Origin of the sequence: Halovivax ruber XH-70 (genome assembly GCF_000328525.1) — an archaeon.
Taxonomy (GTDB): domain Archaea; phylum Halobacteriota; class Halobacteria; order Halobacteriales; family Natrialbaceae; genus Halovivax; species Halovivax ruber.
Window position 1 is genome coordinate 2096107 of sequence record NC_019964.1, and the last position, 56548, is coordinate 2152654.

Below are 56548 nucleotides of genomic sequence, written 5' to 3' on the forward strand. Positions count from 1 at the left end.
CCGTCGCGTCGCCCACGTAGCCCAACGCGTCGACCGCCTGGATCACGTCGGCCTCGATCGCGTCACCGCTGGCCTTCGGGCTCTCGATCTCGCCGAGGCTCGCTCGCGAGCTCACGGAAGATCACCTCGCGCTTTCCGCACCTCGCGAACGCACTCGGGACACAGGCGGCTCGTCGCGGCGGCCGGATCGCCGCAGCGCTCGCAGTCGTCGCGTTCGACGAGTCGGGTCACGCCGGCTCACCTCCGGCCTTCTCGACGGCCTCACGGACTTCGATGTCGCTCGCCTGTTTCGCCGGGTGAACGAACGTCGAGCGCGTCTGCACGTCGTACAGCACCGACGCGGGAACGAACGCGTCGGTCACAGTCGCTCACCTCCGTCGGTCGCGACCTGGCGACTGGACCCGGGTAATCGAATGCTACGCGGACAGTCCCAGTTGTGACCAACTTCCTGAACGCCGTCAGTGAGCCGCGTACACCGGCGCCCACAGTCCGGGCAGAAGAACTCTCGACTCTTCTCCGCGGTCGGATGAGCATAGTGTCGACGGCGGAGTTCGTCGGCGTCGATCTCGTCGACCAGGGCGGCCAACGACTTCACGCCGACCACCTCCGAAGGTCATGACAACGGCCACGAACTACCAGAAACCCGAGAATTGGATTTTCGGACGGTAGAAGGTGCTGAACGCTCTGGTGTTGAACACCTATAAAATTTCTAATGGGACCGCCGAGAGTCGAACTCGGGTCCTACGGACCCCATCCGCAGAGGATACCACTACCCCACGGTCCCGTACCCGGATCGACGGCCGGTTGCCGTTTAAGCGTGTCGTTTGAGCGCGATCACACCCAACCAGACTGCGGGTTCGGCGACGCTCACCCGAGCCACGTCAGCATGGTCGCCGCCCAGGTGTAACCTGTCCCCGCCGCCAGGAAGCAGACCAGATCACCCGATTCGAGCAACCCCGCTCGGCGCCCCTCCTCGAGTGCGAGTATCTGGTCGACACTCTGGACGTGCCCGTACTCGTCCAGGTAGTGGCCATCGGTCGCGGAGTCCAGGCCGAGTTCGTCGAAGAGCGTCTCGTGGAACGACCGCTTCATGTGCGTGACGGCGACGAAGTCGAGGTCCTCACGGCCGAAGCCGGATCGATCGAGCGCCGTATCGGCGACCGTGAGGTAGTTCGGTAACGACACCGGGGCCAATCGTTCCTTCATCCCGTCCGGATCGGGGACGTCGAGGGTGTGTCGGCTCGCATCGACGCTCTCGTGGCTCGCCGGTTCGACGGAGCCGCCGGCGGGCATGATCACGTCCCTGGAGAACGAGCCATCGGTCAGAGCAGCGCTCTCGTGGACCAGTGCCCGCGCTCGCTCGCCCGGGTCCGACTCCAGCACCATCGCACTCGCGCCGGAGCCGAAGTTGAACATGAACGACGAGCGCTCGTTCTCGTAGTCGACGAGGCTCTCCTCCCGACTCGCAGCGACGAGCAGGACGCGATCGACGTGGTCGACCTGGAGCTGGGCCCTCGCCTGTCTGATGGCGATCGGTGCGCCTGCACAGAGCGTGTAGCTCTCCGTCGCGAACGCCTCGTCGGCACCGATTCGCTCGCAGATGTCGGCCGCCGCCGACCAGACGACGTGATCCTTGAACTCGCTCCCGTGGTAGAGCACCATGTCCAGTTCGGAGGCATCGACGCCCGCGTCGGTCAGCGCCGATTCGGCGGCCGCGACCGACATGTCGCTGACGTGATCCTCGCCGGGCCGACAGACCCGTTTTGCCGAGAGCCCCATCTTCTCGACGACGACCGACTCCGGAATCCCGCTCGCCTCCGCGATCTCCGCCCCGGTCAGGACCGACTCGGGCAAGTACCGGCCGTAGCCGGTGAGGCCGACGGTCGTCATCGCATCCTCCACGGTGAGTCGGCTGTTCCGCTGCGAACGATTGTCGGTGACCCGCTGCTCGCGGTCGAAGCGGCTGATCGATCGGACGGATCCGTCATTACTCAAGAAAGGAGTGGACGGTACTTGAGCGGCGACGTTGATAAGAGAACGACGGCGGGTCAGGATGGGCCGCTACCGGCGGCGATATCGCTCCAGGACGGCTGGCAACCGCTTCGCGACGGTCCCACCGAGTCGATCCCGGAGGCTCCCGAGCAGCCCGTTCGGAACGAGCAGGACGAACGCGACGAAGACGATGCCGAGGTACAGCGGCGCGCGTCCGGCGACCGCGGAGTTGATCACGTCGCCGAGCGTCACGCCGAGGACCTCGGTCGAGAGGATCGGTTCGCCCAGCGTCTCCCGGAGGTACGGGGCGAGCCCGCCCTGTTCGGCCGACAGCACGTCCTCGAGCCACTGGAAGAACCCGGCGCCGAACAGCGGCCCGGCCAGCGTCCCGATGCCACCGATGATCGTCACGATCAGCGCGTCGGCGGTCACCAGGAAGTAGAACGTGTCGTCGGGCGAGGCGTTGTTGGAGAAACCGGCGAAGAGCGCGCCGGCGATCGCCGCGAAGAAGGCGCTGAAGCCGAACGCGACCATCTTGTACCAGAAGACGTTGTAGCCCACGGCGCGGGCACGCTCCTCGTTCTCGCGGATGGCGATCATCACCCGGCCGAACGGCGAGTGGATGATCCGCTGCATCGCGAAGTAACAGACGAGGACGACGAGCCCGATTGCCCAGTAGGATACCCACGTCGCCGAGAGGTCCAGCCCGAGGCCGAACACGTTCTCGAAGCTGTCGCCGGCCAGCCGTCCGATCGCGACAGAGAGCGAGTCGACGTACGGAATCCCGATCTCCGGGGTAGGTCCGTTGTGACTCGGTCCACTCAGCGGATTCCCGGCGGCGTAGTCCCAGTTGCGCACCAGGACGTAGATCACCTGGGCGACGCCGAGGGTGATCATCGCGAAGTAGACCCCCGAGAGCCGGAACGAGACGAGGCCAATCGCCAGCGCGAGGGCGAACGCGACCAGGCCTGCCAAAATCATGGTAACCATGAACGGCGTCTCCGGGGAGAGTCCCGGAACCTTGCCGTTCGCCGCCAGAATAATGCCATAGGCACCGACGCCGTAGAACGCCGCGTGGCCAAACGACAGGTACCCGGTGTAGCCGCTGATAAAGTCGAAGCTCATCGCGAACAGCCCCAGGAAGAACAGTGCGATCACGAACGTCGTCGCGGGGAGGAACGCGTCGAAGAACGCGCCGGGATCGACGGTCGCGACGACGAGGTCGATCGCAGGAATGGCCGTCAGCTGGGCGTACAGGAGCGGATACACTACGAAGAGCGCGACGACCGCCGCGTGAGAGAGGTGGTCGCGCGCATAGAGGTGAAGCCAACTGTCGGCTTCGTCCGCCGCTGCATCGGCCGGCGAGGAGTCGCCCTCGGGAGTCAGCCGCTCCACCTCGCCGGTTGGCGTCGTCCGAGTAGACTCGCTATCGGTCGTCGAACGATCCGTCGTTGCCGTCCGTCCGGTTCCGTCATTCGTCGAATCAGTCATGTTCGATGGCGTTCGCCCGGAGTCCGGTTCCTGTCCACCGTCCGTCCGGACCAGCGATCGGCGGTCGGCTGCAGGTGGGTCACCCGCGTCGCGTCGAGGGGAGCTAATGGCCGCCCACCTCCTCGACCCCGTAGAGTCCCTGCGGTTTGACGACGAGCGTTGCCACCAGCAACAGGAAGATCGTCACTTCGGGGAGGCCCGGGAACGTGACGATCCCGGTGTGGAACAGCCACGTCGTAAACGAGTCGGCGACGCCCACGACGAGCGCTGCCGCGACCGTCCCCTTGAACGAGCCGAGGCCGCCGATGACGACGACCACGAACGCGAAGAGGAGCACGTCGATGTTGAGCAGGACGCTCGGGCCCCACGTTGGATCCCACGTGAGGAAGACCCCGCCGAGGGCGGCCAGGCCGGTTCCGATCCCGAAGACGACCGTGAACGCCCGGCGAACGTCGACGCCGAGCGCCTCGACCATCTCCGAATCCTCGCTCCCCGCGCGAATGTACAGTCCGTACAGGGTCCGCGTCAGGAAGAGCCAGACCGCAGTTGCGACGAGGATGCCGCCCGCCGCGGCGAAGAGATAGAAGGCCCTGACGTTGATACCGAGCGTCTCCTGTAAGATATCGATCGATCCTTCGAGGACGGCAGGGATCGTTCCCGCTGCAGCGGACCACGTCGGTTCGGGTTGAATACCTCGCAGCGTCGTGACGATCCGGGACAGTTCCTCGAGGACGAGGCCGATCCCGAACGTCAGCAGGATCTGGTACGTCGGCGGCCGGTCGTAGATCGGTCTGACGAGCTTCGTCTCGACGGCGGCGCCGAACGCCGCCATCACCGCGAAGACGACGCCCGCAGCGACGACGAACAGCAGGAGACGGGTACCGACACCCGAACCGGCCGAGATCGTCCCGACGAGGACGATCCCACCGACGTAGGCGCCGAGCATGGCGAACGCACCGTGAGCGAAGTTGAGGACGCCCATCAGGCCGAACACCAGTGTCAGCCCGACCGCGATCATGAAGTAGATCGCCGCCTTACCCATCCCTTCGAGGAGGATCCGGACGAGCGTGTCGGGCTGGAGTAGTCGAGCCAGGAAGTCGCCGACTCCGCCGAGCGCCAGCGGCACGTCGACAAACGACACTATCGCGGCGAGTTCAGGGACGACAGCGAGTCCCGCGAGGAACCCAGACAGTGTCCCGATCATGCCGCGAGGTACCTCCGGATTCGTTCGTCGTCCGCGGTGACGCCCTCCGTCGATCCCGACTCGACGACGGTCCCCTGATCGAGCAGGTAGAACCGGTCGGCCAGGTCCATCGCGAGCGGGAAGTTCTGTTCGACGAGGATCATTGTCGTCTCCGCCGAGGCTTCGCGTAGCGCGTCGACGACCTGTTCGACGATCATCGGCGCCAGTCCCTCGCTCGGCTCGTCGACGAGCAGGAGATCGTTGTCACCGACCATTCCGCGGGCGATGGCGAGCATCTGCTGCTGGCCACCGCTCAGGTTGCGCGCTTCTTCGTCCCGGAACCGTTCGAGATCCGGAAACAGCGTGAAGATCTCGTCTCTGAGCGACTCGTACTCGCCGTCCGGGCCGACGGCGATACGGACGTTCTCCTCGACGGTGAGGTAGCCGAACACGCGTCGCTCCTCCGGGACCCACCCGACACCGCGGTTCGCGACGTCGCTGGTCGCCAGGCCGGTTACGTCCTCGCCTGCGAACCTGACAGTCCCCTCCCGCGGCGGTGTGAGTTGCAGGATCGATCGGAGCGTCGTCGTCTTGCCGACTCCGTTGCGCCCGAGAAGGGCGACGATCTCACCCGCCTCGACCTGTAGGTCCACGCCCTGCAGGACGTGACTCTCGCCGTAGTACGTGTGGACGTCTTCGAGTTCGAGCACGCTCATGGTCGGCCCTCCGCAGGCGCCACGACTGCTCGCTGTGATACGATCGCGACCGCATCGGCCCGACACATCAGGCGCTCACCCCGACGTCGCCGTTCGCGTCGTCGTCCGATTCGACTGCACCGCCGGAACTATCGTAGCCACCCAGGTACGCGCGCTGGACCGCATCGCTGTTGCGAACCGTCTCCGGCTCGCCCTGTTCGATCAGTTCGCCCTGGTTGAGGACGGCGACCCGATCGCTGATGTCCATGACGACGTCCATGTTGTGCTCGATCAGCATGACCGCGTGATCGGCAGCGACGTCTTCGATAATGTCCGTCACCGTGCCCACGTCTTCGCTCGAGACGCCGGCCGTCGGCTCGTCTAACAGGAGGAGGTCAGGGTCGCCGGCGAGTGCAACGCCGATCTCGAGCGTGCGCTTCTCGCCGTGGCTCAGGTTCTCCGCGGGTTCCGCGGCGTCGGCGGCGAGGCCGATCCGGGAGAGAATCGATTCGGCTTCCGCGACGTGGTCGTCGAACGCGTTCGCGTTGCGCCAGAACTGCCAGGAGTCGCGCCCACGGTGGGCCTGCACGGCGATCCGGACGTTCTCCAGAACCGACACCGTCGGGAAAACATTCGTGATCTGATATGAGCGATGGAGGCCAAGCAACGCCGTCTCGTGGGTCGGCGCGTCCGTGATGTCGACGGGGTCGGACCGCGACGTCGGCGCGAACTCGATCCGTCCGGCGGTGGGTTCGAGGGCACCGGTCAGCAGGTTGAAAAAGGTCGTCTTCCCCGCTCCGTTCGGCCCGATGACCGAGCACAGCTCACCGTGGTCGAGGGTGAAGTCGACGCCCTCGACCGCCGTGATGGCCCCGAAGTCCTTCGTCAGGTTGTGAGTCGAGAGGAGCATGGTCTCAAAGCGAGCAGCTCGATTCGCTGGCCGGTACCATCACCTCGTCGGCCGCGTACGTCTCGACCGGTTCACCCGGCATGACTGCGGCGTCCCACGAATCCGCCCACTCGTCGGTCGTCGGCACGGGCCAGGCGACGGTCATCGAGGAGGCCGCCTGGTTGTTGTGCTCCTGGAACGTGTACGCACCCTCGCCTTTCGGCGTCTCCTCGACAGTCATCCCGCGCATGGCCGCGGCGACATCGGCGCCCTGGGTGGAGCCCGACTCGTCGATGGCCTGGCCGACCGCCGAGCCGCCGACGAACGTCCCCGCGCTGAAGAGGTCGGGGACGATGCCGTAGGCGTCGACGTGCATGTCGATGAACGAATCGTTGATCGGGTTGTCGTACTGGTTCCAGTGGTAGCGCGTCGTGAACGGCCCCAGCTGGGCGTCCTTGATGTCCTGCTCGGTGAATCCCTCGCCGAGCGTCGCTTCGATCGTCGAGCCGATGACCTGGTTCGTCACCAGTTCGGCGAAGCCGCCGAACGCCTGCATCTCGTCGTACTCCATCGCCGTCGGCAGGAACTCGGGCAGCGTCGCGAACGTGAAGCCGCCGACGACCCCGTCGGCCCCCTGCTCGACAGCCTCGTCGAACAGCCCGCCGAACTCGCTGTAGCCGGACTCGACGAAGCGTGGCTCCAGCACGTCGATCCCCTCGCCTTCGAGCACTTCGGTGTAATTGCTCGCGACGCCCTCACCGAAGGCACCCTCGGCGGCGAAGATCGCGACGGTCGAGACGTCTCCCTGCTCGGCGACGTACCGGCCGCCCGCACGGGCGTCCATCGCAGTGTGCTCGCTCGCGCGGAACAACTGTTCGTGACAGTAGTCGTTCGAGACGGTGATGTCGGCGTCCGCGGCCGGGCCGACGACGTAGGGAATGTCCGTCTCGGTGAGCACGCTGGTCGAGATCTGGCGCGCCGAATCGGAACTGGAGGCACCGAACAGGAGGTCGACGTCCTCGTCGATGATCAAGTCCTCGGCGACGCTCTGGGCCGTGCTCGGATCGAACCCGGTGTCCTGGACGACGAACTCGAACGTCGGTCCGTCGTCGGTCTCCATCTCGTACGTCCCCGTCTCCACGCTCTCGACCGGGTCAGCCCCGTATCGATGCGCGAGGCCGGAGTAAAAGCCCATCAGGCTGATCTCGCCGTAGTACGCCAGGTCGCCCGACGTCGGCTGCAGGGCCCCGATTTTGAAGGTGTCGCCGCCACCGCCGCCACCGTCTCCGGGATCGGCGATACAGCCAGCGAGGCTCGCCATGCCGGCCGCCCCGAAGGCGCCTGTACTCCGCAGCACCGTCCGTCTGTCGAGACGTTTTACCATACACTAGAGTTTAAGGTTCCTTACCCTGCAAAGCCGGCGGGGTTGATATGCGAACCTTCGACGGGCGCTCGGGTCGGATTCCGTCGATAGCTCCGGGACGAGGACGGCGTCAGACAGTTGAGAGAGGCAAGAAAGAGTGGGTAGCGGAGGAGAGAAAGAGGAGAGAAGGGGTGCGAGAAAAGAAGAGAAGAGGAGAGAAGGGGTGCGAGAAAAGAAGAGAAGAGGGAGAGAGGGAGAGGGAGAAAAAGGATAGAGAGAGCGCCTCAACGCGTGTCTTCGATCGTGTCCATCGCGTCGACGACGCGTTTCAGGATCTTACGCTCTGCGCGGCGAACGTTCTTCGAGACCGCCGTGTCGGAGACGTCGAACTCGTTTGCCAGCATCTGCAGGGTGGCGCCGCGAGGCTGGTTGAAGTAGCCCTTCTCGGCCGCGACGGCCAGCGTCTGTCGTTCCGTCTCGGAGAGCTGGCGACAGGCTTCGAGCAGCGTCTCGGCGGCGTCGGTGTTCTTCATGAGGTCGAACATCGGGTCGAGTTCGAGGCCGTGGCGCTCCTCGACGGTGAACTCGTTGTTGACCTCGAGTTCGGCGAGCGTGTCGTCGGCGACCGTTGCATCGTCGAAGCCGACCTCCCAGCGCTCGCTACCGGCTTCGATCTCGAAGGGGCCGGTGATGAATCCGCCGTTGTTCCGGATGACGCGCATGGCGTTGGTCTCGGCGATCGTCGTCTTGATCAGTGCGACGTCGTCGTGCTTTTTGAACAACTCGCACTGGTGCATGTTCCCGTGCGTCTGCAGCGTCGACAGGCCCGACTCGAGCGAGTTGCGGCTCCGGCCCTCGACCATCATCCGCGTCTCGAGTTCGCGGGTGGCCGAATCGAAATCCCACTGCAACGCACGGAAGGTCACGTCGTGGTCGTCAGTGGTCTCGATGAACGGGCAGTCGTACTGCTCCATGTCCATCGTGACGTCGATCATGACACTCTAGTGCGGACGAACGCGGTTAAGTGTTGCTCGTCCTCGACGGAACCGACTGTGACAGTCCCGCTGTGTCGAAGAACCATCGATTCTCCCCGGAGAAACTGACCGTTCATGCGGACTCACCGAATTCGGCTGCGATCGCCTCACGATCGAGTTTCGACGGGCCGCTGGTGGGCATCTCGTCGACGAACGCGAGTGCGGCCGGGATCTTGAACCGGGCGATCCGCCCGTCGAGGAACGCCTCGAGTTCCTCGATCGTCAGCGACTCGTCGCCCTCGACGACGGCCTTGCCGACGGTCCCCCACGTCTCGTCGGGAACGCCGATGACGACGACCTCCTCGACGGCCGGGTGGTCGGCGACCGCGTCTTCGACCTCCGGCGGAAACACGTTCTCACCCCCGCTGACGAACATGTTCTTCTTTCGACCCTCGATGTGGTAGTAGCCGTCCTCGTCGACGCGGGCAAGATCGCCAGTCGAGATCCAGCCCTCGCCGAAGGTCTCGGCCGTCTCCGTCTCGTTGCCCCAGTAGCCGGCGGCCGCGTGGGGCCCGGACAGTTCGAGTTCGCCGATCTCGCCGTGCTCGACGGGGGAGCCGTCCTCGTCGACGATCCGTGCATCGACGTACGGCGCGGGCCGACCGACGCTCGCCACCTTTTCGGGCTCGAACTCGTCCGGCATCGCGAAGTTGTTCGGCCCGATCTCCGTCAATCCGTAGCCCTGCGTGAGGTCGACGCCGCGCTCGCGCCAGGCCTGCACGATCGAGTCCCGGCAGGGACCGCCGCCGCTCTTGGCGAACCGAAGCGTCGAGAGGTCCGTCGACGCCCAGTCCTCGTGGCGAGCCATCGTCCGAAGGACGGCCGGCACCGCGACGAGCACCGTCGCCCCCTCAGACTCGACCTGTTCGAGCACGCGCCCGGGATCGACCTCGCGGTCGATGAGCAACGTCCCGCCCATCGCGAGGATCGGCAACGTGAGGACGTTCCAGCCGCCGGTGTGGAACGAGGGGAACACCATCGGCGCGATGTCGTCCGGCCGCAGCCCCCACGCGGTGATCGTGTTGAACGCGTTCCAGTGGATCGAGCCGTGCGTGATCGTCGTCTCCTTCGGCGTGCCGGTCGAACCGCCGGTGTGCAGGAGGAGGTGCGGATCCCCGAGTGACCGTTCGCACGACGCGACGGGACTCCCGTCGGCTGGAAGTTCGTCGTCGTAGATTCCCCAGCCGCCGGCAGGTTCGTCGGTCTCTATCTCGAGGACCGTCGGTTCGACGGACGCCCGGGCGATGGCGTGCTCCAGCCGCTCGACGTAGGGCGACTCGATCACGAGCAACTGCGGATCGATCAACTCCAGCAACTCGGCGAGTTCCGGCGGCGCCAGTCGGTAGGAAAGTGGCGCGAGCACCCCGCCGGTCTTGCCGCAGGCCGCGAAGAGGTCTATCATCTCGATGCGGTTCCGGGTGACCAGCGCGACGCGGCTCCCGTCGACGACGCCGTTTGCCTCGAGCAGTCGGGCGGTCCGGTTCGCCCGGCGGTCGAGGGCGGCGTACGTGTAGGACTCGCCGTAGCCTTCGTCGACGATTGCCGTCCGATCGGGCGACAGCGACGCCCGTTTCCCGGTCCAGTCACCCACCCACTCGTAGGCCGGCTCGCCCCACGTCATGCGTCCCCCAGCGGGTGGGTTTCGAGGAACGAACGCACCCGCTCGGTCACCGCGTCGGCTTCCTCGATGAAGAAGAGGTGGTGGGCGCTCTCGAACCGTTCCAGGGTGACGTTCGGGAGCCCCTCGGCCAGCAGCGTCGCGTTCTCGAACGGGAGCACGCGATCCGCCGTCCCGTGGGCGACGAGTGCCGGCAGGTCGATGGACGAGAGTTCGTCGCTCGCGTCGAACTGCAGGACGCCGACAGCCTGTGCCTCACGAGCCGCGTCGCTGGCGTCGCTCTCCAGGCGCCAGTCCACGATCCGTTCGACGAGTTCCGGATGCTCCGCGTAGAACGTCTCCGAGACGGCCGGTCGCATCCGGTGTGTGATCGTCTCGCGCTCGTCGGCGCCCTCGGGTACGTCGAACATGACCTGCTGGGTCTCCTCGGGAACGGGGATGGCGTCGGGACCGCCGGGAGACGTACAGAGCAGTGAAAGTGTCGCCGCCCGGTCGAAATCTGTCGCGTATCGCAGGGCGATCATCCCACCCATGCTCGCGCCGACGACGTGGGCACGGTCGATCGACTCGGCATCGAGGACGGCCTCGACGTCGCCCGCCATCTCGGCGATCGTATACGGCCCCGATGGCGCATCGGAGTCGCCCGCACCCCGGTTGTCGATCCGGACCGTCCGGTACTCGTCGGAGAGCCCCTCCCGTTGCCAGCGCCACATCCAGCGACCGTAGCCGAGTCCGGCGAGGAAGACGACCGGGTCGCCATCTTCCGGCCCCGCGATGTCGTAGGCCAGCTCGACCCCGTCGTGTTTCGTGGTCTGCATGTCTCTTCGTACACACCGTTCGGAAAAGTACCTCGTCGTTCGAATATCAACCCGCGGCTACAGGCCGGTCGGGTCGAAAGGGAACGTATGCCCGTAGCCAGCCCTGGCGACAGCGCTTCGGCCAGTCGGACCGTCACCCAGGACCGAATCCGTGACTTCGCAGCCATCACCGGCGACCAGAATCCGCTCCACACGGACCCCGACTACGCGAGCGACGGCTTCTTCGGCGAACCGATCGCTCACGGGATGCTCGCCGCCGGCGTCGTCTCCAGCGCACTCGCGTCGCTCCCCGGCGACATCGTCTACGTCTCACAGGATCTCGGCTTCGAGGCGCCCGTCTACCCCGGCGACACGGTGACGGCGACGGCCGACGTGCTGGAACCGATCGAGGGCGACCGCCTGCGCGTCGAAACCACCGCAGAAACCGAGGACGGCGTCGTCGTCACCGGCGAAGCCGTCGTCCTCTCGCTCGAACACGAGTGACGGTCGCTTCGTCGACGAGACTACCGATCACACCAGCACGCGCTCGAGTTCGACGACCGTTCCAGACTCGGCATCCGGGTCGCCGATCAGATTACCCAGACAGACCGCCGATCCGTTCGGCGTGTAGCAGGCGACGAGTGGCGCGTCAGTTCGCGAATCGCCGTCCGCCCCATCGCGCCCGGAGTCCACGTCGAGGACCCCCGGCGCGTAGACCGGTGCACCGTTGGCGACCTCCGCCGCCGCGTTCTCCGCGATCGTCACCGCCGGCAGGTCCGACAGGATGCGTTCTGCGGGATCCACCATCGACCGGAGCGGGTCCGGCTCGTCGTCCTCGATCCAGAAGGCGAGCGCGTCGATCAGATCGGTCGCGCTGACGAGATCGCGGTCGTCGAACGGGTCGGTCGCCGTCCGCCGCAGATCGCCCATGTGCGCGCCCGTTCCGAGTGCGAGGCCCAGGTCGTGACAGAGTTTCCTGACGTAGGTTCCGCTCTCACAGCGAATTCGCAGGAGGACCCGACGGTCCTCGATCTCCAGCGCGTCTATGTCGTAGATCTCCCGGACGCGAAGACGGCGCGACACCGCGCTCTTTCGAGGCGGTTTCTGGTAGATCGGCCCCTCGAATTCGGCGAGCGTCGACTCGACGTCGGTTGGAACCGGCCCGTGACACTCGAGAACGGCGACGTACTCCTTGGCCCCTTCGAGAAACACCTGGGCGAGCCGGGTCGCGTCGCCGAGCATCACAGGGAGACAGCCGGTTACCTTGGGATCCAGCGTCCCGGCGTGGGCCGCTCGTCCGATCGGGTCGTGACCGGCCTCGGCGAGGCGGTCGTCGACGGCGTCTCTGATCCAGGCGCTCACCTGGTGCGACGAGGGACCAGGCGGCTTGTCGAGGTTGACGACGCCGAAGCTCAACAGGGACGCGATCGACCGGTCGTCGGGTGGGTCACGGAGTGACATGGGTGAGGCAGTCAGAAGTCGACGTCGAGGTCGACGGGAGCCAGGCCCTCGTCACCGTCGGCGTCGTACTCCTCGACGGCGGTGGTGAGCATATCGAGCACCGCCTCGGGGGTCCAGCGGGCCGTGTTGACCGAGAGGTCGTAGATCTTCAGATCCTCGATGTCGATCCCGTAGTACTCCTCGTAGCGCTGGGCCTCGCTGGCCTCGCGGGCCCGCGTCTCCTCCGTTGCAGCCACCGGATCCTTCTCTTCGCGCTCGGCGATGCGCTCACCACGGACCGGGGCTGGTGCGTCGAGCCAGAACTTGAAGTCGGCGTGTTCAGCGGCGAGCCAGCCGGCGAGTCGAGATTCGAGGACGAGGTCGTCGCGTTCGACGGCGACCTCGCGGAGACGCCGGTCGAGGTCGCGATCGATCGAGTCGTTCTCTTCGGCGAGTTTGTTGAACTCGAGTGGCGTGTAGCCTCGTTCGTCGGCGAGTTCACGGAAGATGTCTCCGCCGCTTACGTGTTCGAGGTCGAAGTGTTCGGCGAGCAAGGCCGCCGTCGTACTCTTTCCGCTCCCGGGTGGGCCGGAGACGGTCAGTAACATACCCGATGTGCGCGGGGGGACCTGAAAGGGGTTTTGAATCGCCGTTCGTCCCGCGTACGGCGGTAGCGGTGGAACACCGCTCACCACCCACCCAGTAGCTCATACACAAACAAAATCTCACACACACACCATCAACCGTGGATCACGAACGTGGAGTGAGACGGTGGGCCGACGCTCGGTTCACGCTCCGGTGATCGAGAGTCGGTGGCAACGGACAGATGAACGTCGTTCGGTGTAGAACAGATCGAAGAAGGAAGTCTGACCAGCGAACTTCAGTCCGTGGTGGGACTCATGTTGATGTCGAGGGCCTTGCGGATGACCTGCGAGAAGCCCATCGAACACAGGAAGTACCAGATAATCCAGGCCGGCATCGGACCGAGCGCGCCGTCACGTAACGACGTCTCGCCGATCATCGGGAGGATCATCCGGGCTTCCATGCCACTGACCGCCTGCGGTGCGGACGGAGAGACACGGAGCTTCCAGTACATCCAGAGGAACAGCGGGATGATAAAGAGCATCGACCAGACCATCATCCGGCCCTGCTCTTTGAACATACCGAGGTTCTCGCCCATCGACTCCATCTGCTCTTTCTGGACGCGGTCGACCTCGTTCTGGAGGCGTTCGATCTCGGCCTCGTTGGCGTCGCGTTCTTTCGCCTCCTTGAGCGCCTTCTGGGCCTCCTTCGTCCGCTCGCTGACGGCCTGCATGCGCTTCTGGTACTTCCCCATCCGTTCGGGGTCCATGACGTTCGACTGGACGAGGGCCGAGGCCAGCCCGGTCAGCAGGGAGATCGAGAGGATGACGGCGTAGAACGGCAGGTTCGCGTCGAGCGGACCGAGAAACACGTTCATCGTGTTCCCGACGGCGTTGCGGACGGTCCCAGACATGTAGCCGATCATCAGCAAGAGTGCCGTCAGCCCGGCGAGTTTGTCCCACTGGGACCACTTCGACGCCTCGGGATCGATCTCGACGCCGCCGAGCGGTTGGTCGTCTCCATCGCCATCCAGGGCTTCGTCGAACGCCTCGCGATCGGCGATCTCGAAGCCCCCATTTCCATCGACCAGCACGCCCTGTTCGATGATTCGGCCCCACTGGCCGCTCGTGAGGTCGTCGCTGACGTCGCCCCACGCGACCTCGCCCCCGTTTTCGTCCGCGTGCTCCCTGATCGATTCGAGGGCGGACTCCATCTCCGCGTCCTCGCGAAGGAGCGAGTTCACTTTCTCCACCGTACGGGTCATTCGTTCGAGCCTAGGCCACCTCCAGTATACAAGCCTTTTTCTTCGGTCACGGGCCAGCGGGTCTCGACGTCCCCTCGTTCGAACCGGAGCCGCCTGTTCGAACGGCTCGACGACCGCTCTCCCGCTCGAGACAGCCCTCGTGACTCGATCTATCTGACAAACTGTTTTACCGGGGGGCCAGTAGGGCCCGCATGGACCAACTGAATCGGATGGCGATCGAGCTGGTCGACGAAGCGCTCGAGTACGCCGAGGAGTTGAACGTCGGCGTCACCGAGCTCGACTCCGAGTCGACCATCCTCGACTTCGGTATCGATCACCCCGGCGGGATGGAGGCCGGGCTGTTGCTCGCCGAGATCCAGACCGCCGGCCTCGCGACGCTCCGTCGCGAGCTCGGGACCGTCGGCAGTGCGACGGTGCCGTACGTCGAACTCTCGACCGACCAGCCCGCCCTGTCGCTGCTCTGTGCGCAGAAAGCCGGCTGGGAACTCGCGACAGAGGACTTCGAGGGACTCGGAAGCGGGCCAGCCCGCGCGCTCGTCGGCGAAGAGGACGTCTTCCATCGGATCGGCTACTCGGAGACGTTCGATCTGACCGCACTCGCCGTCGAGACCGACCAGTACCCGACCGAAGCCGCCGCGGATCAGGTCGCCGCGTTCGCCGACGTCCAGCCCAGCGGTGTCTTCCTGCTGGCGTACCCGAGCGCGAGTCTCGTCGGCAGCGTAACGAACGCCGCCAGAGCCGCAGAGCTTTCGACCTACCGGCTGGCCGAACTGGGGTACGACCCGCGTGACATCGTCTCGGCGAGCGGGCGCGCACCGGTTGCCCCCGTGGCCGGAGACGAGGGCACGGCCATCGCCCGAACGACCAGCGCGCTGGCCTACGGCGGGCGCGCTCACCTGGTCGTCCGCGAACCGTTCGACGACTTCGACGCGATCACGTCGACCGCCGCGGCCGACCACGGCGTGCCCTTCGTCGAGATCTTCGAGGGAATGGACTGGCACTTCGACGACGCACCGGCCGAACTATTTGGCCCCGCGACCGTAACCGTCGACGTGATCGGCGGCGAGACACACACGTTCGGCCAGACGCACGAAGACGTGCTCGTCGAATCCTTCGACCTGTAATCCACCCCTGGAGGACCGGCCCGTGCAATTCAAACCGCTTCCCGACCCGCCGACCGACGACCCGCTCGACACGCTCGAGCGGGTACGATCGGCGCTTCCGAGCACGCCGGAGCCGAATCTGGACTGTTGTGCCCGCGTGATGGCGGAAACGACCGTCGAAACACGCGACGAAGCCGGCGACTGGCTGACGTTCTGTCGCGCGCTCGAACTCGCTGCAGCGGAACCCGATGGCTACCGACGTACCGGACGGTCTGCCACCCTCGGTCGACCCAGCTTCGGGTCGACGTTCCGAGATCGCGTCCTCGGGGCCGACGAGGTGATTGGCACGCTCGAAGCGGCCGACGATCCGCTCACACCGAACACGCTCTTCGCTCGACTCGACGACGCGGACGCGATCCCACGCTCGGCCAGGCGCCGACACGGCGACCAGCTCGAAGCGCACTGGACCGACCGGATTCGTCGAATTCTCGACTGGGCGGTCGCGTTCGACAATGTCGAACGCATCTGCGACGGCTATCGGGCCTGAATGAGTACCAGACGGCCGAAGTCACGACCGTCGGACCAGTGGCACGACTCCCCAAGCAGTGTCACGGCTATCCAAGCAGTGTCACGTCCGTCCGCCCGATGTCACAGTTACCCGACTGGCGTCACGTCGGTCACCGTCCCGACGCCTTTACTGCGGCCCTCGCGGAAGACGAACTTCTGGCCCTCCTCGACGAGGTACGGGCGGAACTTGAATCGAACGCGGGCCGTCCCGGAGTCCCCGGGGAGGAGGCGTCCGTCGTCTGGATGAAACGCGGCTGCCTCGCCGATGGTCTCTAAGTGAACCACCGGTTCGTAGCCGTCGCCGATGCGAGTCGGGTGGTTGAGCACCATCACTTCGGCCTCGAACTCCCGGACTGGGTCGGGATCGGCGTCGGCCGGCAAGAGGACCATCCCGCGCTCTAAGGCCGACTCGGCGATTCCCTTCAGGGCGATGCCGACGATTCGGCCCGACCGGGCCCGGTCGACGCGGTGATAGTGCATCTCGATCGAGCGGACCTCGACCTCGCGAAAGCCGCCGTCGGCCATCGGCCCGACGAGCAGTTCGTCGCCCGCTTCGACTTCGCCCGACTTGATCGTCCCCGAAGCGACCGCGCCGACGCCGGTCACCGAGTAGGAGCGATCCACGTACATTCGGAACGCGCCGTCCTCGCCGGCGGTCTTGGGGAGTCGGTCGAAGAGTTCGTCGAGCGTATCGAGGCCCGCGGTCGTGACCGCGCTCGTGCGTACGATCGGAACGACCGTCTCGCCGATCTCCTCGACGGCCGCGTCGACGCCGTGGCGCTCGATCGACAGCGGCGACTTCTCGACGTCGCGCAGCAGGCGTTCGACCTCGCGTTCGACCGCTTCGACGCGCTCGTCCTCGACGAGATCCGTCTTCGTGATGGCGACCATGGTCGGCAGATCCGTCGCGAGGAGGACCCCGAGGTGTTCGCGCGTGACGCGGGTTGGCCCGTCGTCGGCCGCGACGGTGAGTAACCCGTAGTCGAGCTTCTGCCCGACGAGGCCGCGGATCGTCGTCCGCAGCCATGGTTCGTGCCCGACCGTGTCGACGAACGAGACGAGGCGATCCGCCTCCTCGACGACCGCCGCGCGATCGCCCTTGCGGTTCGGATTCCGGACGTGAACTGGGCCATCGTCGTCGAACCCGTAGACTGCGTAGGAGAGGTCCGCCGAGAGGCCGCGTTCGACCTCGTGGGGCTTGACGTCGAGAAAGCTCCGCGTGTTGCCCTCGCCGTCGTCGGCCCGGCCGGTCACCAGCGAGCCGACGAGGGTGGACTTGCCGTGGTCGACGTGGCCGGCGGTGCCGACGACGACGTGTTCGGTGTCCGTCTCGAGAACCGCGCCGTCACACACCGTCGCGACGCCGACGAGGCCACTCGCGGAGTCGGCCTCACCGGCTCCCTCCGACGCGGCGTCCTTCCCGTCCTCGACGGACGAATCCGCCCCCACGTTGGACCGGTCGACGCCCCACGTCTGGACGTCTTCGATGTGGGCATCGGCTTCCTCGGCGAGCAGGGAGAGGACGTCCATCGACTCGGAGAACGCGTCCGGCGAGATGCCGGCGAGGCCGCCGTTGTCGGTGACTCCAACGACGTAGGTCGCCTCTCCGTCACCGGAGAGTACGCGATGGCGCAACTGCGCTGCGAGACTCTCGCGTCGCCCCTCCGCCAGGTGGACGTGCCGGGAGAGACGCTCTTTGAATTCGACGTTGCCACCGTCCTCCTCGCCACGGTCCAGGGCCCGCTGCAACAGGGCCCGGTCACGGGACATACAGTTCGGTACCCACTCACACAGGAAAAATCTTCGCCAGTGATGCGTGCTAGCATTCTGGGACTGTGGCCGCGTTCGTCCCGACTCGGGAATATCCCAGTACCGATCGCCCGTAACGTCGTCGAAAAGAGTTACTTCAGCGATGAGAGGGTCTCGAGCACCTTCGGCCAATGGTCGTGGCTGGCAATTGCGCAGCCTGCCAACTCGCCACCGTGCTCGGTTGCACCCATTATCGGCACGTATGGTTCGATAAAGTAGTGACCCGTCTGTTCGTAGACGACGTGTTCGAACTCCGAATGCCCGTGTTCCGCGAGCCGATCGGCCGCAATTTGCTGGAGGGCTGCCGATGGCCACAGTGTATCGTCCGCTCCGGAGAGCAGCAGAACCCGGTCATCGATGCCCTCAACCGGGATCGTCGCCCGTTGCAGGTCCGCTTCGTCAGCCATTTCGAGGGAATCGACCCCCCTGAATGGAATGTATGGAACCGGCTCCCCGTCGTGGGTCCAGGTGGATGTGTTAGTGGGCAGACCGTTGTCGCTGCCTTCGAAGACGACGCCGCTCCCCGCAACCGAGACGACTGGTCCGAACCCGTCGAATGTACTGGCTGCAAGTAGTGCGAGTTCACCACCTCTGGAACCGCCGTACAACCCAATCTGCTCGCTACCTACTGTCTCGAACGTGCGGAGAAACTCAGCGGCGGTTTCGATGTACGCAAGCGGTACTTCGCTGAGGGCCTCCGAGAGGGGCGGCGCATCGAAGTACTGGAGAGCGACCGCCGTGTAGCCATGTTCGGCCAGCAGGGCGGCGGTGGTCCGCATTGGACTCCCGCCACTTCCGTGTAACAGCAAGACGCCAGGACCCGACTGGCTATCAACCGGTTCGTACACCCAGCCGACGAGATCAGGGTGATCGAGCTCGATCCCCGCAGAGACGTCGGGAAACCGCCGGGTTAGCTTCGTCTCTCCCAACACCCCTTCGTCGGTTTCGACGCGGTACGTCGGTGTGCTCTCTCGTGGTGGCGTGTAGAAGTGCAACGACTGTTCGGCGAACTGGACGAGTGCCACGGTGAGCGGAACTTCGACCCCTTCGGGGACCGTCCCCGAAAGCGCATCTGTCCGGTCACTCACCACAGTTGCCTCCGAGAGGGTGACCGTCCCGTCGTCGGTTCGAATCGTCGCTCGGCCGTCGAAAATCGTTCCCTCGGCATCTGCACTCTCAACGACCACGTCTACCTCGGTATTCGCGGGCAGTCCCTCGATCGTCATATCGAAGGGTTCGTCGCTTCTGACCGTTTCCGGGTGGTGGAACGTCAGGATGAACTCCTCGTCGACCCCATCACCCCCGGAACCTTCATCTCCTGTCAGCGCACATCCGGCAAGTGAAGCGGTCACGGCGCTACCGGCCCCAGCCAGGATCGCTCGTCTAGTCGGCGGCAGTCGACTCATACGAAATCTTCCTCGGCCACAGACTATCATCAATCGAGTTAAATTTGTTGTGCGATTGACGTTGGATCCATCGTCGGTAATCGGTCCGGAGCCGGTTCATGCCCCCACCCGGATCGCCAGAAAGCCGAACGAGATGTCACAGAACACAAAACTCATGCAATCTACCGGGAAACTGTCTCCATGCACACCCCTGACCGATCGGATCTGGCCCTCGGACTGGCGTTGATGCTACCAGGGATCATCACCGCGGTTCTCGTCGACGGGCTGGCGGTGACGGCGCTCGTCGATCCACGGACGATCGCTGACAGCATCGCCGGGGCGATATTCCTCGGTGGCTGGGGCGGGCTCGAACACGGGATTTCGTGGGTCGCCCTCGCCGTCGTGCATCTCCTGTACTACGTCGGTGTGGGAGCCGTCGTCGCGAGTTCGCTCGCCATCGTCCGTCACAGCTGGTAACTGACCGACAGCCCACCGATCGAGCGTGACCAGTCCGGTCCGATACTGAAAGAAGTGTCGCGCGGGCTTTAGTTTCGCCGTCTGGGGTATTCTTTTGACGGGGCGGCGGGACGTATCGAGACGGATAATGACAGTGAGTGATAAAGAGGTGAGGGCGACGTGGAACTGAGCTCCGTCTACGTTGGAGTCGAAGACATGGGTCGGGCGGTCGATTTCTATAGCGAGCTCTTCGAAAGTGAACCCGAACAGGAAGAAGAACGGTATTCGATCTTTTCGTTCGGAACGGTCGATTTCGGCCTGTACAACGCCGCTTTCGACGGCTACGAGACCAGATTCGGGAACAATTGCGTGCCGAATTTCGAAGTCGCCGACGTCGACGACGCGTACGAACGGATCGAATCGCTCGCACCGAAGATGATCCACGAAACGATACTCGAATTTGGCGACTATCGAACGTTCCATTTCGTCGACAGTGAGGGAAACGAGATAGAGGTGTTCAGTCTCGATTCGACCTAGCGCTATCGTCGGGACCGAGCGCCCGCTCGTTCGATCCCGAGTCAGTGCCGTTATCGGCCGGGATGAGTCCCTCGGCTACCGTGCTTTCAAGCCCGTCGCCGTCGTGCGAGGAATATGAGCGTCGAAGGCCTCTGCCAGATCTGCGAGTCACGGCCCGCGGAGCATCAGTGTGAGAACTGCGGGGCGCTCGTCTGTGACGTCCACTTCGATTCGGAGCTGGGACTCTGTGCAGACTGTGCGGCACAGGCGCGTCCTGGAGAAGACGACGACACGGAGATTCACCGGTTCTAGGGAGCGACGACTGCCACAACGACACTCACTCGTCGCGGTACTGATTCAGTCGTTTCTTGAGGCGCTTCGCGGCCCTCCCTGCCGCCGTGTCGAAGTCTGCGCCCGCGTCCTCGCCAGCAAAGATGATCCCGCGCGAGGAGTTGACCAGTCCGACACCGTTCGCGAGGCCGTACTCGACGGCGACCTCCGCGTCGCCACCCTGGGCCCCGACGCCCGGGACGAGGAAGGGCAAGTCCGGCACCTGTTCTCTGAGTTCCTCGAGTTCCTCGGGTTTGGTCGCGCCGACGACGAGGCCCACGTTGTCGTTCTCGTTCCAGAGGTCGGCCAGTGCAGCCACGCGTTCGTACAGCGCTTCGCCGGATTCGAGTTCGAGGTCCTGGAGATCCGCCCCACCGGGGTTCGAGGTTCGACAGAGGACGAAGACGCCAGCCTCCTCGTTTGCGAGGAACGGCTGTAACGAGTCCCTACCCATGTACGGATTGACGGTGATCGCGTCAGCCGACGGCCCGGACGAGTCGGGATCGACGAGTTCGGCGTACTGTCGCGTCGTGTTGCCGATGTCCGCCCGCTTGGCGTCGAGCAAGACGGGGACGTCCTTGCCGTGGGCGTACGCGATCGTCTCTTCCAGGGCCCGGAACCCGTCGGGATCCTCGTAGAACGCCGCGTTGGGTTTGAAGACGGCCGCGTGTTCGTGCGTCGCGTCGATGATCCGCCGGTTGAACGCCCACCGCGGAAGGTCGTGATCCTGCAGGTGAGCCGGGATGCGGGACGGGTCGGGGTCGAGCCCGACGGAGACGACGCTGTCGACCGTGACGATCCGGTCGTGCAGCCGATCGAAGAAGTTCATATCCCGCGTTTCGCGACGAGGGTCGAAAACGTTGCTATCGACGCAGCCGCGTGGTCCGCGTCCGGTCGCACCCCCAGGACCGAGTCCGGTCACTCGATCGGTGCCGCCATCGTCGAGAGGAGCGCGTTCTCGGCCTGTCGCGAGTCCAGCCGCGTATGCTGACAGACGATGGGGACGTCGGCCTCGATGACGCTGGCGTAGTCAGTCCCGCGTGGGATCGGCTCCGGCTCGTCCAGTTCGTCGAACCTGACGTGGCGGGTCCGTCTCGCCGGAACCGTTACCTCGTACGGCCCTGCCGGTTCTCGATCGGCGAAGTAGATCGTGATCTCGACGGCTGCAGTCTCATCGCCCGCGTTCAAGAGACACACCGTCTCGTGGCTCTCCAGTTCCGGTTCGGGACCGGTGCTTCCCACGGGAATGTAGCCTTCCGGAATGGCCCACGTCGTCGTACCGAGCACTGGTCACACCCGTTCGGTCGACCACTCCGCTCGTCAAAACGCAGGCCCCAGACAACGCAGGGTGGACAACTGCCGAAGGCGCCCGCTGGCATCCCCATCCTGCCAGGATGGATACCGGCACCATGCGTTCGTGTCAACGACCACAATATTCATCCGTCTCCATGAGAAACAATCACCAACGATACTGAGCCATGTCCCTCACGCGGCGCCACCTGTCCCTGGTCGGACGCGGGCTCGGCGCACTGGTGATCGTCACCTGTGTCTCGCTCACGATTGCCGTGATCGCGGCGGGCGTCCTCGGCGCCACCGCCCTCCTCGTCGTCGGAACGGGACTGACACTGCTGTCTGTTCTGTTCTTCCCCGTTCTGGAGGGGACCTGGATCGTGAATTTCTGGGACCTTCCCCCGACGACGGTAGTCGCGGCGGCGATTGGAATCGGATTCGTCGCGCTCCCCGTCGTGTATCTGCGGCCGGTCCGAGCCGAGATTCGCGCGTTCGAACGGACGATCGCCGAGCCCGGAGCGTCTGCGGACGACCGCCACCCCGAACTCGCCGCGGCGAGCAGGAAACTGGCCGCTCAGGCGGGGATTCCTGAGCCCGACCTCCGCATCGTCAACCGACGACGCCCCGAGTCGTACGCGATCGGCGGCCGAACCGGCGGGACGATCGTCCTCACCCGCGGCCTGATTCGCGAACTCGACGACGCGGAGCGGGTCGCCGTGCTCGCCCACGAAATAGCACACCTGGCGAACGACGACAGTCGATTCATGCGTCGACTGCTCGTCCCGCTGCTCGTCGCCGAACGGATCGAGGTCGACGAGCGACCGACCCTGAATCGGGTCCACGGGGTGAGCCCGATTAGCCACGGCGGTCGACTCCTCGCGTGGGGTGTCCTGACCGCGGTAACGACGGGACAGGAACGCCTGTGTGAACTCGGCATCGGACTCTTCTCACGCGGGCGCGAGTTCGCGGCCGATCGTGCCGCGGCGGAGCTGACCGGGTCACCCGGCGCACTGGCGAGCGCACTCGAGACGCTCGACGACAGTCGTGGGCCCCCGACACAGGACAAGCGCGAGTACGCGCGGTCGACGAGCACGCTCGACATCCTCCCGCCAGCCAAGCGCTCGAGGAACCGGTTCTTCCGGACGCATCCCGAAACGGCTCGCCGTATCGAGCGCCTCAAGACGATGGCCGAGACAGCCCAGGAAACCCGAACGGCCTCGTGAGCGGCATCGAACCGGGCGGGCTCGTGACTGTCGTCGATTCTCCCAGTTCGCGCCGACGCTCGCGAACGAGGGAACGAGAAGCTGCGAGCCAGGAATAGCTGCATTCGGAAACTGGGACGGCGAACCCGTGAATTGTCGCCGTGCTGGACAGTATTATATCGCCCGAGCGAATAGGGGGCGCATGGCCGACCGGATTCTCGTTCCCTACGACGGATCGCCACAGTCACGAGCGGCGCTCGAACTGGTCTTCGACGAATTCCCCGATGGAGACGTGACGGCGCTGTACGTCATCGAGATCCCGCAGGGGTACTGGGCCCAGCTCATCGGCCCCGAACTCCAGCTCCCCGTCAGCGAACAGGTCGAAGAACACGCCGAAGAACTCCTCCAGTCGGCGAGCGACATCGCGACGGAATACGGACGGGATTTGGAGACGACGTACGTGACCGGCGAACCGGACAATCGGATCGTCGCCTACGCGGAATCGGAGTCGATGGATCTGATCGTCATCGGCAGCCACGGGCAGGAGGGCCTCTCGCGCGTCCTGCTCGGGAGCGTCGCAGAAACCGTCGTCCGGCGCTCCCCGGTTTCCGTCCTCGTGGCCCGGGGAGACGGAGACAGGTAGAAACGAGGGGAGACGGAGTGGGTTCTGCTGGCCCGCCTGCTCGCGATCGAAGACGAACACGTACGACAGGCGGAGAAGAATATCACGAATTGAAGAGAGTACGCCAGATAAATTGAGGAAGGTCAACCTACTCGTGACTTTCGCCGCGAAAGAGGCACTTACTGGATGAAATCGTTCATCTACTTTAACCCGGATGCCACCGTCAATCGGTTCGCGAGGCATGAGTAGACAAAAACTGATAGCCGTCACACTCACAGTGGCCATGCTCCTTTCGGGCATCGCCGCAGTGGGACTGGCGGCTCCGGGCGCATGGACCGACCAGCATCAAACAGACGACTCGACGGACGGGACCGAACTCACCGTCACTGTCGAGAACGCGACCGTCTTCGTCGTCCCCGACGAGTCGAACGTACCGATGGACGGTGCGGGCGACATGGCCGATAACGCGACGGACGACAACGAGTCCGGTATGGACGATAACGAGTCGGACGACACCGGTGTCGGAACCGACGACAACGAGTCCGATGCCGGCATGAACGACAGTTCGAACGGAACCAGCGCCGAGAGCGTCGAGCGACTCGACGAAGTCCACATGGAGGTAACCGTGGAGTCGGCGAACATCGTCGATCTCAACGACACCGGCATGGGTGCGGACGACTCGGCCGGAATGGCCGGTGACGAGACCGACGAATCCGAGACCGACGCCGGCGGCGACGCGGCCGGCGCTAGCCAGAACCTGACCATCGGGCAGGCCACCGTCTTCGTCGTCATCGACGACGACGAGTGGACGGGTGCGGACGGAGAAACGAGTCTGAGTGACAGTGAACTCGACTCGGCCTCGATCTTCATCGCCGTCGGCGACGAGACCGACGACTCGATGATGGGTGAGGACAATGGCGTCGGCACTGACGACAACGAATCCGACACTGACGCTGGAATGGACGACAACGAGTCCGACACCGGCGTCGGCACCGACGACAACGAGTCCGACGACACTGACACCGGTATGGACAACGAGTCCGAGACCGGAATGACCGACGGTGGTGACGTGAGCATCAACACGTCGACCATCTTCGTCTATACGACGGGCTCACTTGCCGACCTGGCCGGCGATGAGGGCGCTGACACGGCCGCAACCGACGGTGGAACGGACGTCGGCGACAACGAGTCCGATAGTGGCATCGGCGCTGACGACAACGAGTCCGACGATAGCGGCGTTGGAACCGACGACAACGAATCCGATACTGGCGTCGGCACTGATGACAACGAGTCGGACGATAACGGCATTGGTATCGACGACGACAACGAGTCCGATGCTGGCGTCGGAACAGACGACAACGAATCCGACACTGGCGTCGGGACAGACGATAACGAGTCGGACGACACCGGCGTTGGCACCGACGACAACGAGTCCGATGCTGGCGTCGGAACGGACGACAACGAGTCGGACGACACCGCCGTTGGCGCTGACGACAACGAGTCCGACGCTGGCGTCGGGACCGACGATTCCGAAGACGACACGACGACCGACGAACAGACAGAACCCGATACGACCTGGACCATCGAGAGCGCGACGATCTACGTCTACGCTCACGAGGACATGATGGGCACCGGAGACGACTCCGGACTCGGCGACGACTAACGACGCGGCGACACGGCCGTTCGATCGGCCGAACGACGCCGTCCGTCTCATTTTTCGCAAACGTGATCTAGAAGCCCCAGCGACCGCGACGGCGGGGCATGGAATGCAGTCACAGATCGACACTGAGCTGATCGACACTGAGCGGATCGACAGTAGGCGGGTCGACAGCGGGCGGATCACGAACGTGCGGATGGAGAAGCTGGCGCAGGCCTGGCGGCCGATCTGGGAGTCGGTTCGGCGATCGTAGGTGATCAGGCCCGGACGTCTTTCGGGTCCCGATCCCAGTGTCGGTGGGCAGCGATCGCGTCGACGAACGCGTCGAGGGTGGAATCGAGCGACGAATCGTCGCGAGTCGTGACGACCCCGAGCGCAGAGACGGTCCCATCACCGTCGGCCGCGAGATCGACGTCCGGCAGGTCGAGTCCGTCGAGCAGGTCGACACCCTCGCCGACCGCGGCGATCGGCTTCTTGTGTTTGAACAGCTCCGCGACGAAGTGGGTCGCGTCCCCCTGCTCGGAGAGCGCATCGACGCTGTCGCGCCCACCAGGAACGATGGCCGCGTCGAAGAGGACGGAACTGGTCGTCGCGTGGGCCTCGTCGGCTTCGATCGGATCGCCGCTGGCCGCCGTTCGGTCGCCGAGAAGCTTGGAGACGATCGTGACGCGTGCACCCTCGTCCTCGAGGGCAGTGCGTATCGTCTCGACCTGCTCCGCGTCGACACCGTCGTCGAGCAGGACGGCGACCTTGCGCGTCTCGATCGTCTCCGGCGTCCGGTTCGCCATGCTCAGCGAGGGGTCCTCGCGGTCGTGGTCGTCGATCTCGTCACCAGGTGTGTCCGGCGGCTCGACACCGATGCCCTCGGCGACCCGTTTCGCGAACTCGTGATCGACGTTGTTGAACAGGTCGAAGACGACGCGTTCGCGGATCTGCATCCGGTCGACCTTGCCGAGTTCGAAGTGCGCCGCGTCGACGATGTGTGTTTTCTCGTGATCGGTCATGCTGTTCCAGAACAGCCGAGCCTGCGAGAAGTGATCCTCGAAGCTCTCGCTTCGATTTCTGATCTTCCGCCCGTCGACCTTCTCGGCGTGGTGCTCGTAGCCGCCCTCAGAGGCGGACGCCTCCGCCGGATCGTCGTCGCCGATGGAGTTGGGCTTGTACGACGCCGTGCCGGTGTTGATCTCCTGGCGCATGAATCCAGCGCGCTGGTTGTTGTGGCGTTCGGCCAGCGGTCGGTTGATCGGTATCTCGTCCCAATTCGCGCTGTTGAAGCGGTTGAGTTGCGTATCCTGATAGGAGAAGAGCCGTCCCTGCAAGAGCGGGTCGTTCGTGAAGTCGATGCCGGGGACGACGTTGCCAGGGTGGAACGCCACCTGTTCGGTCTCGGCGAAGAAGTTGTCCGGCGTCTCGTTCAGCACCAGCTTCCCGATCGGCCTGACCGGGACCTCGGTCTCCGGGATGATCTTCGTCGGATCGAGCAGGTCGAAGTCGAACTGGTCGGCTTCGTCCTCCTCGACGAGTTGGACGCCAACCTCCCACTCGAGTTCGTGTCCCGCCTCGATGATGTCGTAGAGACCTTCGCGGTTGAAGTCGGGATTGTTCCCCGCGATCTTCTGGGTCTCGTCCCAGACGAGTTCGTTCGTGCCGAGTTTCGGATCGAGGTGGAACTTGACGAACACGGACTCGCCTCCGTCGTCGACGAACCGGTACGTGTGGACGCCGAAGCCCTGCATCATCCAGTAGGCCCTGGGAAGTGCGCGCCCCGAGAGGAGCCACATGAGCATGTGCGTGATCTCCGGCTTGAGTGAGGCGAAGTCCCAGAACGTGTCGTGTGCCGAGGCGGCCTGCGGGACCGCGTCGTCGGGCTCTGGCTTGATCGCGTGTACCAGATCGGGGAACTCGATCGCGTCCTGGATGAAGAAGACGGGCATGTTGTTCCCGACGAGGTCCCAGTTGCCCGCCTCCGTGTAGAACTTGATCGCAAAACCCCGAACGTCCCGCACCGTGTCCGCCGATCCGCGCGAGCCGACGACCGTCGAGAACCGGGTGAACACCGGCGTCTTCTGGGCCGGATCCTGCAGGAAGGACGCCTTCGTCACGTCCGAGATGTCGTCGTACTCCCCCAGATCCGGATCTTCGTACGGCTGGAAGTAGCCGTAGGCGCCCGTTCCCCGGGCGTGGACCACCCGCTCCGGGATCGACTCGTGGTCGAACTGGGTCATCTTCTCCCGGAAGTGGAAGTCCTCCATAATCGTCGGCCCCCGCTGGCCCGCCTTCAGGGAGTTGTCCGTGTCCGGGATCCTGACGCCGTGGTCGCCCGTCAGGTACTCGCCCGCCGCATCCTCGCGAACCTCGTCGAGCTGGCGCTGTTTCGCCTCCGCGTCGACATCCTCGCCGTCGCTCGTTCCTGGCTGGCCACCGTCGGCGGCCGTCTCGTCGGGTGACTCGTCCACTGCCTCGTCGGGCGACTCCTCGATTGTCTCGTCCGTCGCTTCTGCAGTGTCGTCGCCCGTGGCTGTCGATGGGGGATCCTCCTCGAACGATTCGTCTTCCGTGCCGTCGTCGGTGGGGGATTCCGGTGGCATGATCGATTCGATGTGGCTGGCGGAGCACGGGACACGGCTCCGCTCACAGCCCGGGGCTCGCTTCCACGAACCGGGTGGTAAAACATGGCCAGTCTGCCGTCGGCTCAGGTGGGATCCTTTGACGTACGTCGTCGGTGTACGAGACGTCGATGCGCTGGCTGTACGTCGCCCTCGGTGTGAGTATCCTCGTTGCAACGGTCGTCGACATCCTCTGGACGACGCTGTGGGTCGATGGGGGTTCGGGGCCGCTCGCCAGGCGACTCACGACCGGAATCTGGCGAGGATTGCGACGGGTGAGTGACGAGCGCCGGACCTTAAGCACCGCGGGCCCGCTCATCCTCACCGGAACGCTCGTACTGTGGATCGCCGGCATCTGGACCGGGTGGAGCCTGCTGTTCGCCGCCGACCCCTGGGCGCTCGTGAGTACGAGAACTGGTGCCCCCGCCGATTGGCCGGGCCGCATCTACTACGTCGCCTACACCATGTTCACCTCGGGCAACGGCGACTACTTCCCGCGAGGCGACGGCTGGGAACTGGCGAGCGCGCTCACGACTGCCACGGGGATGGCGTTCGTGACCCTCGGTGTTTCCTACGTCCTCACCGTCCTGAGCGCCGTCTCCCAGAAACGCTCGTTCGCGAGCGCCGTCACCAGCCTCGGCGAACGGTCGGAAGCGTTCGTTCGGGCCGGCCACACCGACACCGACGGCTTCGACGGGCTCGAACGCCCGCTCGAATCCCTCGGCGAACAGCTCGGCCAGCTCGCCGACCAGCACCAGTCCTACCCCATCTTGCACTACTACCACAGCGAACGGCCGACCGAATCCGCGGCGGTCGCCGTCGCCATCCTCGACGACGCGCTGACCGTCTTCGAGTGCGGGCTCCCCGAAGGAAACGGACCGAATCGAACGGTCTGGCGCGTCGCTCGCGGCAGTGTCGATCAGTACCTGTACACGCTCGATACGGCGTTCGTCGATCCCGCCGACGAGGCGCCGCCTCCACCGGCGCTCGATCGACTGCGACGGGCAGACATCGACACGGTCTCGGACGACGCCTTCGCGGACGCACTCGCCGAACGGAGCGAGCGGCGGCGGACGACGCTCGGCGTCGTCCGCGGCGACGCCTGGGAGTGGCCGCCGGTCGACGACGATGCGGCGTGAACGCGGGTCGATCGCTCCGGTTGGGACACCGACGAGCACCCTCAGTGGACCGCGCTGGCACTCAGGAGTCGGCGACCCGGGAGACGATCGGCGTCGCCGTCACACCGTGGACGACGATGGAGATGAGAACGACCGCGCCGACCAGCGCCCAGAGCAGGTCGGGCTCGGCGAAGACCGCCTCGTTCAGCGCGTGCGAGAGGTAGTAGAACGAGCCGATGCCGCGAATCCCGAAGAAGGCGATCGTGGCGCGTTCCGTCCACGGACGATCGAAGCCGAGGAGTGAGATGACCCCCGCCAGCGGCCGGATCACGAAGACGATGGCCACCGCGACGACGGTCGCCTCGACGGTCAGCGGGCCGAGCAAGCCGCTCGCGATCGCCCCGCCGAAGAAGATCATGATGACGCCCATCGCGAGCTGTTCGGCGAGTTCGGCGATCTGATGGAGCGAGTCGTTGTACTCGTGGGAACGCTCGGAACTGCGGATCGTCACGGCGGCGACGAACACGGCAATGAAGCCGTAGCCACCGACCGCTTCCGTGAGTCCGTAGACGAGCAGGGTCCCGGCGACGGCTTCGAGTCCCTGGACCGATTGGGCGATCTTGGTGTCAGGAGCGGTGAGGAAGATGAGCCGTGAGACGAGCCAGCCCAACGCGACGCCGAGGAGGGTGCCGACGACGATACGGTAGCCCACGTCGACGAGGAGCCACTCGACGGCCCAGTTGCCCGGCGCCAGCCCGATCAGGGCGATCGCGATCGCGAGATTGGTAAACGGGAACGCCAGCCCGTCGTTGAGCCCCGCTTCCGAGGAAAGGGCGAACGAGACGTCTTCGTCGCCGACGGGACTGTCCTCGTACTCGGCTCCCGTCTGGGGTTCGTCGACCTGCACCTCGGCGGCGAGGACGGGATCGGTCGGGGCGACGACCGCCCCGAGGAGGATGGCCGTGGGGGCGACGAAGCCGACCACCCACCACCCCAGTACCGTCGCCCCGGCGATGGACAGCGGCATCGCGATCGCGAGCAAGCGCCACGTCGAGGCCCAGGCTCGCAACCCAGGTGGCCGGTCGAGTTTCAGCCCGACCCCCATCAGTGCGATGATCACCCCGAACTCGGCCAGTCGTTCGGTCGCCGCGGGCTGTTCTAACGGATCGAGCGCCGGGAGCCCGATCGGTAGCGAAAAGACGGCGGCACCGAACGCCACGAAGAGGATCGGAAGCGAGATGGCTCGCCGAGCGACGAAGCGCGGCAAGATCGCAATGGCGAACAGGAGGATGCCGGCGACGATCACCAGCAGATCGTACAGTTCGAACGCCACGTAGCCACCTCCCACGAGCACCGACAAAAACCACAGTCCACGGAGAGCGGTCACCTACCACAGTCCACGGAGAGTGGTCACCTACCACAGTCCACGGAAAGCGGTCTCCTACCACAGTCCACGAAGAGCAGTCCACTGCGGCATCGGGACGGTGCTGCCATCGTTCGTGGATGTCCCGCCGCCCGACGTACGCAAGCCCACCGTAGTTCGGCGCCGACCCCCAGCATCGACTATGACCGGGCGTCGCGCCGAACCGGTGAATGCGACCACCGACGGCGGTGAGAAGCGATCGCAGGCCGACGAGACGAGCGATGCGCGCTCGACATCGCCGACCGATTGGACGACTCGCCGGCGCGTACTCCGTACCGGCGCAGTTGCGGGGCTCGCCGGACTGGCCGGCTGTACCGAGGACGTCGGGTCGGAATTGCTGCCGAACAAGAAGTGGCCGGTCGCCGAACTGACGCCGTCACTGCCCATCGAGACCAGAGCCGACCGGTTCGACGCGAGCGTCGAGGCGGCCGCCGGGGCGGAGATCAGCGACGTCGAGACGTTCGCCGACGTCGTCACGGTCCGAATTCCGCGCCTCGAATCGGTCCGCGAGGATCGAGACGTCCTGTCCGTCGCGTACGTCACGGACGTCGATCGGAGCGAGGGGATCGGCAACCACGTCGCCGCACTCGCCGGCGCCTACGCGGCACTGGTCGACACCGGGTACGACGCGTACGCGCTCGGGACGACGATCCTCGAATCGCCCGACGAACCGATCGGGAGCGCGGTCGTCTACACCGACTGGGCAAGCGCCTACAACAGGGGCCGCTACACGACGGCCGAGTTTCGCGAACTCGTCTGGACGACCATCGAATCGACACGAGACCCGCCGACGGTCGCGGTCGAGCCGGACGAGTGACCGAGCGGCAGAGATGAGTCGTCGAGCGGGTCGACGACTCATCGGCCGAACGTGATGCGCGGTCGATCGAACCGATCACGGTGACGAGCGCCGACAACCGATTTAAGGCGGTTCGTTCCCGTGTCCGAGTATGGACATCTACGAGAGCGACCTGCCGGGCGTCGGGAAGAAACACGAGGTCGAACTCGAAGACGACGCTCGCCTCGTCATCATCACACACAACACAGGGAAGCGAGAGATCTACCGGAAAGAGTCGCCGGACGCCGACGGTGAGCGACTCTTCGAGCTCTCCGATCGACTCGCCAGAACGGTCGGGACGATCCTCGAGGGCGCGTACTTCCAGCCGGTCGAGACCGAACAGGTCGAGACGCTGCTCTCGGACGAGACGCTCATCGAGTGGTACAACGTCGACGACGGGGCCGAGCTGGTAGGCCAATCGCTCGCCGACGCGAACGTCCGCGAACGGACCGGCGTGTCGGTCGTCGCGATCCAGCGCGGCGACGACGTGCTCTCACCGCCCGAGCCGACCGACGTCATCCAGACCGGCGACACGGTCGTCATCGTTGGCGCCCGGGAGGATTGCCAGACGTTCGAATCGTTGGTCTCGGGGGACGACGCCTGAGGTGATGCGATGAGGCCACACCGTCTACCGGCCGAGAGCCGCGTTGGACGACCCGAGAGCCGCGTGGCGGCGAGCGATGCCGCGCCGCAGGAGGGCCGACCGTGGCCGAGGTAACGCTCTTCCAGGTCGGGGTGCTGTTCGCCGCGGCGGCGGTCGCCGGCGTCGCCGCCGACCGGATCGGCCAGTCGGTAATCCCGCTTTACATTCTCGTCGGAATGGCCCTCGGCCCGTTCGTGCTGGGGCGGCTTCCCGACGTCCTCCCACCGCTCGAGGTCGCCGGAATGGACGTCGTCGGGTCCGTGAGTGCGATCGCCGTCGACGGCACGACCGGCTTCGTCGTGCTCGGGGCCGAGATCGGGATCGTCCTCCTGCTGTTCTTCCTCGGGCTGGAGTTCAACATCGAGCGGCTGCTCGAATCCCGACAGCGGATCGGCGCGGCGGGGACGATCGACCTGGCCAACTTCGTCGTCGGCTTCGGCCTCGGCTGGGTCCTGTTCGGCGGCGTGCTGGCAGCCGTTTTCGTCGCCGGGATCGTCTACATCTCCTCGTCGGCGATCATCACGAAGTCGCTGCTCGACCTCGGCTGGATCGCCAACGACGAGGCCGACCCGATCCTGGGTATCCTGGTCTACGAGGATCTCTTCATCGCGATCTACCTGGCGATCATCACGGCGATCGCGACGGGAAGCGGCGGCGTCTCGGAGGCGCTCACCTCGGTCGCCGTCGGGATGGGGTTCATCGTCGCCCTCCTCGCGCTGGTGACCCTCGGAGAGCCCATCTTCGACCGGCTGCTCGCGGGCGCCTCCCACGAGTTCACCGTCATCCGGACGCTCGGACTGACGGTGTTGATCGCCGGCGTGGCACTCTCACTCGGCGTCAGCGAGGCCGTCGCGGCCTTCTTCGTCGGGATGGGATTCGCCTCGACCGACCACGTCCACGATCTGGAGCGACTGCTCGAACCCGTTCGCGACACCTTCGCCGCCCTGTTCTTCCTCTGGATCGGCCTGCTCACCGATCCGGCCTCGTTCGGACCCGTCGTCGGGCTGATCGCGATCGCGGTCGTCGTCACGACGGCCTCGAAGCTCGTCACGGCCTACTGGGGTGGCCGGGTCTACGATCTCTCTGAGCGGCGGTCCGTCCGCGTCGCACTCGGGATGACGACCCGCGGCGAGTTCTCCCTCATTATCGCGAGTATCGCACTCACCGCGGGCGCCAACGGCGTCGTCCCCGCCGGCGTCGCCGACGAACTCTACGCCCTCGCCGTCGGTTACGTCCTCGCGATGAGCATCCTCGGCACGACGCTCATGGGCTACGCCGATCGGATCGAGGGGATCGTCGTCCCGCGACTCGAGGCGAGATCGACCTGAAATCGATCGACAGCGTCGCGTCGAACGGTCCGAGGTGCGTCCACCGTCGGTCGAGCGGTCCTCAGAACGCTTAAGGTGGGTCGCTAGTAGCCATTGAGCATGAACCCGACTGTCCAAATCGTACGCGAGTCGCAACGTCCCCCACCGATCGGTGGCGACACAGCTGCGGTCGAGGCCTCCTGACCGATGAGCGACGAGGAACTCGCCAAGGACCTCGGGCTGGTCTCGGCGATGATGATCGGGATTGGGACGATGATGGGAGCCGGTATTTTCGTCCTCCCCGGGATCGCGTCACGGGAGGCGGGCCCGATCGTCGTCGTCTCGTTCGTCATCGGTGGCGCCATCGCCATGATCAACGCACTCGCCGTGAGCGAACTCGGGACGGCGATGCCGAAAGCCGGAGGCGGGTACTACTACATTAATCGAGGACTCGGGCCCATGTTCGGGTCGATCTCCGGTATGGGCGACTGGATGGGGCTCGCCTTCGCCTCGGCGTTTTACTGCATCGGTTTCGGTGGCTACCTCACCGGCATGCTCGAGGGAACGGCCGCCGAACTCCCCTCGCTCTCGCTCGGGACGTTCTCACTCCCATCGGTGCCACTCCCCGAAGTATCGCTCTTCGGGGCCGAATTCCTCGGGACAACCCTGCTCGGCGGAACGACGACGCTCGGCGTCTCCGACATCCAGATCGGGGCGCTGCTCGCCGGCGTGGTGTTCGTCGGCGTCAACTACATCGGTGCGAAGGAAACCGGCGGTATCCAGACGATCATCGTCTCCGCGTTGCTGTTGATTTTGACTGTCTTCGCCGCCGCCGGGTTCTTCGAGTTCGAGTGGGCGACACTGCTAGACGAAGGCGGCGTCGCACCGACGGACCAGGGATACGGCGCGATCCTCCCGGGAACGGCACTGGTCTTCGTCTCGTTCCTCGGCTACGCGAAGATCGCGACCGTCGCGGAAGAGCTGAAGAATCCGGGGCGGAATCTCCCCCTGGCCGTGATCGGCAGCGTCGCGATCGTCACGGTGTTCTACGCAATCTTGGTCAGTATCATGGTCGGAATCGTCCCCTGGAACGAACTGGACACTGAGACGCCGGTCTCACAGGTGGCCGAACTCAGCTTCGCCGGCATCCCCCTCCTCGAACTGGTCGGCGTCGGCGCCATCTCGGTGGCGGCGCTGCTCGCGACGGCCTCCTCGGCGAACGCCTCCATCCTCGCCTCGGCGCGTATCAACTTCGCGATGGGGCGCGACAAACTGATCTCGGACGAACTCAACGAGATTCACCCGCGATACGCGACGCCGTATCGCTCGATCGCGCTGACTGGTGGCCTCATCATCCTCTTCATCGTGGCGCTCGGGCAGGATCTCAAGATCCTCTCGAACGCCGCGAGCGTCCTCCACCTCATCGTCTACGCCCTGATGAACGTCGCCTTGATCACGTTTCGCGAGGCCGACGTGCCGGAGTACGACCCGGACTTTCGCGTTCCCTTCTACCCGATCACGCCAATCCTGGGAGCGCTCTTTTCTTTCGGGTTGATCTACTTCATGGACGGTATCGTCATCGCACTGAGCATGGCGTTCGTCGTCGGGTCGATCGCCTGGTACTGGTTCTACGCACGAAAACACACGAAGGTCCAGGGCGTTCTCAGCGAACACATCCTCGATCGGTCGGAGGAGATGCCCGACGCCGCCGTCTCCGCAGCCGAAGTCGCGGCTCCGGACGAAGTGGTTCCCGACCGTGTGATGGTCCCACTCTCGAACCCCCGAACCGAAGGGGCGCTGATGGAACTCGGGAGCGAGTTGGCCGCGGACCGTGACGGCATCGTCCACGCCGTCCACATCGTCAAGGTGCCGGATCAGACGCCGCTCGATCGCGGCGCAGCCGTGACCGATCGCATCGACGCCGAGTCACAGCGACTGCTCGATCAGGCTCGCGAGAGCGTCTCCCGATCCGACGTCGAGATCGAAACGACGACGGTCGTCTCGCATCGGCCATTCGAGGCGATCTTCGACGCGGCCAACCGACACGACGCTGACGCGGTCGTCATGGGCTGGGGAGACGATCGACCGTGGGCGGCCGGACGAGCCGAACGGCCGCTGGACGAGCTCACGCACGATCTGCCGTGTGATTTCCTCGTCCTGAACGAGCGGGAGTTCGACACCTCGCGCATCCTGCTGCCGACCGCGGGTGGCCCGGACTCGGATTTGAGTGCGGACGTCGCCCGCACCTTACAGCGGACGAACGACGCGGACGTCGAACTGCTCTACGTCGTCGACGATCCGTCCGAACGAGACGAGGGGGAGGCGTTCCTCTCGGCGTGGGCCGAAGAACACGGGCTTTCCGACGCCGGCCGCACGATCGACACTTCGGGCGACGTGGAGGAAGCGATCCGACGCGAATCGAGCGATCGAACCCTCCTGCTCATCGGAGCGACCGAGCGCGGACTGCTCTCCAGACTCGTCGATCGGTCACTCGTCTACGACGTCGTCGACGAGGTCGAGTGTTCGGTCTTGCTGGCCGAACGGCCGACGAAACGCTCGCTCTTCGAACGGCTCTTCGGCCGGTCGTAGTCGCGCCCTGTCACTGACAGATTCGCCGTCGCGGATTACTCGGCCGGTTTTGGCAGTGAGACGACCGGAATCGACGGGTCAGTCACGATCCGAGTGGAGACGTCTCCCGCGAGCAGGCGGGCGATCCGACTCCCCCCACGTGCACGGAACGCGACGGCGTCCGCGTCGACGTCGGCGGCGGCCTCGAAGATCGTCTCTGCCACGTCAGTTCCGTAGTATCGGTCCGTATCGACCTGAACCCGATCGCCGAGTGTCGTCTCCACGTCGTCCAGAATGTCCTCCGAGTCTTCCTCTCGTTTGCCAAGCGGAGCCTTGTCGATGCCGCCACCGGCTTTCTCGATGACGTGGACGGCTGTTACCCGCTCGACGTCGTCGAGGTAGCCCGAGAGCGCGTGACAGGTCACGTCCGCGTCGGCCTCGGAGGCGACCGGAACCAGCAGGTGTCGAAAGTGCATAGTGATGAACGGCGGTTCGTCGGGCCGCGGCAAAAGGATTGGTACCGGCGGGCGGTCGGGTTCGGCCGGTCTCGAAGCGTCGTTGCAGCCGTTCCGAAGTGTCGTTACAGCCGTCCCGAATCGTCGTAATATCCGCCCTGAAGCGCCGATTCGGCCGGTTCAGCGCGGCTCAGGACTTCCAGAAGGCCGGCAACAGCAAGACGAGGACGGGGACGAACTCGATCCGGCCGATCCACATCATGACGACCATGACGAACCGGGTCGACGTCGGGAACACCGCGTAGTTGTCCATCGGGCCGGCTTCGCCGAACGCGGGGCCGATGTTGAGCGCGATCGACGCGGCCGCCCCCAGCGCGTCGAACTCGGAGACCGCCCGGCCGGCGAGCGAGGCGTCGGTCACGACGAAAACCGTGAGCCCGAAGAAGATCAGGAGGGCGAGCATCACGTACGAGAAGATGTCGCCGATCGTCTCCTCGTCGACGACCGAGTCCCCGAGCCGGATCGGACGGACCGCCTGCGGGTGAATAGAGAGAAACAGGTTCCGGTACAGCCCCTTCAGGATGACCAGCCAGCGCAACGTCTTGATCGAACAGGTCGTCGAGCCGGCCATCCCGCCGACGAACATGCTCAGAAAGAGGACGTGCTGGGCGCCGGGACCCCACGTCGTGTAGTCGAACGACGCGTACCCGGTGGTCGTGATCATCGAGACGACGTTGAACAGCCCGTGTCTGACGGAGGCCTCGACAGACTCGATGTGCCCCGGATCCACGACGAGCACGCCGATCACGAGCGACGAGGCAAATGCGACGACTCCCAGGTAGAAACGGAGTTCTTCAGACTGGCGAGGGCGATCGAAGTCGCCGTGAACGAGATACCACAGCAGGATGAAGTTCGTCGCCCCGAGGAGCATGACTGGAATCAGAACCCACTGGACGATAGGAGCGAACGCCGCGATGCTCTCGGCCTCTGGCGAGAATCCGGCCGTCGAGACGCTCGTAAGCGCGTGGGCGACCGCGTTGAAGAGCGTCATTTCGTCGGCGAGGCCGACGACGTTCAGCCCGTACAGGACGGCGATCGTCACGAGCGTCAATCCGACGTACAACCCCCAGATGATCCGCGCCGTCTGCTCGATCTCCGGGGTCAGTTTGTTCACGCTCCGTGTCTGCGTCTCGGTCTCCATCAGCTGGGCACCACCGACCATCAGGTTCGAGAGGAGGCCGATCGCGACGATCAGGATGCCGAGCCCGCCGAGCCACTGGAGGAGCTGACGCCAGAGGAGGATGGCCCGGGACTGGTGCTCGAAATCCCACCCGCTCATGATCGTCGCTCCGGTCGTGGTCAACCCGCTCATGCTTTCGAAGAGCGCGTTTATCGGACCGTCGACCGGCCCCGCGAACGCTGACTGCGAGGGCGCACCCTGGCCCACCAGAATGAACGGAATCGCGCCGATCAACGCCACGCCGAGCCAGGTCGACGCGACGATGAGGAGACCTTCTCTGTGTTCTAGCTCCCGGACATCGGACAATTGCTCCAACGCGAGGCCGAGGACGACCGTCACGGCGACGGAGACGGCGAAGGGGACGACGTCCGCGCCGTCGTAGAGGGCAAGCGCGAGCGGCGCCAGAAGCGGGACGGCCAGCCACTTGAGGACCGTCCCGGTCAAGCTCGCGCTCGACCGCCAGTCGACGCGGATGGACATTGCGTACCCCCTGCTGGGGCAGGTGGGGCAATAATGGATTCGGAACGGAAGTCTGCGTGATTCGGAACGGGAATCTGCGGCCGACCCCGACGGAGAGTCGAGGCAATCCCATTGCAAACGTGAATGCCCGATAGCCGATAACAGGCGTTCTGACCGGCGTTCAGTCCGAACAAAGTCGTATCCGGATGGCGGAACGTATATGATAGTGGCTCGGCAATCGCCGCCAATGAACGACGGTGACCGATCGTGCGCGTCGTGATCGTCGGGGCCGGTGCGGTCGGCCGGACGATCGCCGAGAACCTGGCCGACGGTCACGACGTGATCGTCGTCGATCAGGACGAGGATCTCGTCGAGGAGCTAACTTACGAGCTCGACGTGCTCGCCATCGCCGGCGACGGCACCGAGATCAGCACGCTCCGCGAAGCCGAGATCGACGAAGCGGACATCGTCATCGCGTCGACGGACGACGACGAGACGAACGTCGTGATCTGCGGCGCGACGAAGACGGAGAGCGAGGCCTTTACCATCGCCCGCGTCCGACGCCGGACCTTGCTCGAAACCTGGCAAGGATCCGAGGGCGCCTTCGGCGTCGACTTCATGGTCTGTACAGACCTCCTGACGGCGCAAGCGATCTTTCGCGTCGCCGGGCTCCCCGCCGCACGGGACGTCGACATGTTCGCTGGTGGGCTCGTCCGGATGGCCGAGTTCGAGATCCGCGAGGGGAGTCCCGTCGCGGGCCAGACCGTCAAGGAGGCCGACCGCTACGACTCGCTGACGTTCGCCGCCGTCTTCCGGGACGACGAGATGCTCGTCGCCAAAGGAGAGACCGTCATGTGCGAGGGCGACCGCCTCGTGGTCATCGGCAGTCCCGAGTCCATCACGAAGTTCGCCGGCGAGGTCGCGTGCATCGAGGACAACGGCACCAAGGAGGTCGTCGTCGTCGGCGCGAGCGAGATCGGGTTCCAGGCCGCCCGCGAGTTCGAAGAGCACGGGCACGAACTCCGGCTGATCGAGCAGGACCCGGATCGGGCGCGAGAGGCCGCCGAACGACTGCCGAACACGATGGTGCTCCAGAGCGACGCCACCGACACCGACTTTCTCCTGCGCGAGCACATCGACGAGGCCGACGTCCTCGTCGCCGCCCTCGACAGCGACGAGAAGAACTTACTCGCCGCCTTGCTCGCCCACCGCGTCGGCGTCGAACGGACAGTCGCGGTCATCGAGAACGTCGAGTACGCCGCCCTGTTCGAGACGGTCGGCGTCGATGTCGTGATCAACCCGCGCGAGGAGACCGCCGAAGAGATCGTCCGCTTTACGCGTGCAGCGCGCACGGAGAAGGTCGCGATGCTCGAACACGACCGCGCGGAGGTCATCGAGATCGAGGTCGGACCCGGCAGCACGCTCACCGGCAAACCGATCGCCGAAGCGACGCAGGACCTGCCCGAGGGAGTCGTCATCGGCGCCATCTCCCGCGGCGGCGACCTGATCACGCCGCGCGGGACGACGGTCGTTCGGCCCGGCGATCACGTCGTCGTGTTCGTCGACGCCGCAGTACTTGACGAGGTAATCGAACTCCTATAGATGGTTTTTGGTCGCTTCACGATGGGCAGGGGACACCTCAGAGTCGACGTTCGAGCGGGATTGAGTCTCGTCGGAACGCTGACCGCAGCGCTCTCCGTCGCGCACATCGTTCCCATCATCGTCTCGCTGGCGTACGGCGGCGAAGACCTCTGGGTCTTCGTCGCGACGTTCGTCCTGACCGCGGCGGTCGGCCTCTCGCTCCGCCAGCTCGACCCACATCCAGAGCCGGGCGCGCGCGAAGCGTTCATGGTCGTCGCGCTCACCTGGCTCTTCGCCGCCGTCTTCGGGGCAGTGCCGTACGTGCTCGCCGGGAACGGTGCCATCGCCCAGCCCGTCAACGCCTTCTTCGAGAGCATGAGCGGCTTTACGACCACGGGCGCGACCGTCATGGACAACATATCGCTCGACCACCACTCCCACGCGATCCTCATGTGGCGCCAGCTCACCCAGTGGCTCGGCGGGATGGGGATCATCGTCCTCGCCGTCGCGATCCTCTCGGAGATGGCCGTCGGTGGCGCCCAATTGATGCGCGCGGAGACGCCCGGTCCGGGTGTGTCGAAGCTGACGCCACACATCGAGCAGACTGCGCGCGTCCTCTGGCTCGCCTACGTGTTCTTCACTGCCCTCTTCATCGTCCTCCTGTACGCGCTCCATCTGGCCGGGTTCGCCGAGAATATGACCCTCTACAACGCCTTCGCACACGGGTTCTCCACGTTGCCGACCGGCGGCTTCTCCCCCGAGGCCAGAAGTATCCAGGCGTTCTCGCCGGCGGTACAGTGGCTCTTCGTCCCCTTCATCTTCGTCGCCGGGGTCAACTTCGTCCTCTGGTGGCACGTGTTGACCGGCGATCCACGCTCGCTCGTTCGCGACGCGGAGTTTCGCCTCTACCTCGGTGCCGTGACGGTCCTCTCCGCGGTCGGGGCGGTCGTCCTGTTCACCTCGTCGCTGGAGACGGTCGACGCCGGCGTCGTCGGTGGCCAGCTAGAGCGCTCGCTTCGATACGCAGTGTTCCAGATCGTCTCGCTCGTCAATTCGACGGGATTCGCAAATATGGACTTCTACGAGTGGAGCGGCCCGGCGAAGGCCATCCTCCTCTTTGCGATGTTCGTCGGCGGATCGACCGGTTCGACTGGCGGAGGGATCAAGATCCTCCGCTGGCTGGTTATTCTGAAGACGCTCCGCCGAGAGCTGTTCACGACGGTCCACCCCGACGCCGTCCGGCCGGTCCGGATGAACGGACGGGTCCTGAACGAGGAGGCCGTCCGCGGCATCTACGCCTTTACCCTGCTGTACGTCGTCCTTTTCTTCGTCGGGATCGGCCTGCTGGCCGCGGACGCCGCTCGCGTCGGCGCCGACCTGACCTTGCTCGACATCCTCTCCGCCTCGATCGCGAGTCTGGGCAACATCGGCCCCGGCCTCGGCGAGGTCACCGGGCCCATGGGCGGCTACGGCTCCTTCCCCACGACCTCGAAACTCCTCATGATCCTCTACATGTGGATCGGGCGACTGGAGATCTTCCCGGTACTGGTGCTCCTGACGAAAGCGTACTGGCGGTCGTGACGCGGACGAAAACCGATTGGTACTCGAGAGCGAGACGGACGAAGGTCGACTGATACTCGAGATCGAGACGGGACGCACCCGGTTTCCGATCCAGTGCAGGTCGACGGAAACCTTGAACCCACAGGGCGCCTACACTCAGACGATGCTCCGCGCGGTGGTCTTCGATCTGGACGAGACGCTCGCCGTTCCCGACCGCGACCGGGCGACCCTGCTCGCGGAAGCGACCGAGGCGACCGGCGCCCCGTCGCTCGATCGGGGCGAGTACGTCGAGGTCCACCGCCGCCACCTCACCGGCGAGACGCGCGAACCCATCTTCGACGAGTTACTCGCGGACGCCGACGTCGATCCGGCCAGCGTCGCGGCGGCGTATCGCGAGTCGGTGACGAACTCGCTGTCCATACTGCCCGGCGTCGAACCGATGCTCGAACGCCTCGGCGAGCGGTACCGCCTCGGGCTCCTCACGAACGGGCCCGTCCGCGCCCAGCGAACGAAGCTCGAAGCCCTCGGCCTCGAATCACCCTTCGACGCGATCCGGGTGACCGGCGAACTCGTGGCCGGCAAGCCCGACGAACGCGCGTTCGCCGCAATTCTCGACGCCCTCGACGTCGAACCGGGCGAGGCCGTCTACGTCGGTGACGACGTCGAGACCGACATCGGGGGGGCGACCGAGACCGGGATGGCGACGGTCCAGGTGCTGCTCCCGGACGCCACCCCGGATCCGCGGGCGGACGCACACGTCGACCAGCCGAACCTCGCGTCGACACTCCCCACTATCCTCGACGAGCTAAACGCCGAGTGAACGAGTGGCCAGTCACTCACCAACTCGACCACAAACCGTCGCGAGGACCTCGACCGCCCGTTTGACCGCCCCGCCCGACTCGACGAAGACGAGCGTCTGTGGTGGCGTCGTCGCCTTCGGGCGCGTTCTGAGACCGGCCCCCGAGGCCGCGTCGGTCGCGACGTCCGGGACGACTCGAAACGCGAGGTGAATACGATCGTCGTGGACGTTCACCGTCGCGAGGGTGGTATCTGCCACCTCACTGGTGGTGTCGTCGCCCGCTTCTCCAGTAATCGTGTACGCACGCGCCCCGTCCGCCGTCGGTTCGACGTCCGTGTCCGCGTCAGTCACGCGAACCGATCCGAGTGGGCCATCCGTGCGGCCCTCGACTTCGGAGGCGAGCAACTCGGCGATCCTGATCCCGTCCGTAACTCGCTCCTCGACCATACGCCATCGTGTCGGCCAGCGCGCTAATCGCCTTCGGTCGACGGCGAGGCGACGACAATCGCAAGAAAGGCAACTCGAACGCAGATGGCGTCCGAATGGACATCGTCACGGAACGTCAGCGCCACCGACCGAGAGTAGTCAGGCGTCCGCATCGAGCACCGCCTCACGCACGTCCGGACGGACGTCGGCGACGTCGACGCCCTCGCGACGGGCGTAGACCAGCGCCGCGGCCTCGATCGTGAGGCCGAGCGACTGCTGACAGGCGTTGATCGCGCCGACAGCTTCGTGTTTGGGCTGGCCGTCGGCGACGATCGCGTCCAGAATCCGCTCGAACGGAGACCGCTCCGTGAGGACGTCCTCGTCGGGGACGAACTCCTCTGGAACCTGTACCTCGGCGACGTCGGTCGTCAGCACGAGCGTCTCGCCGTCGCGTTCGATGATGCCGGCCTCCGTCGCGACGTCGACGAGGCGCGTGGCCTGATCCGGCGAGAACCAGTCGCGATCCATCGAGAGGGAGACGACGAACTCGTTCTCGCGCATCGACTGCGTCCCTCGCTGGACGAACGGTGCGGCCGCGGCGACCCGAAGACTCATCGACGCCTCGTTTCGCGACCGACCCGTTAACCGTGACGGTTCCGCGAGCGGCCCCAGGTCGGACGAACGGGTCGTATCGAGCCATATAAGTAACCGCCGACAGTCTATCCACTCATGCAAGATCAGGGCCGCTCGACGCGCAAGCGTACCGGTGGACGTCTCAAGCACGCACGAAACCCGCGAAAGGACGAACTCGGCCGCGAACCGACCGAGACGCAGGTCGGCGAACCGCGATTCCAGACGGTCGATTCGCGCGGCAACGGCTCGAAGACGCGTGCACTCGCGACCGACGTCGTGCAGGTCAACGACGGCGAGGAGACCGTCGCCGCGACGATCGAGAACGTCGTCGAAAACGACGCCAACCCCAACTACGTGCGCCGAAACATCATCACGAAAGGCGCCGTCATCGAGACCTCCGAGGGGACCGCACGCGTCACGTCCCGACCGGGCCAGACGGCCCAGGTCAACGCCGTTCTGCTCGAGTAATCAACGTCCTTACGGTCGCGGTGCCGCCTTCTGAAGTGCCGTTTCGGCGATGTTGCCCCCGTAGTCCGCACATCGCGAGAGCGAGTCGACGATCAGGCCGAGCGACTGCGCCTCGACGGGGTCGAGATCTCGGAGCCGATCGTCGATCTGGCGGGTATGTTCGTCGATCTCGCGAACCATCTGGCGAGCCTCGTGACCGAGTTCGGTCGCGCGATCGCTGTCGTCCGCGTCGAGTGCGTCCATCGACGTGCGGATCACGTCGTCAGCGTCCTCGTAGAGCGCGTGGAGTGCGTCGGCGACGGGACCCGGAATGTCAGCCAGTTTCAGCGCGAGTTTGCTCATCTTCACCGCGTGGTCCGCGACGCGTTCTAACTGGCGGGCGCTCGAGTGGTAGTCGAAACAGTCCTCGCGCGTGACGCCGAGGGATTCGGCAGCCGTCGGGGAGCGCAGCGTCGCCCGGAAGATCCGCGAGACGACGAGGAAGAGTCGGTCGACGTCGTCGTCGCGCTGGATCACGTCGTGGGCGATGTCGTCGTCGTTCTCGACGATCGCGGTGACGGCGTCTTCGAGCATGGATTCCGCGATCAGTCGCATGCGGGAGACGGCGTTGACGATCGAGAGCTCGGCCGAGTCGAGCAGGTCCTGGATGACGACGCTGTCCGTCGTCTCCGAGAGCACCTCGACGCCGACCAGATTCTGTGTCGCGTCCCGAATCGCGCGACGCTGGTCGGTCGTGACCCGGTCGGCGGTCAGTCGGATGAGGTCGAACCCGCTCACGTACATCGTCATGACCGCGCGGGTGAGTTGCTCGTCGGTGATGTCCGTGACGTCCATCGTCCCCTCCTGGTGGCCACTCTCACGCTGCGGGGTCAACAGAAGGGCCCCGTCCTCCGGGTAGAATTCGACGGTACTTCCGGCATCGACCCCGTTCGCCGTCGCCCACTCTTTGGGCAACGAGACGGTATACGTAGAACCGCCGGTCACCTGCACCTTGCGGGTCTCCATACGTGAGCATGAGCCCACTAGAATATAAATGTACTACGATCTATGTATTCTACCGCAGGGATACAGAAGCGGCGAAGAAAGCTGCAGTTACTCGCGGGATCGATTTCGAAACTGACCGCCACTCCCCACACAGCCTGGATAAATACGATCCGCCTCCGCGACGACCGTCGCTACCGCATCGAGCGGTTTGGACAACACCTTCGAGACACAGGACTCAACTGTACGGTCACGTATGGAAGTGGAGTGAGCGCAATGAACACCGAGCGGCCCGAACTCCCGATTAGGTCACAACAACAGACGATTGCTGGTGGCCACTGCCTATCTACTGTGACAATACATATCCCTATATAGCCATCATAGAAGTCTACTTACCTACGCTGTGATTCCTATCCGATGATGTCGAGAGACTCACCTGCGGCTGGGCCGGCCGGAATCGGCCGGCGAGAACTTCTCGCCGCGGCTGGCGTCTCCGTTTCTGGCGCACTGGCGGGGTGCAGTGGGATTCTCGCCGCGGAAGGCAATCAGATCAACATCGCGGGAAGCAGTACCGTCTTCCCCGTGACCGAAGCGATCGCCTCCGCGTACACGCAGGACAATCCCACCACCAACATCTCGCTCAGCAAGACCGGGAGTGGAGGCGGGTTCGGGAACTTCTTCTGTGTCGGCCGAACCGATATCAACAACGCCAGCAGAGCAATCGCCGAAGCCGAAGAAGAACAGTGCGGGAACAACGACGTCACACCGATCGAGTTTCCAGTTGCCACCGACGCGCTCACCGTCGTGGTCAATCCGGACGCTGATTTCGTCGACTGTCTCACCGTCGAACAGCTCAGACAGATCTGGCGCGCCGACGGCGCCGATCGCTGGAGCGACATCGACGACTCGTTCCCCGACGCAGAGCTCGAGCTCTACGGGGCCGCGACCACCTCGGGAACGTTCGACTACTTCAAAGAGGAGATCGTGGGCGAAGAGACGAACCATCGCGGCGACTACTACGCGACGGAACAGGATCGAACGATCGTCCAGGGGGTGCAGGGCTCAGAAAGCGCGATGGGCTACTTCGGGTTCTCGTACTACAGCGAAAACCCCGACTCCGTCAAGGCAGTCGCCGTCGACAACGGCGACGGCTGCGTCGAACCGTCGCTCGAAACGGCACAGAGAGGCGAGTACACGCCGCTCACGCGTGACCTGTATATTTACGTCGCGAAGGAATCGCTCGCCGACCCGACGGTTCGCGACTTCGTCCGCTACTACATGGAACAGACGACGAGTGACCTGATCGCCGAGATCGGGTACGTACCGCTGAACGAAGAGAAACAGGCGGAGAACATCGACAAACTCGAATCGAACATCGACGAGGTGACCGCATGAGCGAGCCAGACTTCTCACACGACGGCATTCGAACCCTTCGTGGCACGGCGTTTCGCTACCTCTTCTTGCTCTGTGCACTCCTCTCGATCGCGACGACGCTCGGGATCATCCTCACGCTCCTCGTCGACGCCATCGACTTCTTCGGGACGATTTCGATCGTCGACTTTCTCACGGGAACGACCTGGGCACCGAGCCACGAGCCGGTCTCCTTCGGCGTCTTGCCACTGATTTCTGGGACGCTCACGGTCACGATCGGCGCCGCGGCGGTCGCGCTGCCGATCGGGCTGCTGACTGCGATCTACCTCTCCGAGTACGCCTCCGAGCGACGTCGGGCCTATCTCAAGCCGGCCCTCGAAGTGCTCGCCGGCGTCCCGACGGTCGTCTACGGCTACTTCGCGCTTGTCTACGTGACGCCCGCGCTCGATCGATTCCTCCCCATCGGGACGTTCAACGCCCTCTCGGCGTCGATCATGGTCGGAATCATGATCATCCCGATGGTCTCTTCGATCAGCGAGGACGCGATGAGCGCCGTTCCGGACTCGCTCCGGCAGGCCGGCTACGGCCTCGGCGCGACGAAGTTCACCGTCTCCACGACGATCGTCGTCCCGGCCGCGCTGTCGGGGATCTTCTCCTCGTTCATCCTCGCCCTCTCCCGGGCGATCGGGGAAACCATGATCGTCGCCATGGCTGCGGGTCAGACGCCGCAGATGGCCGACCTCACGGATCCAGCTGGAATGTTCCTGGACTCGATTCAGACCATGACCGCTGCGATGGTCGAGATCGGGACCGGTGACATGGTCAGCCAGGGCGTACAGTACCAGAGCCTCTTCGCGGTCGGCATCACGCTGTTCGTCATCACGTTCATCATGAATCTGATCAGCGAGTTCGTTGCCTCGCGCTACCGAGAGGTGTATCACTGATGGCTGCCGAATCGACCGACGCGAACGCTGACTCCGCGTTCGGCCGGATCAGTCGACGCAAGGACGTCGCCTTCCGACTGCTCGCGCTCGCCGCGACACTCGTCGGAATCGCCTCGCTGGCGCTCTTGCTCGCGAACGTGGCCATCGACGCCGTCGGCTGGCTCGACTGGGGGTTCCTGACGAGCCCGCCGCACCCGTTCCCGGAACAGGCCGGCTTCCTCCCGGCGATCGTCGGCTCGATCGCCATCATGCTCCTGATCGCACTGATCACCTTCCCGCTCGGCGTCGGCGCCGCCGTCTACTTAGAGGAGTACGCGAGTGACGGCCCGTTGACGACGTTCATCCAGCTCAACATCGCCAACCTCGCCGGCGTCCCGTCGATCGTCTACGGGCTACTCGGGCTCGGGCTGTTCGTCGGGATGCTCGACATCGGCTACGGATCGGTGATCGCCGCCGCGTTCACCGTCGGCCTGCTCATCCTGCCGATCGTGATCATCTCCGCCCAGGAGGCGATCCGCGCGGTGCCCGACTCGCAACGACAGGCCTCCTACGGAATGGGCGCGACGAAGTGGCAGACGATCCGTAGCGTCGTCTTACCACGAGCCATGCCGGGAATCATGACCGGCACCATCCTCGCGCTCGGTCGGGCGATCGGGGAGACGGCGCCGCTGATCATGATCGCCGCTCCCACGACCGTCTTCGGCGTCCCGACCGGCCTCTTGAGCAAGGTCAGCGCGATGCCGCTGCAGATCTACAACTGGGCCTCGTACCCACAGCAGGCGTTCCAGTACGGCGTCGTCGCCGCCGGCGTCGTCACGCTGCTCGTCATCCTGCTCACAATCAACTCGATCGCGATCGTCATCCGCAACCGCTTTGAGCGATCCACCTGATCATGACACCACCACAGATGTCCCACTCGGAGACCGAATCGGCCGCCGACCAGCCAGACACCACGCTCGATTCCGACATCGTCGACGACAATGACGGGTCGGACCAGCGAACGATGACGGATCGAACGCTCCTCGAAGCGCGGAATCTCGACGTCTACTACGGCGACGAACAGGCGCTCACCGACGTCGACATCGAGATCCCCGAAAAACAGGTCACCGCCGTCATCGGCCCCTCGGGCTGTGGGAAATCGACATTCCTGCGCTCGATCAACCGCATGAACGACCTCGTCGACACCGCGCGCGTCGAGGGTGACCTCCTCTTCGACGGCAAGAACGTCTACGACGACGACGTCGACCCCGTCGCGCTCCGGCGCAAGATCGGCATGGTCTTCCAGTCGCCGAACCCGTTCCCCAAGTCCATCCGCGACAACGTCGCGTACGGGCTCAAAGTCCAAGGCGACGACGAGAACGTCGACGAGAAGGTCGAAACCGCCCTCAAACGCTCGGCACTGTGGGACGAAGTCGAACATCAACTCGACGAGAGCGGCCTCGAACTCTCCGGCGGACAACAACAGCGCCTCTGCATCGCCCGCGCCATCGCCCCCGACCCGGAAGTCATCCTGATGGACGAGCCGGCGAGCGCGCTCGACCCCGTCGCCACCTCGAAGATCGAAGACCTCATCGAGGAACTCGCGAAGGACTACACCGTCGTCATCGTCACCCACAACATGCAACAGGCCGCCCGCATCTCCGACAAGACGGCCGTCTTCCTCACCGGCGGCGAACTCGTCGAGTTCGACGACACCAACAAGATCTTCGAGAACCCCGACCACCAGCGCGTCGAAGACTACATCACCGGGAAGTTCGGCTAAGGAACTTTTGCACTGCGCTCTGACGGAACGGCGCCAGCACGGCTGGCGCACGTTCCGTCGACGCTCGGCAAAACTTCCATGAAAAGCTCTCCTCCTTCCCCTTCGGGTCAGTCGTCGGCCCGCTCGCTCACTTCGTTCGCTCGCGGTGAGCGTGCTCGTGCTTAGTATCCTCACGGTGCAACTCTACGTCTCGTTGCACCTGCGTGGAGAACCTTTTGGCACCGGTTCGATGTCGAGCGACGCGGGTGAGTTCCTGTGCCAACGAAAGCAGTCGTCTACAACGACGCACACGACGTTTCGATCGAAGAGATCGACGATCCAACGCTGACGAGTCCGAACGATGCGATCCTGGAGGTGACGCAGACGGCCATCTGTGGGTCGGATCTGCACATGTACGAGGGGCGCGCCGGCGCGGAGCCAGGGATGGCGTTCGGTCACGAGATCATGGGCGAGATCAGCGAGGTCGGCGACGGCGTCGAGCAATTGTCACCGGGCGATCGGGTCGTTCTTCCGTTCAACGTCGCCTGCGGCTACTGTCGAAATTGCGAGGAGGGTCACTACGGGTACTGCGAGAACGTCGAGTCGGCGACGCCAGGTGGTGCGTACGGCTACGTGAAGATGGGCTCGTACCAGGGCGGGCAGGCCGAGCGCGTTCGGGTGCCCTACGCCGATCACAACGCGCTGAAGATTCCGGACGATCCCGCCAACGGCACGCCTGAAGACTTCATCATGCTCGCCGACGTCTTCCCCACGGGCTGGCACGGCGTCGAACTCGCGGACCTGCAACCGGGTGAATCCGTCGCGATCTTCGGCGCCGGACCGGTCGGACTGATGGCCGCCTACAGCGCCCACCTCCGCGGTGCCTCCGAGATCTACGTCGTCGATCGAGTGGAGAGTCGGCTCGAACTGGCCGACGAACACTGCAATGCGACGGCGATCAACTTCGAAGAACGAGACGCAGTCGAGGCGATCACCGACGCGCATGGCGGTGGTGTCGACAAGGGCGTCGACGCAGTTGGATACCAGGCCATCGAGGACGGTCGCGATGGCGAGTCGGCCTACGACGAGTCACGGGAAAATCCCTCGATCATCCTCAACCAGCTTATCGACGCGGTCCGGCCGACGGGGAAGATTGGCATCGTCGGCCTCTACGTCTCCGACGATCCCGACCAGCCCGACCACATCGGTGAACAGGGCCTCCTGCGCGTCCACCTCGGCACCGCGTTCGAGAAGGGACTCCGATTCGGAATGGGGCAGTGTCCGGTCAAACGGTACAACCGCCGACTCCGCGACATGATCATTGCCGGAGAGGCCGAACCTGGGTTCGTCATCTCACACACGACGTCGCTCGACGAGGCGCCCGAGATGTACGAGCGGTTCGACGAACGCGAAGAAGGTGTGACGAAGGTCCTGCTCGAACCCTGAGACACTCCTCGCGGTTTGGTGGTCGGTCGATAGTCCGTTGTGCCCATGGCCGTCTCGGTCCGGCCGGGTAGACTCGACCAGGGCCGCGAACCCGACCGGCTTCCGAGCACGCACGGAAACGGCAGGACGCCCAACCTGGCCAAATCGGCATCAACGTGCAACGAGGCGCAAGCTACATGGCAGTCCGTCGTGGAACGTCGAACATGGCCAGAGATTCATATCAGGAACAACTCGAAGGACTTCGCGAAGACGTCTGTTATATGGGCGAAGTCGTTATGGAACGCCTCCGGATGGGGCTCGATGCGCTCGACCGGAAGGACGAGGACCTCGCTCGCGAGGTGATCGAGGGCGACTACGAAGTCAACCAGATGTACCTCGAACTCGAACAGCAGTGTATCGACCTGCTGGCGCTCCAGCAACCCGTCGCGAGCGATCTCCGATTTATCGCGGCGTCGTTCAAGATCATCACCGATCTGGAACGCATCGCCGACCTCGCGGTCAATCTGGGCGAATACACGCTCGACGCGACTCGAGACCTCTTCCCCGACGTCGACATTCAGGAGATGGGCGTCGTCACCCTCGACATGGTCGACGACGCGGTGCAAGCGTACGATCGTGAAGATATCGACGCCTGCCGGGAACTGGCGACTCGCGACGACGACGTCGACCACTTCGCCGAACGAGCCAGCGAGATCGTCGTCCGAGACCTCATCGAACGCGAACTCGAGGACGCGTCCGAAGTCGAATCGCTCCTCCAGGACGTCTCCAGACTCTTGTTAACCATTCGCGACCTAGAGCGTGTCGGCGACCACGCCGTCAACATCGCCGCACGCACGCTGTACATGGTCGAGAACGACGACGAACTGATTTACTGAGCTCACTCGTCCGCCTCCCTCGTCACCGGTAGTCACTGCGTTGCTCCGATCCATCGGACCACGCCCAACCTATGTGACGATACTCGGTGTAGCACGACACCAATCATGCGCACCGAGCCGACACCCATGGGTCCCTGGCGATCGCTCGACGGGACACCTGTCGACGAGCACGGCGACCCCGACGTCGTCTTCGCCCACGTCAGCGATCTGCACGGCCAACTCACGCCGCGGTATCAGGTCTACTACGACAATCCGACGTCCGCCCCCGACCTCCATTTCGGCGGCGACGACCGGACTATCGAGCGCGGCGGGGGCGTTCCAATCCTCGCGGCGAAGATCGACGAGTTACGGGCCGATCACGAGGTCTGCACGCTCATGAGCGGCGACACCTTCCACGGCTCGGCGGTCACGACGTACACGAACGGCCGGGCGATGCTGGAGCCCATCAATCGCCACCTGCGGCCCGACGTCTACGTCCCGGGAAACTGGGATTTCGGAAACGAGGCCGCCGAGGATGGCAACTTCGTCGACTTGATGGACGCCCTCGACGCGCCGGTCCTGGCGAACAACCTGTACGGCTGGGACGACGACGAGTTGCTGTACGACGCCGTTCGTCTCATCCAGGTCGGCAGCGTCGACGTCGGCGTCGTCGGGATGACCAACGTCTACGTCGACCGGATGGCCCCCGCGTTTGCCGAAGGGAAGTACCGCTTCGGCAAGCATCCCGCTCTCCTCGAGGAGTCAGCGCGAGCCGCCCGCGAAGCGGGTGCCGAGGTCGTCGTCGCCGTGACCGAGATCGGCCTGCCCTGGATGGTCCAGGCCGCAAAGGACTGTCCGAACGTCGACGTGATGTTCAGCGCCCACACCCACGAGTACACCTGGGAGCCGATCGTCGTCGCCGATACCGAGACTGTCGTCGTCGAGTCGGGCATGGGCGAGGCGCTCGGCCGGGTCGACCTTCGCATCGTGGACGGCGAGGTGCAGTTCCGCCACCACCTCTACCCGCTCGTCGAGGGCCACGACGAGACGCCGGATCCGGACCCCGATGCGGTAGAGACGGTCGAGTCGGTGCGAGAACCTTTCTTCGCGGACGACCCCGACTTCGAGCGCGGCGCCGGCACGCTCGACCAACCACTCGACACGGTCGTCGGCAAGACCGAGCAGCCGCTGTATCGCCAATCGTTCCTCGAAAGCGCCTGGAACACGCTGTTCAACGACGCACTCTGCGAGCACTTCGACACCGACCTGGCCGTCGCCCACGGCTTCCGGTACGGGACCGCCATCCCACCGGGCGAGGTCACCCTCGGCCAGCTCTACACGTTCTTCCCGCAAACGGCGCCCGTCGCCCGCGGCGTCGCCTACGGGCAACAGCTCACCGGCCACATGGAGGACTTCCTCGTCGACAACTTCACGCCGTATCCCTACCAGCAGGAGGACGGGCGCGTCCGCAACTTCTCCTCGAACGTCGAGGTGACGATCGACCCGACTGCCCAGCGAAACCGCCGCCTCGTCGAACTGCGAATCGACGGTGAGCCGATCGACCCCGAGGCGACGTACTCCGTCGCCACGTTCACTCGCCCCGGCGATCCCGAACGCGACCTCGGCAACTGCGGCTTCCCATTCCAGGACGTCCACGTCGACGACGGGACGGTTCCGGTCGACGTGATCGTCGACTACCTGGCCGAGCACTCGCCCGTCGACTACGAGGTAATGGGGCTCGTCGAGACGGCCGACAACGGCGGCGACGCGCAGAACACGCCCGCCGACGGCCCGTACCCCTATATTCAGCCGGGCGTCGACTACGCCGCGGGCGAGGCCTACTGCGAGACGTCGCTGATTCCGCGTGGGATCGACTTTCCCGAGGAGGGGCGGAATCGACACCGATAGAAATCCAGTCATCGGATCGTTCCGTACTCGTCCTTCGCTGGGTTCGGTCACTGTCGATGGCGATGATGTGGGAGGAAGCCGGGCTCCGAACCACGGTCACAGCGAAACTACTCTCTGATTCGAGCCACTCCGGGCTCCGAACCACCGCGAGAGCGAGCTCTCGAAGACCTACGGGTTCTCCGCCTCTACCGCGCACGTTTTACGGTCACACCGCTCGCCGTTGCTCGCGGTGTTGTATAAGTGCCCGGGGAGGGCTCCGAACCCTCGATCTCCGCATGTCCCAGGTTCGAGGCTCGGCGGTCCTCGTGGGACACGGACTCGCTGTGCCGCACCGAATCTCTGAACCCTATGAGTGCGGCGCTATGTCCAGCTAAGCCACCCGGGCTCGTTCGTCCGTTGTCGGGACGTTTTCTAAACCCTTCCGATTCCGCGTCGACGTGGCCCGCCCACCCACGGATTTATCATACGGTGATGCAAACACCGGTCCATGAGCGTACCCGCCATCGTCCAGTCGGCCCTCGGCGACGCGGAGGTCGTCGAGCGGGTCTCACTCGGCGGCGAGGACGAACTCTTCGTCACCTCCGAGAGTACCATCATCTACCGATCCGACGGGCTCTTGAGCGACGAATCGGTCGACGAATACCCCCACGAAGCGACGCGCCTCTCCGTCACCGAAGGGCGACGGAAGACCAAACTCACCCTCGAGTACGCCATCGAAGGGACCGAGGAGTTCAAGATTCCGGGCTCGGTGACCGACGCGGTCGTCCACCCGGTGCTGGCCGGCGTCCTCGCCGGTAACGGCATCACCGACCCCGGCGAGCGCGTCATCCAGACGTTCCGCTTCAGCGAGCTCACGGTCATCGTCACCAGCCAGCGCCTCGTCAAACACATCGGCAGTGCCGTCTGGGACGAAGACTTCGAGGAGTACCGCTACGAAGACGTCACCGGCCTCTCGTTCGAGTCCGGCAGCGTCGCGACGCAGGTCGTCCTCGAAGTCGACGGCCGCCAGCAGCGGATCAAGGCACCGAACGAACAGGCGACAGAACTTCGCCAGCGCCTCCAGCAGGCCATCTTCGCCGTTCACGACGTCGACTCGCTCGACGAACTCCACGAGAAAGTCGGGCTGGAAGACGACGAGGCCGACACCTCGACCGTCGACTTCGGTGAAGGCGTCGACCCGCTGAGTACCGATTCGAGCGACGAAAATACCGAGACCGAGCCGGAAATCGACACCACCGCCGCGATGGCGGAGATCGACGCCAGTGGGTCCCAATCGGCTCACGAGTCGACTGGCACCGAATCGAGCGCATCGGCCGCAGACACGTCGCCAACAGAGGAGTTCGAAGTCGACACGAACCAACCCACCCCAGCCCAGACCGAGACGGCCGTCGACAGTGGCTCGCCGACGGACGGTGGGAACGAGTCGGTCGCGTCGTTCGAAGCGAGTGGATTCGAGCCCGCGACAGCGGGCGACGACGCGGCCGTCCTCGAACGACTCGACGCCCTCGAAGAAACCGTCGAGCGACAGACCGCCATGCTCGAACGCCAACAGGAGACCATCGAACAGCTGATCGAAGAACTCCGACGCGGTCGGTGAGCGCCCCACCTGACCGCGGACACCGGTAGAACCGACCGTTCGTCGTCACATCCTCCTACAAACGCGAGAGTGGTGCATCCCGACAGCCGTCACCACCCTCACTCGCGTCCGGTGACCTTCCGAATACACGTCGACCCGAATGGGCCGATCTCACCGGCCTCCAGGTCCATGAAGTAGCCCGTCGAGAGTGACGAGCCACAGCGCTTGCACGAGAACTCGCCGTCCTTCGAGATCACGTCGCGACCGAACCGGAGGTACTGGCTGCTTCGGGGACGAACTGTCCCGTCAGCGCGCTCGATGATGCCGCGGACGGCGGCCTCGTCGAGGATCGTCCGGATCGCCGTCGGGTCGGTCGTGACGGCTTCGAGCCGGTCGATCGTCTCGGCGAGCGAGAGTGACTCGTGTTCGAGTCGAGCGAGTAGCGCGATACCACGTTCGACCCGATCGTCCATCGGCTACGCATCCGGAAGCGACTCGAATAAGGGTTCTGCCCCGGCGGCGCGACGAAGACACAAAACCTTCAATCCCGTCCCCCAAATCGCAGTCGATGGGTTCCTCGCCACCCCGGCGTGTCGTTCTCGGCGCGATCGCCGTCCTGGGGATCGTCGGTGCCGGCCTCGTCGTCTCCCCATCGGTTGCGGTCGCCCGACTCGAGTCCGCCGCGAGCGATCCGCTCACGTTCGGTCTCCTCGTCGCGGCGCTCTATCTCGTCCGACCGGCGCTCGCCTGGCCGACGACGCCGCTGGCCGCCGTCGTCGGCTACGGCTTCGGCGTCAGTGCCGGTATCCCGATCGCCACGGCTGGCGTCCTCGTGACGATTCTCCCGCCGTTCGTCGTGATTCGACGAGTGACGAGTCGACCGGACAAGAGGGAGCGGAACGCGACCAGCGCGTTCGGGACGACGCTCGATCGAGCGCGACGGTACGTCGACCGATACTACGACGCAGTCGGCGCGACACGCGGCGTCGTCGTCTCTCGACTCGCACCGATCCCGTCGGACGTCGCGACCGCCTGTGCGGCGATTCGGGGTGTCTCTACCCCGCAACTACTCGTCGGGACCGCCATCGGCGAACTGCCGTGGACGGTCGCCGCCGTCACCGTCGGCGCGTCGACGGCATCGTTGACCGGCGTCGATGGTCAGCAGTTCGACCCACTCCTTCTCGCAAGCTGTCTCCTCGCAGCGGGTCTCGTCATCGCCGGGCCCCTGTATCGCACGGTCGCCGATCGCGATCGATCAGGGTCGGGCGCGTGAGGTCCCAGGAAATCGAGACGGAGGCACCGACAGACCGATCTGCGAACCCGGCCGCTTACTCGTTCCCGTCGAACTCCTGGACCAGCGAGTCGCTCAATTTCTTCAGATCGGTCTCGAGTTCGCGGTAGGCCTCGGAATCGCGGACGTCGTCGACCGAATCCGCATCTTCCAGCGTCTCCATCTTGTTCGAGATCGACGTCAGTTCGCGGCGCTCTGTGTCCGTGTAACGCGACTGGACGCGGAGGTTCTCGACGAGACGGATCAACGTCGAGCGACTCACCGGTTTGGTGATGTAGTCGTCGATATCGAGCTCGACGATATCCAGCCCAGGATCGACGGCCGTGATCATGATGACCCAGCACTCCAGTCCACGCTGGCGGATTCGTTCGAGTACTTCGTCGCCCGAGAAGTCGGGCATCTGCCGGTCGAGCAACACGATATCGACGGCCTCGTCGGCCTGCTCCAGTGCCTGTGTTCCGTTGTAAGCCGTCCGGACGGCGTACTCGCCGTCGACCCAGGTGGCGTAGAGATCGGTGAGTTCGCGCTCGTCGTCGACGACGAGAATCGTCGGTTGAGATTCCATGCAGTCGTTCGATTGCACGACGGTCCGACGACCACCTATCCCTATCGTCGGACTCAGCGTTCGATTCGAACGTCGAAGGATGTCAGTGTACAGGATTGCACTATCGGAACGGGTCGGAACAATCGTAGACGACACCGTGGTTGGGACAGACGTACTTGCAGTGGCGTTTGTACATCCCTGCGTCACAGAACGGACAGGGTGGACCCTGCTTCGACGGTGGGTCGGTATCTGACGAGTCTCCCATCCACGATCGGTACGCACGGGTTCGCGTCGTCGCCCATGAAGCTATCGGGTCCGGCAGGACAAGGTGAACAGCGACGGACGAAAACAGTGAAAGCGTCAGTGACCGCTCAGCACTCGCTCCAGCCGCAGGACTCGCAGGTCTTGCAGCCTTCGGAGAAGTACAGCGAGAGCGAGCCACAGTCGGGACACTCCGGCGACTCGCCGGCGTCGATCAGGTCCTGC

General features: G+C 64.9%; 57 protein-coding genes and 2 tRNA genes (2 of these 59 running past the window's edge). 28 read left to right on the plus strand and 31 right to left on the minus strand.

Annotated features, from left to right (window positions below):
• From HALRU_RS09985 to HALRU_RS10035, 12 genes are all read right to left on the minus strand, one after another.
• A protein-coding gene (locus tag HALRU_RS09985) for a hypothetical protein (RefSeq protein WP_015301263.1) crosses the window boundary here: on the minus strand, positions 1 to 115 show its beginning. The gene continues 413 nt to the left of window position 1, outside the view; only the first 115 of its 528 coding nucleotides appear in the window; its start codon is at positions 113 to 115; its stop codon lies off the left edge, out of view.
• 112 nt (positions 116 to 227) lie between these two features.
• On the minus strand, positions 228 to 362 hold the full coding sequence (locus tag HALRU_RS16130) for a hypothetical protein (protein WP_281098669.1): 135 nt from the start codon (positions 360 to 362) through the stop codon (positions 228 to 230).
• Positions 363 to 713: 351 nt separating this feature from the next.
• Positions 714 to 784: transfer RNA gene (locus HALRU_RS09990), tRNA-Pro, on the minus strand.
• Positions 785 to 867: 83 nt separating this feature from the next.
• On the minus strand, positions 868 to 1890 hold the full coding sequence (locus tag HALRU_RS09995; protein ID WP_015301264.1) for a 3-oxoacyl-ACP synthase: 1023 nt from the start codon (positions 1888 to 1890) through the stop codon (positions 868 to 870).
• Between the two features lie 171 nt (positions 1891 to 2061).
• Positions 2062 to 3483 carry a branched-chain amino acid ABC transporter permease gene (locus HALRU_RS10000; RefSeq protein WP_015301265.1) on the minus strand — a complete coding sequence of 474 codons (1422 nt, stop codon included), beginning with the start codon at positions 3481 to 3483 and terminating at the stop codon, positions 2062 to 2064.
• Between the two features lie 103 nt (positions 3484 to 3586).
• Positions 3587 to 4687, minus strand: coding sequence for a branched-chain amino acid ABC transporter permease (locus HALRU_RS10005; RefSeq protein WP_015301266.1), 1101 nt, complete (start codon positions 4685 to 4687; stop codon positions 3587 to 3589).
• Entirely contained in the window at positions 4684 to 5382 is a 699-nt protein-coding gene (locus HALRU_RS10010) for an ABC transporter ATP-binding protein (RefSeq protein WP_015301267.1), read from the minus strand. The genes HALRU_RS10005 and HALRU_RS10010 overlap by 4 nt, the downstream gene beginning before the upstream one ends.
• 67 nt (positions 5383 to 5449) lie before the next feature.
• Positions 5450 to 6271 carry an ABC transporter ATP-binding protein gene (locus HALRU_RS10015; RefSeq protein ID WP_015301268.1) on the minus strand — a complete coding sequence of 274 codons (822 nt, stop codon included), beginning with the start codon at positions 6269 to 6271 and terminating at the stop codon, positions 5450 to 5452.
• 4 nt (positions 6272 to 6275) lie between these two features.
• The gene (locus HALRU_RS10020; protein ID WP_015301269.1) at positions 6276 to 7634 is read right to left on the minus strand and encodes an ABC transporter substrate-binding protein; all 1359 of its coding nucleotides are present in this window, start codon (positions 7632 to 7634) and stop codon (positions 6276 to 6278) included.
• A 263-nt stretch (positions 7635 to 7897) separates the two neighbouring features.
• Positions 7898 to 8608, minus strand: a complete 711-nt coding sequence (locus HALRU_RS10025; RefSeq protein WP_015301270.1) for a helix-turn-helix domain-containing protein — start codon at positions 8606 to 8608, stop codon at positions 7898 to 7900.
• A 112-nt stretch (positions 8609 to 8720) separates the two neighbouring features.
• On the minus strand, positions 8721 to 10268 hold the full coding sequence (locus tag HALRU_RS10030) for an AMP-binding protein (protein WP_015301271.1): 1548 nt from the start codon (positions 10266 to 10268) through the stop codon (positions 8721 to 8723).
• Positions 10265 to 11083 (minus strand): alpha/beta fold hydrolase, encoded by an 819-nt coding sequence (locus HALRU_RS10035; RefSeq protein WP_015301272.1) that lies wholly within the window; start codon positions 11081 to 11083, stop codon positions 10265 to 10267. Before HALRU_RS10035 ends, HALRU_RS10030 begins: the two co-directional genes overlap by 4 nt.
• Before the next feature lie 87 nt (positions 11084 to 11170).
• Here HALRU_RS10035 and HALRU_RS10040 point away from each other — a divergent pair, with 87 nt between their 5' ends.
• The gene (locus tag HALRU_RS10040; protein WP_015301273.1) at positions 11171 to 11566 is read left to right on the plus strand and encodes a MaoC family dehydratase; all 396 of its coding nucleotides are present in this window, start codon (positions 11171 to 11173) and stop codon (positions 11564 to 11566) included.
• Positions 11567 to 11593: 27 nt separating this feature from the next.
• Here the strand turns inward: HALRU_RS10040 and HALRU_RS10045 are convergent, their stop codons facing one another.
• From HALRU_RS10045 to HALRU_RS10055, 3 genes are all read right to left on the minus strand, one after another.
• Positions 11594 to 12523 carry an RNA-guided pseudouridylation complex pseudouridine synthase subunit Cbf5 gene (locus HALRU_RS10045; protein ID WP_015301274.1) on the minus strand — a complete coding sequence of 310 codons (930 nt, stop codon included), beginning with the start codon at positions 12521 to 12523 and terminating at the stop codon, positions 11594 to 11596.
• An 11-nt stretch (positions 12524 to 12534) separates the two neighbouring features.
• The gene (gene cmk, locus HALRU_RS10050) at positions 12535 to 13110 is read right to left on the minus strand and encodes a (d)CMP kinase (RefSeq protein ID WP_015301275.1); all 576 of its coding nucleotides are present in this window, start codon (positions 13108 to 13110) and stop codon (positions 12535 to 12537) included.
• 272 nt (positions 13111 to 13382) lie between these two features.
• Entirely contained in the window at positions 13383 to 14348 is a 966-nt protein-coding gene (locus HALRU_RS10055; protein WP_015301276.1) for a DUF106 domain-containing protein, read from the minus strand.
• 191 nt (positions 14349 to 14539) lie between these two features.
• Between HALRU_RS10055 and mch the strand changes: the two genes are divergently transcribed.
• Together mch and HALRU_RS10065 are read left to right on the plus strand one after the other, a co-directional pair.
• Positions 14540 to 15472, plus strand: coding sequence for a methenyltetrahydromethanopterin cyclohydrolase (mch, locus tag HALRU_RS10060; protein WP_015301277.1), 933 nt, complete (start codon positions 14540 to 14542; stop codon positions 15470 to 15472).
• A gap of 22 nt (positions 15473 to 15494) precedes the next feature.
• A complete protein-coding gene (locus tag HALRU_RS10065; RefSeq protein ID WP_015301278.1) occupies positions 15495 to 15998 on the plus strand; it encodes a hypothetical protein in 504 nt (167 codons plus the stop codon).
• A gap of 107 nt (positions 15999 to 16105) precedes the next feature.
• Here HALRU_RS10065 and HALRU_RS10070 read toward each other — a convergent pair whose 3' ends face one another.
• Together HALRU_RS10070 and HALRU_RS10075 are read right to left on the minus strand one after the other, a co-directional pair.
• Complete coding sequence (locus HALRU_RS10070; protein WP_015301279.1) at positions 16106 to 17788, minus strand: GTPBP1 family GTP-binding protein; 1683 nt, start codon at positions 17786 to 17788, stop codon at positions 16106 to 16108.
• A 131-nt stretch (positions 17789 to 17919) separates the two neighbouring features.
• Positions 17920 to 19233 carry an acyl-CoA thioester hydrolase/BAAT C-terminal domain-containing protein gene (locus HALRU_RS10075; RefSeq protein ID WP_015301280.1) on the minus strand — a complete coding sequence of 438 codons (1314 nt, stop codon included), beginning with the start codon at positions 19231 to 19233 and terminating at the stop codon, positions 17920 to 17922.
• A gap of 180 nt (positions 19234 to 19413) precedes the next feature.
• Here HALRU_RS10075 and HALRU_RS10080 point away from each other — a divergent pair, with 180 nt between their 5' ends.
• From HALRU_RS10080 to HALRU_RS15725, 3 genes are all read left to right on the plus strand, one after another.
• The gene (locus HALRU_RS10080; protein WP_015301281.1) at positions 19414 to 19689 is read left to right on the plus strand and encodes a hypothetical protein; all 276 of its coding nucleotides are present in this window, start codon (positions 19414 to 19416) and stop codon (positions 19687 to 19689) included.
• Between the two features lie 159 nt (positions 19690 to 19848).
• A complete protein-coding gene (locus HALRU_RS10085; protein ID WP_015301282.1) occupies positions 19849 to 20205 on the plus strand; it encodes a VOC family protein in 357 nt (118 codons plus the stop codon).
• A gap of 114 nt (positions 20206 to 20319) precedes the next feature.
• On the plus strand, positions 20320 to 20496 hold the full coding sequence (locus HALRU_RS15725; protein WP_015301283.1) for a hypothetical protein: 177 nt from the start codon (positions 20320 to 20322) through the stop codon (positions 20494 to 20496).
• A gap of 25 nt (positions 20497 to 20521) precedes the next feature.
• Here HALRU_RS15725 and pyrF read toward each other — a convergent pair whose 3' ends face one another.
• Positions 20522 to 21343: an orotidine-5'-phosphate decarboxylase gene (gene pyrF / locus HALRU_RS10090; protein WP_015301284.1), complete on the minus strand. Its 822-nt coding sequence runs from the start codon at positions 21341 to 21343 to the stop codon at positions 20522 to 20524.
• 89 nt (positions 21344 to 21432) lie between these two features.
• Positions 21433 to 21801 (minus strand): sensory rhodopsin transducer, encoded by a 369-nt coding sequence (locus tag HALRU_RS10095; RefSeq protein WP_015301285.1) that lies wholly within the window; start codon positions 21799 to 21801, stop codon positions 21433 to 21435.
• 191 nt (positions 21802 to 21992) lie between these two features.
• Between HALRU_RS10095 and HALRU_RS10100 the strand changes: the two genes are divergently transcribed.
• From HALRU_RS10100 to HALRU_RS15730, 4 genes are all read left to right on the plus strand, one after another.
• On the plus strand, positions 21993 to 23027 hold the full coding sequence (locus HALRU_RS10100; RefSeq protein WP_015301286.1) for a M48 family metallopeptidase: 1035 nt from the start codon (positions 21993 to 21995) through the stop codon (positions 23025 to 23027).
• Between the two features lie 181 nt (positions 23028 to 23208).
• Entirely contained in the window at positions 23209 to 23649 is a 441-nt protein-coding gene (locus HALRU_RS10105; protein ID WP_015301287.1) for a universal stress protein, read from the plus strand.
• Between the two features lie 220 nt (positions 23650 to 23869).
• A complete protein-coding gene (locus tag HALRU_RS10110; RefSeq protein ID WP_015301288.1) occupies positions 23870 to 25291 on the plus strand; it encodes a hypothetical protein in 1422 nt (473 codons plus the stop codon).
• A gap of 103 nt (positions 25292 to 25394) precedes the next feature.
• A complete protein-coding gene (locus tag HALRU_RS15730) occupies positions 25395 to 25538 on the plus strand; it encodes a hypothetical protein (protein ID WP_015301289.1) in 144 nt (47 codons plus the stop codon).
• A 4-nt stretch (positions 25539 to 25542) separates the two neighbouring features.
• On the opposite strand, the gene HALRU_RS10115 is transcribed toward HALRU_RS15730, so the two are convergent.
• Complete coding sequence (locus HALRU_RS10115) at positions 25543 to 27873, minus strand: catalase (protein WP_015301290.1); 2331 nt, start codon at positions 27871 to 27873, stop codon at positions 25543 to 25545.
• Positions 27874 to 28022: 149 nt separating this feature from the next.
• Between HALRU_RS10115 and HALRU_RS10120 the strand changes: the two genes are divergently transcribed.
• Positions 28023 to 29030, plus strand: a complete 1008-nt coding sequence (locus tag HALRU_RS10120; protein WP_015301291.1) for a potassium channel family protein — start codon at positions 28023 to 28025, stop codon at positions 29028 to 29030.
• Between the two features lie 61 nt (positions 29031 to 29091).
• On the opposite strand, the gene HALRU_RS10125 is transcribed toward HALRU_RS10120, so the two are convergent.
• Positions 29092 to 30342 carry a cation:proton antiporter gene (locus HALRU_RS10125; RefSeq protein WP_148680504.1) on the minus strand — a complete coding sequence of 417 codons (1251 nt, stop codon included), beginning with the start codon at positions 30340 to 30342 and terminating at the stop codon, positions 29092 to 29094.
• Positions 30343 to 30574: 232 nt separating this feature from the next.
• Here HALRU_RS10125 and HALRU_RS10130 point away from each other — a divergent pair, with 232 nt between their 5' ends.
• From HALRU_RS10130 to HALRU_RS10145, 4 genes are all read left to right on the plus strand, one after another.
• Complete coding sequence (locus HALRU_RS10130; RefSeq protein WP_015301293.1) at positions 30575 to 31249, plus strand: hypothetical protein; 675 nt, start codon at positions 30575 to 30577, stop codon at positions 31247 to 31249.
• A 130-nt stretch (positions 31250 to 31379) separates the two neighbouring features.
• Entirely contained in the window at positions 31380 to 31871 is a 492-nt protein-coding gene (locus HALRU_RS10135; RefSeq protein ID WP_015301294.1) for a cation:proton antiporter regulatory subunit, read from the plus strand.
• 101 nt (positions 31872 to 31972) lie between these two features.
• Positions 31973 to 33238 (plus strand): cation:proton antiporter, encoded by a 1266-nt coding sequence (locus tag HALRU_RS10140; protein WP_015301295.1) that lies wholly within the window; start codon positions 31973 to 31975, stop codon positions 33236 to 33238.
• 186 nt (positions 33239 to 33424) lie between these two features.
• Positions 33425 to 35806, plus strand: a complete 2382-nt coding sequence (locus HALRU_RS10145) for an amino acid permease (protein ID WP_015301296.1) — start codon at positions 33425 to 33427, stop codon at positions 35804 to 35806.
• A 35-nt stretch (positions 35807 to 35841) separates the two neighbouring features.
• On the opposite strand, the gene HALRU_RS10150 is transcribed toward HALRU_RS10145, so the two are convergent.
• The gene (locus HALRU_RS10150) at positions 35842 to 36261 is read right to left on the minus strand and encodes a universal stress protein (protein ID WP_015301297.1); all 420 of its coding nucleotides are present in this window, start codon (positions 36259 to 36261) and stop codon (positions 35842 to 35844) included.
• 169 nt (positions 36262 to 36430) lie between these two features.
• Positions 36431 to 37960, minus strand: a complete 1530-nt coding sequence (locus HALRU_RS10155; protein WP_015301298.1) for a TrkH family potassium uptake protein — start codon at positions 37958 to 37960, stop codon at positions 36431 to 36433.
• A gap of 246 nt (positions 37961 to 38206) precedes the next feature.
• On the opposite strand from HALRU_RS10155, the gene trkA reads away from it, so the two are divergent.
• From trkA to HALRU_RS10170, 3 genes are all read left to right on the plus strand, one after another.
• Positions 38207 to 39541: a Trk system potassium transporter TrkA gene (trkA, locus tag HALRU_RS10160; protein WP_148680505.1), complete on the plus strand. Its 1335-nt coding sequence runs from the start codon at positions 38207 to 38209 to the stop codon at positions 39539 to 39541.
• A gap of 21 nt (positions 39542 to 39562) precedes the next feature.
• Positions 39563 to 41101 carry a TrkH family potassium uptake protein gene (locus tag HALRU_RS10165; RefSeq protein WP_148680506.1) on the plus strand — a complete coding sequence of 513 codons (1539 nt, stop codon included), beginning with the start codon at positions 39563 to 39565 and terminating at the stop codon, positions 41099 to 41101.
• Between the two features lie 142 nt (positions 41102 to 41243).
• On the plus strand, positions 41244 to 41900 hold the full coding sequence (locus HALRU_RS10170) for an HAD family hydrolase (protein ID WP_015301301.1): 657 nt from the start codon (positions 41244 to 41246) through the stop codon (positions 41898 to 41900).
• Positions 41901 to 41912: 12 nt separating this feature from the next.
• On the opposite strand, the gene HALRU_RS10175 is transcribed toward HALRU_RS10170, so the two are convergent.
• Together HALRU_RS10175 and HALRU_RS10180 are read right to left on the minus strand one after the other, a co-directional pair.
• Entirely contained in the window at positions 41913 to 42326 is a 414-nt protein-coding gene (locus tag HALRU_RS10175; protein ID WP_015301302.1) for a hypothetical protein, read from the minus strand.
• Positions 42327 to 42464: 138 nt separating this feature from the next.
• Positions 42465 to 42920, minus strand: coding sequence for a DUF2240 family protein (locus HALRU_RS10180; protein ID WP_015301303.1), 456 nt, complete (start codon positions 42918 to 42920; stop codon positions 42465 to 42467).
• Positions 42921 to 43034: 114 nt separating this feature from the next.
• Here HALRU_RS10180 and HALRU_RS10185 point away from each other — a divergent pair, with 114 nt between their 5' ends.
• Positions 43035 to 43406, plus strand: coding sequence for a 30S ribosomal protein S8e (locus tag HALRU_RS10185; protein ID WP_015301304.1), 372 nt, complete (start codon positions 43035 to 43037; stop codon positions 43404 to 43406).
• Between the two features lie 9 nt (positions 43407 to 43415).
• On the opposite strand, the gene HALRU_RS10190 is transcribed toward HALRU_RS10185, so the two are convergent.
• Positions 43416 to 44411 (minus strand): phosphate uptake regulator PhoU, encoded by a 996-nt coding sequence (locus HALRU_RS10190; protein WP_015301305.1) that lies wholly within the window; start codon positions 44409 to 44411, stop codon positions 43416 to 43418.
• A gap of 396 nt (positions 44412 to 44807) precedes the next feature.
• Between HALRU_RS10190 and HALRU_RS10195 the strand changes: the two genes are divergently transcribed.
• The 7 genes from HALRU_RS10195 (at position 44808) to HALRU_RS10225 (ending at position 52651) form a co-directional block, all read left to right on the plus strand.
• Complete coding sequence (locus HALRU_RS10195; protein ID WP_148680667.1) at positions 44808 to 45782, plus strand: PstS family phosphate ABC transporter substrate-binding protein; 975 nt, start codon at positions 44808 to 44810, stop codon at positions 45780 to 45782.
• Positions 45779 to 46702, plus strand: a complete 924-nt coding sequence (gene pstC, locus HALRU_RS10200) for a phosphate ABC transporter permease subunit PstC (protein ID WP_015301307.1) — start codon at positions 45779 to 45781, stop codon at positions 46700 to 46702. Before HALRU_RS10195 ends, pstC begins: the two co-directional genes overlap by 4 nt.
• Complete coding sequence (gene pstA / locus HALRU_RS10205) at positions 46702 to 47592, plus strand: phosphate ABC transporter permease PstA (protein ID WP_015301308.1); 891 nt, start codon at positions 46702 to 46704, stop codon at positions 47590 to 47592. The genes pstC and pstA overlap by 1 nt, the downstream gene beginning before the upstream one ends.
• Positions 47593 to 47594: 2 nt before the next feature.
• The gene (pstB, locus tag HALRU_RS10210) at positions 47595 to 48464 is read left to right on the plus strand and encodes a phosphate ABC transporter ATP-binding protein PstB (RefSeq protein ID WP_015301309.1); all 870 of its coding nucleotides are present in this window, start codon (positions 47595 to 47597) and stop codon (positions 48462 to 48464) included.
• 255 nt (positions 48465 to 48719) lie between these two features.
• Positions 48720 to 49889 carry a glutathione-independent formaldehyde dehydrogenase gene (locus HALRU_RS10215; RefSeq protein ID WP_015301310.1) on the plus strand — a complete coding sequence of 390 codons (1170 nt, stop codon included), beginning with the start codon at positions 48720 to 48722 and terminating at the stop codon, positions 49887 to 49889.
• 203 nt (positions 49890 to 50092) lie between these two features.
• Entirely contained in the window at positions 50093 to 50764 is a 672-nt protein-coding gene (gene phoU, locus HALRU_RS10220; protein WP_007703784.1) for a phosphate signaling complex protein PhoU, read from the plus strand.
• A 105-nt stretch (positions 50765 to 50869) separates the two neighbouring features.
• Complete coding sequence (locus tag HALRU_RS10225) at positions 50870 to 52651, plus strand: 5'-nucleotidase C-terminal domain-containing protein (protein ID WP_015301311.1); 1782 nt, start codon at positions 50870 to 50872, stop codon at positions 52649 to 52651.
• A 241-nt stretch (positions 52652 to 52892) separates the two neighbouring features.
• On the opposite strand, the gene HALRU_RS10230 is transcribed toward HALRU_RS10225, so the two are convergent.
• Positions 52893 to 53036, minus strand: a tRNA-Met gene (locus tag HALRU_RS10230).
• A gap of 102 nt (positions 53037 to 53138) precedes the next feature.
• Here HALRU_RS10230 and HALRU_RS10235 point away from each other — a divergent pair.
• Positions 53139 to 54248 carry a DUF7115 domain-containing protein gene (locus HALRU_RS10235; protein WP_015301312.1) on the plus strand — a complete coding sequence of 370 codons (1110 nt, stop codon included), beginning with the start codon at positions 53139 to 53141 and terminating at the stop codon, positions 54246 to 54248.
• A gap of 98 nt (positions 54249 to 54346) precedes the next feature.
• Here HALRU_RS10235 and HALRU_RS10240 read toward each other — a convergent pair whose 3' ends face one another.
• Positions 54347 to 54700, minus strand: a complete 354-nt coding sequence (locus HALRU_RS10240) for a DUF5830 family protein (RefSeq protein WP_015301313.1) — start codon at positions 54698 to 54700, stop codon at positions 54347 to 54349.
• Between the two features lie 95 nt (positions 54701 to 54795).
• Between HALRU_RS10240 and HALRU_RS10245 the strand changes: the two genes are divergently transcribed.
• The gene (locus tag HALRU_RS10245; RefSeq protein WP_015301314.1) at positions 54796 to 55500 is read left to right on the plus strand and encodes a TVP38/TMEM64 family protein; all 705 of its coding nucleotides are present in this window, start codon (positions 54796 to 54798) and stop codon (positions 55498 to 55500) included.
• Positions 55501 to 55555: 55 nt separating this feature from the next.
• On the opposite strand, the gene HALRU_RS10250 is transcribed toward HALRU_RS10245, so the two are convergent.
• The 3 genes from HALRU_RS10250 to HALRU_RS10255 form a co-directional block, all read right to left on the minus strand.
• Positions 55556 to 56083, minus strand: a complete 528-nt coding sequence (locus HALRU_RS10250) for a response regulator transcription factor (RefSeq protein WP_015301315.1) — start codon at positions 56081 to 56083, stop codon at positions 55556 to 55558.
• 100 nt (positions 56084 to 56183) lie between these two features.
• A complete protein-coding gene (locus HALRU_RS16185; protein ID WP_015301316.1) occupies positions 56184 to 56327 on the minus strand; it encodes an HVO_2523 family zinc finger protein in 144 nt (47 codons plus the stop codon).
• 106 nt (positions 56328 to 56433) lie between these two features.
• Positions 56434 to 56548, minus strand: partial view of an adenosylcobalamin-dependent ribonucleoside-diphosphate reductase gene (locus tag HALRU_RS10255; RefSeq protein WP_394294997.1) — the final stretch only. It continues 2924 nt past the right edge of the window; only the last 115 of its 3039 coding nucleotides appear in the window; its start codon lies off the right edge, out of view; it ends in the stop codon at positions 56434 to 56436.

Bases quoted from the DNA above. Each gene is read 5' to 3' on its own strand.
- HALRU_RS09995 (WP_015301264.1), bottom strand. From the start codon at position 1,890: ATGACGACCGTCGGCCTCACCGGCTACGGCCGGTACTTGCCCGAGTCG.
- HALRU_RS10000 (WP_015301265.1), bottom strand. From the start codon at position 3,483: ATGACTGATTCGACGAATGACGGAACCGGACGGACGGCAACGACGGAT.
- HALRU_RS10005 (WP_015301266.1), bottom strand. From the start codon at position 4,687: ATGATCGGGACACTGTCTGGGTTCCTCGCGGGACTCGCTGTCGTCCCT.
- HALRU_RS10010 (WP_015301267.1), bottom strand. From the start codon at position 5,382: ATGAGCGTGCTCGAACTCGAAGACGTCCACACGTACTACGGCGAGAGT.
- HALRU_RS10015 (WP_015301268.1), bottom strand. From the start codon at position 6,271: ATGCTCCTCTCGACTCACAACCTGACGAAGGACTTCGGGGCCATCACG.
- HALRU_RS10020 (WP_015301269.1), bottom strand. From the start codon at position 7,634: ATGGTAAAACGTCTCGACAGACGGACGGTGCTGCGGAGTACAGGCGCC.
- HALRU_RS10025 (WP_015301270.1), bottom strand. From the start codon at position 8,608: ATGATCGACGTCACGATGGACATGGAGCAGTACGACTGCCCGTTCATC.
- HALRU_RS10030 (WP_015301271.1), bottom strand. From the start codon at position 10,268: ATGACGTGGGGCGAGCCGGCCTACGAGTGGGTGGGTGACTGGACCGGG.
- HALRU_RS10035 (WP_015301272.1), bottom strand. From the start codon at position 11,083: ATGCAGACCACGAAACACGACGGGGTCGAGCTGGCCTACGACATCGCG.
- HALRU_RS10040 (WP_015301273.1), top strand. From the start codon at position 11,171: ATGCCCGTAGCCAGCCCTGGCGACAGCGCTTCGGCCAGTCGGACCGTC.
- HALRU_RS10045 (WP_015301274.1), bottom strand. From the start codon at position 12,523: ATGTCACTCCGTGACCCACCCGACGACCGGTCGATCGCGTCCCTGTTG.
- cmk (WP_015301275.1), bottom strand. From the start codon at position 13,110: ATGTTACTGACCGTCTCCGGCCCACCCGGGAGCGGAAAGAGTACGACG.
- HALRU_RS10055 (WP_015301276.1), bottom strand. From the start codon at position 14,348: ATGACCCGTACGGTGGAGAAAGTGAACTCGCTCCTTCGCGAGGACGCG.
- mch (WP_015301277.1), top strand. From the start codon at position 14,540: ATGGACCAACTGAATCGGATGGCGATCGAGCTGGTCGACGAAGCGCTC.
- HALRU_RS10070 (WP_015301279.1), bottom strand. From the start codon at position 17,788: ATGTCCCGTGACCGGGCCCTGTTGCAGCGGGCCCTGGACCGTGGCGAG.
- HALRU_RS10075 (WP_015301280.1), bottom strand. From the start codon at position 19,233: ATGAGTCGACTGCCGCCGACTAGACGAGCGATCCTGGCTGGGGCCGGT.
- HALRU_RS10080 (WP_015301281.1), top strand. From the start codon at position 19,414: ATGCACACCCCTGACCGATCGGATCTGGCCCTCGGACTGGCGTTGATG.
- HALRU_RS15725 (WP_015301283.1), top strand. From the start codon at position 20,320: ATGAGCGTCGAAGGCCTCTGCCAGATCTGCGAGTCACGGCCCGCGGAG.
- pyrF (WP_015301284.1), bottom strand. From the start codon at position 21,343: ATGAACTTCTTCGATCGGCTGCACGACCGGATCGTCACGGTCGACAGC.
- HALRU_RS10100 (WP_015301286.1), top strand. From the start codon at position 21,993: ATGTCCCTCACGCGGCGCCACCTGTCCCTGGTCGGACGCGGGCTCGGC.
- HALRU_RS10105 (WP_015301287.1), top strand. From the start codon at position 23,209: ATGGCCGACCGGATTCTCGTTCCCTACGACGGATCGCCACAGTCACGA.
- HALRU_RS10110 (WP_015301288.1), top strand. From the start codon at position 23,870: ATGAGTAGACAAAAACTGATAGCCGTCACACTCACAGTGGCCATGCTC.
- HALRU_RS15730 (WP_015301289.1), top strand. From the start codon at position 25,395: ATGCAGTCACAGATCGACACTGAGCTGATCGACACTGAGCGGATCGAC.
- HALRU_RS10115 (WP_015301290.1), bottom strand. From the start codon at position 27,873: ATGCCACCGGAATCCCCCACCGACGACGGCACGGAAGACGAATCGTTC.
- HALRU_RS10120 (WP_015301291.1), top strand. From the start codon at position 28,023: ATGCGCTGGCTGTACGTCGCCCTCGGTGTGAGTATCCTCGTTGCAACG.
- HALRU_RS10130 (WP_015301293.1), top strand. From the start codon at position 30,575: ATGACCGGGCGTCGCGCCGAACCGGTGAATGCGACCACCGACGGCGGT.
- HALRU_RS10135 (WP_015301294.1), top strand. From the start codon at position 31,380: ATGGACATCTACGAGAGCGACCTGCCGGGCGTCGGGAAGAAACACGAG.
- HALRU_RS10145 (WP_015301296.1), top strand. From the start codon at position 33,425: ATGAGCGACGAGGAACTCGCCAAGGACCTCGGGCTGGTCTCGGCGATG.
- HALRU_RS10150 (WP_015301297.1), bottom strand. From the start codon at position 36,261: ATGCACTTTCGACACCTGCTGGTTCCGGTCGCCTCCGAGGCCGACGCG.
- HALRU_RS10155 (WP_015301298.1), bottom strand. From the start codon at position 37,960: ATGTCCATCCGCGTCGACTGGCGGTCGAGCGCGAGCTTGACCGGGACG.
- HALRU_RS10165 (WP_148680506.1), top strand. From the start codon at position 39,563: ATGGGCAGGGGACACCTCAGAGTCGACGTTCGAGCGGGATTGAGTCTC.
- HALRU_RS10170 (WP_015301301.1), top strand. From the start codon at position 41,244: ATGCTCCGCGCGGTGGTCTTCGATCTGGACGAGACGCTCGCCGTTCCC.
- HALRU_RS10175 (WP_015301302.1), bottom strand. From the start codon at position 42,326: ATGGTCGAGGAGCGAGTTACGGACGGGATCAGGATCGCCGAGTTGCTC.
- HALRU_RS10180 (WP_015301303.1), bottom strand. From the start codon at position 42,920: ATGAGTCTTCGGGTCGCCGCGGCCGCACCGTTCGTCCAGCGAGGGACG.
- HALRU_RS10185 (WP_015301304.1), top strand. From the start codon at position 43,035: ATGCAAGATCAGGGCCGCTCGACGCGCAAGCGTACCGGTGGACGTCTC.
- HALRU_RS10190 (WP_015301305.1), bottom strand. From the start codon at position 44,411: ATGGAGACCCGCAAGGTGCAGGTGACCGGCGGTTCTACGTATACCGTC.
- HALRU_RS10195 (WP_148680667.1), top strand. From the start codon at position 44,808: ATGTCGAGAGACTCACCTGCGGCTGGGCCGGCCGGAATCGGCCGGCGA.
- pstC (WP_015301307.1), top strand. From the start codon at position 45,779: ATGAGCGAGCCAGACTTCTCACACGACGGCATTCGAACCCTTCGTGGC.
- pstA (WP_015301308.1), top strand. From the start codon at position 46,702: ATGGCTGCCGAATCGACCGACGCGAACGCTGACTCCGCGTTCGGCCGG.
- pstB (WP_015301309.1), top strand. From the start codon at position 47,595: ATGACACCACCACAGATGTCCCACTCGGAGACCGAATCGGCCGCCGAC.
- phoU (WP_007703784.1), top strand. From the start codon at position 50,093: ATGGCCAGAGATTCATATCAGGAACAACTCGAAGGACTTCGCGAAGAC.
- HALRU_RS10225 (WP_015301311.1), top strand. From the start codon at position 50,870: ATGCGCACCGAGCCGACACCCATGGGTCCCTGGCGATCGCTCGACGGG.
- HALRU_RS10235 (WP_015301312.1), top strand. From the start codon at position 53,139: ATGAGCGTACCCGCCATCGTCCAGTCGGCCCTCGGCGACGCGGAGGTC.
- HALRU_RS10240 (WP_015301313.1), bottom strand. From the start codon at position 54,700: ATGGACGATCGGGTCGAACGTGGTATCGCGCTACTCGCTCGACTCGAA.
- HALRU_RS10245 (WP_015301314.1), top strand. From the start codon at position 54,796: ATGGGTTCCTCGCCACCCCGGCGTGTCGTTCTCGGCGCGATCGCCGTC.
- HALRU_RS10250 (WP_015301315.1), bottom strand. From the start codon at position 56,083: ATGGAATCTCAACCGACGATTCTCGTCGTCGACGACGAGCGCGAACTC.
- HALRU_RS16185 (WP_015301316.1), bottom strand. From the start codon at position 56,327: ATGGGAGACTCGTCAGATACCGACCCACCGTCGAAGCAGGGTCCACCC.